Raw genomic sequence first — 51784 nt, 5'->3', positions numbered from 1 at the left:
ACCGGCAATGCGGAGCGCCTCGACTTCGACTGCGCCTTCCGTCCGGACGGCTACTACGGCCTGTCCAAGGCCTATGGCGAGCTGATGGGCCGGATGTACTGGGACAAGCACGGCATCGAGAACGTCAACCTGCGCATCGGCTCCTGCTTCCCGAAGCCGGTCGACCGGCGGATGCTCTCGACCTGGCTGTCCTATGGCGACCTGACGCGGCTGGTCGAGCGCTGCGTGCTCGCCGAACGCGCCGGGCATGCGGTGATCTGGGCCTGCTCGGACAACCCGGCCTCCTACTGGGGCCGCGACCACCGTGAGCGCCTCGGCTGGGCGCCGCGGGATTCCGCCGAACCCTGGCGGGCGGAGGTCGAGCACGTCACCGCCGATCCGGTGACCGAGCGCTACCAGGGCGGCGGCTTCACCGCGATGGAGTATTCGCGCCACACGCCATCGCCGCGGGACGCCTTCTCGCTGGAGGAATGATCGCCGGGGCGGCGCCTGGGCGGTCGCGCTACCCGCCGGCCCCGCAGGCGCGCACCAGCTCGTCCGCCCGAGCCCAGGTGATCGGCCGGTAGCGCACGCGTTCCCCGTGCAGTTCGGCATCGTAGGGCTGGCCCGCCATGCCGCCGAGGCGGTGGTAGAAGCGCAGCGCCCCGTCATTGCCCTCGATGATGGTCAGCGCCGCCCGAGTCGCGCCTCGCGCCATCAGCGCCGCCACGGCGCGGCCGAGCAGTTGCGGCCCGGTCCCGCCGCCACGCAGGCCCGGACGGAGGTGGAGGTTGTCCACATAGGCCTCCGTCCCCTCGAGCCAGGCGGCGCAGAAGCCGCGCAGCCCGTCCTCGCCTTCCGCCAGCAGCACGATGCCGGGGCGCGGCGCGGCGAAATGATCCCGCCACATCGCCGCGTGCAGCGCCGGCAGGCGGTCCCGCAGCAGCGGCGCCGGCAGCAGCCCGGCATAGGATTCCTGCCAGGACGCCGTCAGCAGCGCCGCGACGGCGACGGCATCCTCCGCCTCCGCGACGCGGAAGCGGACGGTCGCCATCGGGGCCGGCCGCTCAGGCCGCATCCACCGGCACGATGCTGGTCCAGCCGTGCGGGTCGTTGCTGCGGCCGTACTGGATGCCGACGATCGCGTCGTAGAGCTTCTGCGTCAGCTCGCCGGTCTGGCCGCCGTTGATGAGCACGTCCTCGCCCTTGTAGCCGAGCGTGCCCACGGGCGAGACCACGGCGGCGGTGCCGGTGCCCCACATCTCCTTCAACGTGCCGTCGCGGCCGGCCTGCATCACCTCGTCGATGGTGATCGGCCGCTCGCTGACCTTCAGCCCCCAGTCGCGCATGAGCTGCAGCGTGGAGGCGCGCGTCACGCCATCGAGGATGGTGCCGGCGAGCGGCGGCGTGATCACCTCGTCGCCGATGCGGACCATGATGTTCATGGTGCCGACCTCGTCGAGGTACTTGCGGTGCACGCCGTCCAGGTAGAGCACCTGGGTGTAGCCGTGCGCCTCCGCGTCCCGCTGGCCGGCGAGGGACTGCGCGTAGTTCGCCGCCGTCTTGGCTTCCCCGGTGCCGCCCTTCACGGCGCGCACATGCTTGTCGGTGGCGAGGATGCGCACCGGCTTCACGCCTTCCTTGTAGTAGCTGCCGACCGGCGAGAGGATGAGGAAATACAGGTAGTTGTGCGCCGGATGCACGCCGAGCATCACATCCGTCGCGATGATGGTCGGGCGCAGGTAGAGCGCGGTGCCCGGCTTGCGCGGCACCCAGTCTGCGTCGAGGCCGACCAGGGCGTCGAAGCTCTGGCGGATGATGTCCACCGGCAGGTCCGGCATGCACATGAGCTGGGCCGAGCGGTTGAAGCGTTCCGCATGGCGCTGGGCGCGGAACAGCCGGATCTGGCCGTCGCTGCCGCGGAAGGCCTTGAGCCCGTCGAAGATCGCCTGGCCGTAGTGCAGCACCGAGGTCGCCGGATCGAGGCTCAGCGGACCGTAAGGCTCGATCCGCGGATTGAACCAGCCCTTCCCCTCCTCGTAGTTCATCAGGAACATGTGGTCGGTCGTGACCTTGCCGAAGGAGAGCGAATCGTCCGCCGGCTTCTGTTTGGGCGAGGTGGTGCGGGTGATCGGGAACTGGCCCATGCTGCGTATCCTTCCTGATTATTCATGCGTGCGGGCTGGCGATGAGCTTGGCGCGGCAGAGGCGGAAAGCGCCAAGGAATCGGCCCGGCTGTCGGACGGCACTGGGCCCATGGCGCATCCCCCTGTCGGCCGGCAAAGCGAAGGCCGCATGTGACGAAAGAATGTTGCTTCAACGCCACTTAAGTTAGAATGACATGTCTAATCGGTCAATGATACTGACCCAAGCGGAGGTCCACGCCAGCACATGCCAGCCAAGAGCAGCGCGCAGATCGCGGATGCGCCGGAACGCAGCTCGCTGCCCGCCGGGCGCAACCTGCTGTTCCTGCGGGAGGAGGAGCTGCGACTCGCCCAGGACCTGCTCTTCTTCGGCTATCGCGACTTCACCGCGGGCGCCGACGAGATCCTCGCCGAGCTCGGCATGGGCCGCGCGCATCACCGCGTGCTGCACTTCGTCGGCCGGCGGCCGGGGATCACGGTGGGCGACCTGCTCGGCATCCTGGCGATCACCAAGCAGAGCCTCGGCCGCGTGCTGCAACCGCTGGTCGAGGAAGGCTACGTGACCCAGACGCCCGGCCGCAACGACCGCCGCCAGCGCCTGCTGACCCTGACGGAGAAGGGCGCCGCCCTCGAACGCCGCCTGTTCGAGCGGCAGCGCGAGACAGTGATGCGCGCCTACCGGGAGGCCGGCCCTGCCGCGGTGGAAGGCTTCCGCCGCGTCATGCGCGGCCTGATGGGCGACCAGGCCCGCACCGCATGTGAGCTTCTGGAGGGGCCGGCCGCCGCGCCGGGCAAGCCACGATGAATGGAATGGCCGAGACCGCGCATCTGCTCGTCGTCGACGACGATGCGCGGTTGCGCGACCTGCTGCAGCGTTTCCTGACGGAGCAGGGCTTCCGCGTGACCGCGGTCGCCGATGCGGCGGCGGCGCGGCGATCGATCTCCGCCATGATGTTCGACCTGCTGGTGCTCGACGTCATGATGCCGGGGGAATCCGGCCTGGCGCTCGCCGAATCGCTGCGCCGCGAAGGCAATGAGGTGCCCATCCTGATGCTGACGGCGCGCGGCGCGCCGGAGGACCGCATCGCGGGCTTCGAGCACGGGGTGGACGACTACCTGCCCAAGCCCTTCGATCCGCGCGAGCTCGCGCTGCGCATCCGCACCATCCTGCGCCGTGCGGCGCAGGCGCCGACGGTGCAGCCGCTCGCGAATGCGCCGGTGCAGCTCGGCCATCGATGGTTCGACATCGAGCGCGCGGAGCTGCGCGGGCCCGATGGCGTGGTGCGGCTCACGGGCGGGGAGGCTTCACTGTTGCAGGCGCTTGCGCGCCGCGTCGGTGAGGTGCTGAGCCGGGAGGAGATCGGCACTGCCCTCGGCACGCCCGAGGCCGGCGAGCGTGCGATCGACGTGCAGGTCACCCGCCTGCGCCGCAAGGTGGAAGCGGACCCGCGCGAGCCGCGCTTCATCCAGACGATCCGGCATCGCGGCTATGTGCTGAGGCCGGGGCCGTGAGCGGGAAGGAAGGGCGGGGGAGGGGAGCCTCCCCCGCTCCCCCTCCCTTCTTTGGCACCTGGGACCTGACCCCGGCGACCGACGCCAATGTTCCTTGACACATCCTTCCGGACATCCGGGATCACGCGGGATTGTCGGGGATAGTGCGGGATAAACCCCCAGAAAAATTGGGTTTTCGCTCGATTGCGCCGACGCTGCAGGCGGCGGTGCCAGGTTCCGGAAATCGGGCATCTCGGCTGTGTTTTGACATTGGGTTCCGGAAAATTTCGGGTCGCGCTCTGACGCTCTGAAGAGGCTCTTAGGGGGCGCTCGAGGGCGGCGGCGCGGCATCCTCCACCTCGGTCAGGTGGTCGTACAGCACCAACGCGATCCGCATGATCAGGGTGGGTGTGACGGAGGAGCCGGCGATCCGCTCGGAGGCCATCTCGTAGGCGCGGGCCAGCCGCTCGGGGTTGACCTGCCAGGCGATGCCAGTGCCGCCGGACGCCCGTCCGCCAGGGCTTGGCTCCGCGACGCCACGGCCAGGCAGAAAGCCAGCTTGCGCCGGGATTTGCGACGGATGGAACTGCTCCCGCGGCGGATCCGACGCGCGCATCGGGCCTTCCCCCGTCGCCAGCCAATCGAGCCGCACGCCGGTTGCGCGCGCGAGCGCGGCGGCGTTGGACAGCTTCATTTCGCCCCCATCGGCGTAATTCGTGATGGTCCCGTAGGCCACGCCGGAGAGGCGAGCCGCATCCTTCTGGGTGCCGACGCGCGCGATCGCCTCCTTCACACGCGCGCCACGCGCTCGATCCAGGCTTCCAGGTTTCGCCTTCGAACCTGGAAGCCGATTTCCAGCTTCGGATTTCGCTTCCATCATCCGAAATCAGCCAGCCACATCAATGATTTGGCTGATATCAGCGCATTGACCGCAGATTCTGAAACATGGAAGTGCCGAGTTAGCCGATTTCAGCCTTGAGCGATCATCCATTTTCGGCCAATCTCCGTTTGCCAAACCACAAACCCGAGCACGCGGCCTGCCCGCCGCGCGCTCAGGAGACACGATGCAGCAGCGCCCCGAAGACTGGCACCCGGAGGACATCAAGGCGGCGGTCCGGAAATCCGGCACCACCATGTCTGCCCTGTCTCGGGCGGCCGGCCTTTCGGTCGGCGCCGCCAAGCGAGCCCTCGACGTCCCCTGGCCCCGAGCGGAGGCGATCATCGCTGCCCGCCTCGGCGTCGAGCCCCAGGACATCTGGCCCAGCCGCTACGACCGCAACGGCCTGCCCCTCAAGGGGCGTCCCGTTTCAGTCACCGCTGATCGTAGCCGCTCGGCCCCCACCCCGCACCGTCAGAAATCGGAGGCCGCGTGAACACGCCCGTCCTGTCCATCCCGCTCGACCAGATTGACGTCGGGGAACGCCTGCGCGCGGTCGACAACGACTACGTCGCCCTGATCGCCGAGAGCCTGGCCGAGCGCGGTCTCGACACCCCCATCATCGTCTCCGGGCCTGGGGCGAATGGCCGCCACACCCTGATCGCGGGCGGGCACCGTGTCGCCGCGGCCCGCCTGGCCGGCTGGTCCGAGATCCCGGCCAAGGTCGTCGAGGTCGACGAGCTCCAGGCCAAGCTGATCGAGATCGACGAGAACCTGATCCGCCGCGAGCTGTCCGCCCTGGACCGCGCGGTGTTCCTCGCCGAGCGCAAGCGCATCTATGAAGCGCTCAACCCCGAAACCGCACACGGAAAAGCCAAGAAAAACAAGGGTTTGGAAAAGTGGACAAGCTTGTCCACTTTTGCCGAGCGCTTCAGCAAGGCGACCGCGACCAAGCTCGGCGTCGACGAGCGGACGATCCGCCGCGCCGTCGCCCGCGCCGCCATCATCCCCGAGGTGCGCGCGCTGATCGCGAGCCACCCGATCGCGGACAGCGGTGCCGAGCTCGACCAGCTCGCCGGGCAGACGCCGGAGCGCCAGCGCGAGATCGCCGAGCGCCTGGTGCGCGAGGGAGCGACCGCCCGCACCGTGGCGAGCGCCCTGGTCGAGATCGTCGGCAAGCCCCGCGTCAGCGATGCCGTGGAGATCGACCGCCAGTACCGGGCCATCATGAGCGCCTGGGGCAAGGCCTCCTACGTCAGGGCGCAGCAGCAGTTCCTGGACGTGATCTGCGCGACGCGCGGCGGCCGGAAGATGGCCGAGAAGGCGCTGTCGCGCAGCCCCTCCGACGAGACGGAGGCCGCGTGATGCCGCGCCGGCCCCGCGCCCCGCGCGTCACCCTGAGCACCCTGTTCGGCGGTGCCTTCTTCGCCGCCCTGATCGTCGGCTGGTTCTGGGTCGGCCAACTGGTCGCGGTGGGTGCCGGGTGGCACCCGCTGGCCGAGGCCGGTCGTCAGATCGCCCAGGCGGTGCGGCCGTGACCGTGAGCGCGTCCCGCCCCAACAGCAGCTGCCGCGGGGACTGGTTCATCCGCCTGCTCGGCGCGACCGCCCTGACCATTGTCGCCGCCTTCATCGCTGCCGTCGTCTGGAAGGCCTGCTCCTGACCATGGCGCCGCGGCACCCCGCACAGCCCGACCTGCTGGAATGGCAGCCGCCCGCGACGGTGGTCGCCTTCGAGCCGGCGCATGTGCGCGCCGCGACCGTCGCCGCCTCCATCGCCCGGGCCGTCGCCGCCACGCTCCGCGACTGCGGCCAGCCTCGCGACGAGGTCGCCGAGCGGATGTCCGCCTATCTCGGGGAACGCGTCTCGAAGCCGATGCTCGACGCCTATGCCTCCGAGGCGCGGCGCGAGCACGCCATCCCGGTCACCCGCCTGATCGCGCTGATGCACGCGACCGGGGACCGCCGCCTCCTGCAGCTGCTGGCCGAGCCCATGGGCTGGGCCGTGATCGAGCGCCGCCACCTGCCGCTGATCGAGGTCGCCGCCATCCGCGAAAAGGAAGACGAGCTGCGCCGCACGCGCGAGCAGCTTATGCGCGAAGCGCGCAAGGCAGGTGGCGCGTGACGCCCGACATGTGGCTCACCCTCACCGAGCTCGCCGCAATGTCGCTGCCCGGCATGCCCGACACCCGCCGCGGCCTGGCCATGCTGGCCGAGCGCGAGGATTGGAACCACCCCGATGCGGAGGGCCGCCTCTGGCGCCGCCGCCAGGGGCGCGGCGGCGGCGTCGAGTACGCCCTCGCGGTCCTGCCCAGCTACGTCCAGGCGAAGATCCTCGCTCGCAGCGGGAGCACCGCGAAGCCGGCGGAGAAGGAAGCCGCCCTCCAGCGCCTGTCCGACGAGGCCGCCTGGGAGGCCTACGAACGCCAGCCCGAGAAGCACAAGGCCCGCGCGCGCTCGCGCGTCGGTGCACTCGACGCGGTTGCGACGCTCATCAACCAGGGCCGGCCGCGAACCCTCGCGATGATGGAGGTCGCGGCCTCGCACGGTGTCTCTCGCGCGCAGCTGTACGAATGGGCGAAGCTGGTGGACGGCGTGCCGCGTGCGAACTGGCTGGCGCGCCTGGTCCCTCAATATGCCGGTGCCGGCGGCCCGCGCGCGGCCTGCGACGACGACGCCTGGGAGTGGATGCGCTCGCGCTACCTGCTCTCCAACAGGCCGACGTTCGAGCAGTGCTGGCGCGACCTGCAGCAGGTCGCCGCGCAGCGCGGCTGGAAACTGCCATCGCAGCGCACCATGCGTCGCCGCATCGATGCGTTGCCCGAGGTCGTGAAGACCTGGCATCGCCACGGCCCCGAAGCGGCGGACGCCATGTTCCCGACGCAACGGCGCGATCGTTCCGCGCTCCACGCGATGGAATGGCTGAACGCCGATGGCCATCGCTTCGACAATTTCGTGTTGTGGCCGGACGGCGAGAAGGCGCGCCCGATGGTGGTCTTCTTCCAGGACCTCTACAGCGGGAAATTCCTCGGCTACCGCGTCGGACCCGACGAGACCGGCGACACGTTCCGCCTCGCCTTCGGGGACGTCGTCGAGAAGTACGGCATTCCCCGCAAATGCACGATCGACAACACGCTGGCTGCGGCGAACAAGACGATGTCGGGCGGCCTCAAGCGCCGCTTCCGCTTCAAGGTCCGCGCCGAGGAGCCGCTCGGCATCTTCCCGACCCTCGGCGTCGAGGTGCATTGGGCCAAGCCCTACAGCGGCCGCTCCAAGCCGATCGAGCGCGCATTCGGCGACGTCGCGCGCGACATCGCGCGCCACCCCGCCTTCGTCGGTGCGTGGACCGGCAACAGCACGTCGACCAAGCCGCATGACTACGGGTCGAAGGCGGTTCCGCTGGCGACCTTCCTGCAGGTGCTGGAAGCCGGCATCGCCGAGCACAACGCCCGACCCGGCCGCACCGCCGGGAACTGCCGCGGGCGGTCCTTCGACGACACGTTCGCCGAGAGCTACGAGGCCTCGGCGCACCTGATCGTTCGCCCGACGGACGCGCAGCGCCGCGTCTTCCTGCTCGCCGCCGAGGAGGTAAAGGTCCGCCGCGACGCGACGGTCCACCTCCTGGGCAACCGCTATCACGATGCGCGCCTGGTAGAGCTGCGCGGCCGGCCCGTGACGGTGCGCTTCGATCCCGAACGGCTTCACGCGCCGATCCACATCTTCCTCGCGTCCGGCGAATTCTTCGTCACCGCCGACTGCATCGCCGATGTGGGCTTCGGCGATGTCGACGCCGCGCGCCGCACCGCGCGGGCCAACAAGATGCGCCGCAAGGGGCTGAGGCTGCTCGCCGATGCCGAGGCGCGCATCAGCGCCGAACAGCTCGCGCGCGACCTCGCCGATCTGCGCCGCCCGGACCCGGAAACGCCGGCGCCCCGCGTGGTGCGCCCGCTCTTCCGCGGCACGGCCGCGCTGAAGCCCGTCATCGACCAGGAGGAAGAAAGCTCGGCCGAACGATCCGAGCGCCTGTTCGTCGCCGCCCGCCGAGCGCTGCGGGGCGCTGGAACCGCCCCGCAGCTCCGGCTGGTGCCGGACGAAGACGACACCGAGGACTGAGCCCAGCAGGCGGCCTCGGCATCCCCCACGCATCGAGAGACCTATCATGCCCAGCGACGCATTCGAACCACAGATGAGCCCCGAGGAGATCGAGGCCGTCCGCGTGCGCATCCGCGCCACCATGGCCGAGCGCAAGATGGCGATGACCGACGTGTCCCGCCAGGTCGGCATCCCCTACGGCACCTTCAGTTCCTGGATGGGCGGCACCTACAAAGGCCGCAACGCGTCGATCGCCGAACAGGTGATGCATTGGCTCAACGGGCTCGAAGCCGCGGACCGTACCCGCGCGCTGGCGCCGCGCGCGCCGGCCTTCGTCGCCACACCAACGGCGGATGCGATCCTCGCGACGCTGGAACACGCGCAGTACATGCCGGAGATGGTCGTCGTCACCGGCGCGCCGGGGGTCGGGAAGACCTCCTCGGCCCGCTGGTATGCCGCGCGGAACGCCAATGTCTGGATGATCACCGCGGAACCGACGATGTCATCCCCGCGCGCGCTGCTGGACGAGCTGGCGGAGGCCATTGGCGTGACGGAGCGCGGCCTCTCCTCGCAGAAGCTCAGCCGCTCGCTCGGCAAGCGCATGACGGGCAGCCAGGGTCTCATCCTGATCGACGAGGCGCAGCACCTGACGAGCCAGACGCTGGATCAGCTACGGATGTTCCACGACCAGGCCGGCATCGGCATCGCGCTGCTCGGCAATGAGAGCGTCTATGCGCGCCTCGAAGGCGGCACGCGCGCCGCACAGTTCGCCCAGCTCTACTCCCGCGTCGGCATGCGGCTGCAGCGGCCACGCGCGCTGAAGGGCGATGTCGAGAAGCTGCTGGACGCGTGGGGTGTCGCCGGGAAGGAGGAACGCACCCTGCTGCAGACCATCGCAAAGAGGCCGGGGGCGCTGCGCAACCTGACGAAGGCCCTGCGGATGGCGCACATGCTGGCGGGCGCCGAGGGCGCCGAGGCGATGGGCGAGAACCACATCCGCATGGCGTGGGAACGGCTGAGCAGCGGCGCCACCCTGACGGCGGAGGCGGCGTGATGCCCGAGCAGCCAGACAATCCGCTCGACGGTCGCGGCGCCACAATCCGCGGCCCCGTGACGCCTGCCGAGATCGACGATGGCGGCATCTACGCCGAGGGCGCGCTGATCTGCGTGCGGCCGAGGAGATCGGGGAACGCCCTCACCCTCGGCGGCGCCATTGCCGAGGCCCAGAACGAGACGACAGCGGCCGAGATCGCCCGCCGCTGCGCCATGCACGACCCGGCGATCACGGCGATGCGGGTCATCGACATGCATTGGTCGCGCAACGGGCGCGAGACCCCCGAGACCATGGCCCTGTTCTACCCCGCCTGGCAGGTCGAGGCATGGCAGTTGATCCGCGTCCTGCTGGACCAGGAGGGCCGCTGACATGCCCGCCCCCTTCGTCGAACTCGCCGATGGCCTCGAAGACCTCTCCGCCATCTTCGAGGGCAAGCAGCGCCACGGCGGCACGATCTCTGCCGGCCAGGCGCGGGCCATCAAGGAGGCACTGAAGGCCTTCGCCGAGCTCGCACGCCTCGGCGATCGCCAGCGCATCGCGGCCCTGCAGATCGCCGGGCGCCCGGTCGAGGATGGCGTCACGGTCGTCCTCGCCCCGTTCACGGTGCTGCCGGGAGGTCGGGCATGACCCCCGAACTGCGCACCCGGCGCGACCGGGCGATGCTCGCGCGGATCGACGAACTGCAGGCGGAGTGTCGCCTCCTCCGCCGCCGCCTGGCCGCCGCGGCTCCGCATGCGCCGGCGCCGGTCGTCGCCCGCCTCGTCGAGGCGGCCGCCGCCGAATTCGGCGTGCACGGCGGGGCGATCTATGGCCCTCAGCGCTCCGCGCCGATCGCCCTGGCCCGGCAGGTCGTCATGCACCTGGCGGTTACCCGCTTCGACCGATCCTTGCCGCAGGTCGGCCGCAGCCTGGCGCGGCACCACACCACGGTGCTGCACGGTTCCCGCGCGATCGCCGAGCGCATCGCGACGGATCCCGATCTCGCCGCGCGCGTGGCGCGCGTGGCGGCCGCGATCACCTCGAACCCCACGGAGACCACCGCATGAGCGCGACCACCCGCACCAAACGACGGGCGGAGGCCGTGCCGGCCGCCCGCGACCACGAGGAAGCGAACGTCTTCCTCGCCCGCATCGGCGAACTGCAGCGCGCCGTCCTGATCGAGCAGACCGCGCTCGCCGAGACGATCGCCAAGGCCAAGGAAGCGATGGGCAACGCCGTCGCCGCCCTGAATGCCGAGGCCGATCGCCTTACCCGCGGCCTGCAGCTGTGGGCCGAGGCGAACCGCCACGCCCTGACGGATGGCGGCAAGCGGAAATCGGTCTCGCTGGCAGCCGGCACCATCTCCTGGCGCCTGGCGCCGCCAGCGGTGCGCGTGGCGCAAGCGGTGGACGTGCTGCAGTACCTGCTCGAACGCGGAATGGAGGAGTTCCTCCGCCGCAAGGTCGAGATCGACAAGGCGGCGATGCTGTCCATGCCCGAGCGCGCCGCCGAGATCCCGGGCGTGACGATCGCCTCCGCCGGCGAGGAATTCGTCATCGAGGCCACCGGGGCGCGCGAGGTGGCGCCGTGAGCTGGTCCCCGCTGGCGCCGCAGGCGACACGAGCGCGGCCCGACCGCGCGGCCATCACCGTGGCCTCCTCCGCCGGTGGCGGGCGGCTACCGGCCGCGATCGTCATCATCATTCGCACGCGCAAGCTGGAAGGTGGCACCTTCATGTCGCATAGAGCGCGGGTGAAGATCCTGGCCGGTGGCGGCCCGCATGCCGGCATGCTGAGGATCGAGCCGGATGGTCCGTTCGAACCCCATTGGCCGTCCGGTAAGGCGGTGGCGTCCGGCACGCTGAAGCTGCGCATCGACCTGCCGCACGGCGTGGCTCCGGAGAACCGCAAGCCGGAGACGGTCGAATACGACCACGCCGACGACTGGATCGAGATCACGCTGCCCGAGTGGGCCAGGCCGTCAGCGCCTGCGGGCGTCTCGCCCGCGCCGGCGCGGCCGCCCCACTCCATCTCCGATCGCGTGCCCGATCCGGCGGCGACCCTTCGTGGCGCGGGGGCGCGACGCTGATGGCGACCGAGGCATCCCGCGAGATGATCGGCCGCTTCGCGCGGCTGGCATTCGATGCCGGCGTGCAGGCGGCGAAACAACCGCGTGCCGAGCTCGATCGGTCCCGCACCAACACCCAGGGCATGCTGCAGGACATGCTCGCCAGTCACATCGATGGAGAGGTCGAACGCCGCCTCGCCGCCGGGGGTGCGGCATGACGCGCGCGCTCACCGCCCTCGGCCTGCTGCTGGCCCTGGGTGCCTCCGCATGCGCGCAGTCCCTGCGCGTGATCGATGGCGACACCGTCTCGGTGCGCGGGGAGGCCGTGCGCATCGTCGGCCTGGACGCACCGGAGATCCACGGGCGCTGCCCGGCGGAGAGCCGCCTCGCGCGGCAGGCGCAGGCGCGCCTCGCCGAGCTGCTGGCCGGCGGCGCCACCATCACGCGCCGCGGTCGAGATCGGTATGGGCGCGGCCTCGCCATCGTGCAGGACGCGGAGGGCCGCGACGTCGCGCAGGTGATGATCAGCGAGGGCCTGGCGCGGCCCTATGACGGGCGCGGCCGCCGCGCCGGGTGGTGCTGATGGACACGCCGACGCTCGACGAGCAGATCGCCGAGGTGCAGGAGCAGCGCGACTACCTGGCGCGCTCCGCGGATCGGCGTGCGGGCCAGCGGGGCTTCAGCCTGCACTACCACAACCGCCGGCTGGACCGCCTGGACGCGGCGATCGCCACGCTCAAGGCGCTGCGGGAGGAGATGCCCGACAGGAGTGTCCGCTGATGGCCGAGGACAGCGAAGCAGACCTCGCCGCATCCTGGGTGGCGCACATGGAGCGCTGCATGGCGGCCGTGCTCGCGCCGCTCAGCCGGCCGGACGTCAAGGTCACGATCATCGTTCGCGCCCCCGAAGCACTCCCATGCGAAGCGATGATCTCCAGCAACGACGATCTCGGCATCGTCCGGGACAGCGTGGCGCACTTCGTTCGGACGCAGTCTTCCAGGCGGCGGGACGAAGCCTGATGCCCGCGCCGTCCCCTGGTCCCGGCTTCTGGGCCGGTGTCCGCTGGGCGATCGGTCCCAGCCTGCTGCTGTGGGCCGGCATCATCTACCTGCTTTGGCAGGTGCTGCCGTGACCTGGCCGCTGCAGCTCCGCTTCGTGCCCGACCTCGCCGCGCTCTATCGCGTGCTGATGCGGCTGGAGGAGGGCGAGCGCGCCTCGCGCGACCTCGACGCCGATGTGTTCGAGGCCCTCGGCTGGCGCGTCCTGCGCGATCGCTGGATGGCTCTCAGCCCGCTCTCACGCACCGCATTGCCGCTTCCGTCTGCCAGCCGGCGCTCCGATTGCGCGGCCCTCGTGCTGCCGCCGCGCTGGGATTGGTCAGCCGGCATGCGCAGTGGCCGCGCCTTCGCCTGGTGCCGCAGCGAGCACCCGGAGGGGCATCCCGACCTACTGTGGTTCGAGGCGATCTCCCCGGCCGTGCCGGCGCTCGCGCTGTTGAAGGCCGGCCTGCATGCGCGGCGCGCCCTGCTGCTGCGGGAGAGCGAGGCCGGCTGCTGCCTGCCTGCCGATCGCTGGACCTGCGACTGCGGCTGGGTCGGCCCCCGCGACGCCGCCCGTGCCGACGCCTGCCCCGATTGCCGCCGCCAGATCCATGAGGCCGCCGCATGAGCCAGCGCAACCTGTTCCCCAAGGGCGCCCTGCCGCGTGGCTTGCAGGCCGGTTTCGACGCGTTCTGGGCCGCCTACCCGCCGCGGCGCCCGAACCCGCGGGCGATGGCCGAGATGGCATTCGCGCGGGCCGTCCGGGACGGCGCCGCGCCCGGCGACCTGGTGCGTGCCGCCGAGGCCTATGCGGCGGAACTGCGCGAGCGCGGCATCGGATCGGAGTTCATCGTCCACGCCTCCACATTCCTGCGTCAGCGGCGGTACGAGGACTATCTGCGCGCGCCGATCGCCGAGGCACCAGCCCGCGCCGCGCCGGCTGCCGACATCGATCACCCGTTGTGGCCGCTCCTGCGCGGGCGCCTGTCCGAGACGGACTTCCGCCACTGGATCGAGCCGCTTCGGTGCGTCTCGATCGTCGCCGGCGCCCATGCCGTGCTGATGGCGCCGAACCGGTTTTACCGGGATTGGGTGCGCCAGCACTTCGACCTGGCGCTGAAGGCCGGGCTCGGCGTGCGGATCCTGGACATCGAGATCGCGGAGGACCTTCGGGCATGAGCGGAACGACGCCGGGCTATTGGACGAACGAGACCTCGGGCGTGCTGCGTCCGGCCGTTGAAGCGTACCTGCGGCACGAACCGTTGACGGAGACGCACATCGTGGCGCTTCGCGCCTATCTGCGGCAATGGATCGCCTCGCCCGAGTGGATGGCCGACGACGAGGCCGATCTCCAAAGACTGCGCACCGCCGTGGATGGCCTGACCAGCCGCGCCGCGATTGATGCCTGGATCGCGGATGCCGTCGAGCTTGGGATCGACCCGCTGTGAGCGCCGTCCCCGACCGCCGCGCGATGATCGCGAAGATCCACCTGGCGAAGAAGCAGCTCGCGCTGACCGAAGACAGCTACCGCGACATCCTGCGGCGCGTGACGCAGCTCGACAGCGCGGCCGTGATGCGCGTCGACCAGCTCGACGCCGTGCTGCGGGAGTTCGCACGGCTCGGCTGGAAGGCCAAGCCCGCGAAGAAGCGCAGCGAGAAACCGCAGGTGCGCATGATCTGGGCGATCTGGCGCGACATCGTGGCCCTGCAGGGCCATGGCGACGACGCGGCCCTGCGCAGCTTCGTGCGCCGCCAGACGCGGACCGACGCGCATCCTGACGGCATCAGCAGCCCCGAATTCCTCGACGCCGAGATGGGCAACCGCGTGGCCGAGGGCCTGAAGGCCTGGCGCGCGCGGCTGCGGCGCCAGGCGGCCGCGTGATGAGCTACCGCGCCTGGCGCCACCGGCGGCGGCATCGGCAGTGGCGCCGCCTGCTGGCGGCGCTGCCCCCCGACATGCGGGTGTTCATCGTCATGGTGCTGAGGGCCGAGCGGTGAGGTCACCGGCGCGGCAGATCCGCCCCGAGCGGACGTGCCGTGCTGTCCACCGCGCCCGATGGGCGCGGGGCGGGGTTCGTGCGTGGCGGGTTGCGCACCGGGTCCGTGGCGATCTGCTGCGCCAACGCCATGGCGCGTGCTCGCGCCGCGGCCTGGTCCTGTTCGGAGATCCGGCCACAGTCGAAGCGGACATTCGCCGTGTCGCTGGCGTCGGTCTGCGAGTGGCCCTGCGCCATGATCACCAGCCGCCAGGCGCAGCTCTGTGTGTGGTCCGCCGCGATGCCGGGGGTCGAGCCGCGCAGCATGTATGCCACGTTGCGCTGGCCGTAGTACTGGCCGGCACGCGCCCGAAGGTAGTCCGCGACGAAGGCGCTGCGAGAAAGGTCGCACCACCTCGCATCATCACCCGAAACGCCGGCGCATGGCCGCAGGTAGGATTCCGCCTCCTGCCGCACTCGGGCCGCGGCGTCGCCGGACTGCCCGAGCGCGGGCGCGGCGAGCATGAGACAGGAGAGGGTGATAGGCATCGCACGCATGGCGTCGGTCCTGATGTTGCCGCCGCCATCATGCCCGCACCGTCACCCGTGCTGGCAAGCCGGCCGCTATGACGCCCCCGCCGCCCGCCGAACTCGACACGCTCACGCGGGCAATCGGCGCCGATGCGCTGCTGCGGCTGATCGAGGCGCACGCCGGCACGCGGGTCTACGTGCCGATCGAGCCCAACCAGGGCTCACCCCTCGCGCGCCTGATCGGCCTCGACGCCGCGCGCGCGCTCGCGAAGATCCGCCCCGGGGCGGCGCTCAAGGTGCCGCTCGCGCGCGAATGGCGCGTCCGCCTGTACCGCAGCCGGGGCGAGAGCTATTCGACCATCGCGCGCCGTCTCGGCATCACCGAGAGCACGGTCGGCAAACTGCTCGCACAGGCGGGCCAGACCAGGGCACAGCTGGACCTGTTCGCCTGACGCCCGCCCGCGCCCGCGGGCATTAACGGGGCGCATCGCGCGCGCGCAATGTCGCGCCATGACCCAGCCGCCCGACACGCCCGACCAGGCGACCATCCGCTTCCGCGCCTGCGTGGCAGAGGTGCTGACGCACGAAGGCGGCTACGTCGACCATCCGCGCGACCCCGGCGGCTGCACCAATTTCGGCATCACCCGCGCGACATTGCAGGCGTGGCGCCGCGCGCGGGTGACCTGCGCCGACGTGCGAGCGATGGATGTGGCGGAGGCCCGCGCCATCTACCGCACGCATTACTGGAACGCGATACGCGCGGACGACCTGCCGGCCGGCATCGACCTGGTGCTGTTCGATGCGGCCGTGAACAGCGGCCGGCGAAGGGCTGCGGAGTGGCTGCAGGCGGCAGTCGGCGTGGAGGAGGACGGCGCGATCGGCCCGGTTACGCTGCGCGCGACGTGGGCAACCAATGATCGCGGGTCGCTGATCGAGCGCATCTGTGCGGCGCGCATGGTCTTTCTGCGCGAGCTGCCGACCTGGAGCACGTTCGGCCGCGGCTGGACGTCGCGCGTGGACCGTGTGTGCGCGGTGGCGATGCGGCTGGCGGGGGGCCAATGAGCGTGACGATGCTCCCCAAATCGGGCCGCACCTTCTCCCGCGCCACGGTGATCGCCAACTGCGCCGCGGCGTGGATTGTCGTCGTTGTCGCCATCCTGCGCGGCGAGGGCGTCGCCGGCATCGTGGTGCCGGCGGCGATGACGCTGATCGCATGGCTCGTCGCCGGATACATGGGGGTCGGCGCGGTCGATTTCCGCACGGCCGTCAGCGCCGCGCGCAGGCCCGAGGAGGCCCCGAGGCCGTGATCGCGATGGCGCTCTACGCCGCGTGGTGCGGCGCCCTCTGGCGCGTGCGCGGCGGCGCGTGGGAGACCTTGCTGCACCTGCCGCCGGGCACCACGACGGCGCGGTTGGCGACCGCCGTGATCATGACGCTGCCGCTGCTGCCCGCCTTCGGCCTGCCGGCCGCCGCCATCGCGCCTGCACTGTATCTTGGCATGGTACTGGCCGGCTGGGGCGATGCGATGGATATCGGCCGCCGAGCAGGCAGCCGCTGGGGCGATGCCATCGTCATGTCCGCCTGGGGTGTCGTCGCCATCCTGCCGGGCGCCCTTGTCGCGGGCGCTCTCGGCGGCCAGGCGTGGCCGCTGTTCGTCGCCGGTGTGCTGTTCGGTCCGAGCTACGCATTCACGTGGTGGTGGGGCGACATGGAGCGGCTGCCGCAGCCTCGGCTCCGAGGTTTCGCGTCGGGCCCGACCGAATGGGCGGAGGTCGCGTGCGGCGCGCTGCTGGGCGCGGCGCTGTGGGTGGCGCTGCCGTGATCGCGAAGGCGCTCAGCGCGCTCGCCGGGCCGCTGCTGCCGTATGCGGCGGGCGCGGTGGTGGCGCTGCTGCTCGTGCTGGGTGGCGCGTGGCAGGTGCAGACCTGGCGGCTGGACGCCGCGCAGGCGCGCGTCACCGCGCTGACCGCGGATCTCGCGGAGGCGCGCGACGCCATGCGCGCGCGGGACACGGTGATCGGCGCGCTGCAGCGCCAGGCCGACGCCGTCGCCGCCGCCGCCGCGCGGCTGGAACCGATCAGGAGGGACGTGAATGCCGCGCCTCGCACATCGGCGTGCCTTGCCAGCCCTGCCGTTGCTCGCGGCCTTGAGCGCCTGCGCGCCAGCCGCCCCGCCGCCGCCGGCGCTCAGCCTCGCGCCGTCGCTCCTGACGTGTCGGGCGGAGCCGGCCGTTCCTGACATGACCACGGATGGGGAGCTGATGCTGTACGTGCTCGACGTGATCGACGCCGGCCAGGATTGCCGGTCCCGCCTGGATCGCATCCGGGAGATCGTTGGCCCGGAGGACCGCCGCTGATGGTCGATGTCGTCGATCGCGTCCAGGAACTGGAGGAGGCCGAGCGCGCATCCGCGCTGGCCCGCATCCGCGCCCGCATCGCCGCCACCACGCCCGCGCCGCCGGCGCGGCCGGCTGCCCAGCAGGAAGACGACGCGTGATCCAGTTCGAGTGGCGGGACCTGGTCTGGATCGTCGCGGTGGCCGCGGCAGTCGGCGGGCTGCTGCTCGCGTTCCTGCGGTTCAAGCTGGCGGGAGATTTCGCGAAGGCGCCGGACCTCGCGGCGCTGACAGGGAGGGTTGGCATGATCGAGCAGCGCGTCGCGCAGATGCCGAACCACGAGGATCTGCGCGCCCTGCAATCGCGCGTCGGGGATCTCGAGCGAGGGGTCGCCGTGGTCGCCGAGAAAGTGTCGGGCGTCGCCGAGATCATGAAGCGCGTCGAGCACCAGACCAACCTGCTGGTGCATCACCAGCTGCGCGAAGGGAGTGGCGGCTGATGTCCGGCTTTGCGGCCCTGCTGGCGGAGGACCGGCGCCTGACGATCCTCCGCACGCTGGCGGAGGATCACGACTACAGCGTGAACGACTTCGTGCTGAAGCGCGCGCTGGCACAGCTCGGGCACGATGTGTCCCGCGACATGCTGCGGGCGGACCTCAAGTGGCTGGAGGACCAGCGCCTGATCACGGTCCGGCGTATGGAGAACGACGCCATCTGGGTCGCGACCGCGACGGAGGACGGCGTGGACGTCGCCGGCGGCCGCCCGCATCCGGGCGTCGCGCGCCCGGCGCCGCGCTGAGCGTGCGGCGATGGCCCGCCCTTCCTCCATCGACCGTCTGCCCGCCGAGATCCGCGAGGCCATCGGCCGTCTGCGCGACCACGGCAAGACGCTCGACGAGATCCTCGACCACCTGCGCGGCCTGGAGATCGAGGTCAGCCGCAGCGCGCTCGGCCGCCATGTGCAGGCGATGGAGAAGGTGGGCGAGCGGCTGCGCCGGTCGCGCGCGGTGTCGGAGGCGCTGGTGCGCCAGCTCGGCGACGCGCCGGAGAGCAAGACCGCGCGGCTGAACATCGAGATGATGCACAGCTTCGTCTTCGACTTCCTGGCCTCGGCCGAGGAGGGCGAGGGCGACACTGGCGTCGCCGCGCAGGCGCTGATGCGCAACCCGCTGGCGCTCAAGCTTTTCTCGGAAAGCGTGGAGCGGCTGACCAAGGCCAGCCGGCACAATGCCGACTTCGTCGAGCAGGTGGAGAAGCGCGCCGCCACGCGGGCGAAGACCGAGGCCGCGAAGGCGATGGACGCGGTGGCGAAGGAGAAGGGGCTCAGCGCGGACACGCTGGCGGCGATCAAGGCGGGGATCTTCGGGGTGAAGGCGTCGTGACCGAGGAAGAGCGGTGCGCGCTGCAAGGCGCGGTTTCGATCCTGAATGATGTGCTCGCGGAGTTGTATCGCCGGCATGGCGAGAAGATCCGCGTCGTGCCGCGTGTGCATTACGCTACGGTAGATTGCTATGCTGCGATCTCCGTCGAGGTGACGACGGGCGTCGAGACCTTCCGGTGAGCGAGCCAGTCTCCCCGCCCGACCGTCGGCGCTACGCCCCTTCACTGCGGGAGTTCATGGACCGTCTCGACCAGGAGCGGCTGAGCGACGTGGTTCGCCAGGGCCGCGCGGAGACGTTCGAGCAGATCTCGTCGCTGGCAGGCTACGGCCTCGTCTCGTCCTCCAGCATCCGCGTTGGGCAGGACAACTGGCGCCTGCACTTCACGCGCATCGGCCGGGCTCTGCGCAAGCTGCTGCAGGCGGAGACGGCTCGCGCATGACCGCCATCGCCCTCCCCGACGTCTTCCTGCCCTACCAGCAGGCCCTCATGGCCTCGGTCGGCGCGCATCCGGTGACCGTGGTCGAGAAGTCGCGCCGCACCGGCTACTCCTGGGCCGCCGGCGCGATCGCCGCGCTGACCGCCGCCGCCACGCGCGCCGCCGGCGGGTCGGACGTGCTCTACATGGGCTACAACCTGGAGATGGCGCGGGAGTTCATCGACTACGTCGCCGACTGGGCGAAGCAGATCTCCCCCGCCGCCGCCGAGGTGAAGGAGTTCTTCTTCACCGACCCCGAGAAGCCCGAGAAGGAGATCAAGGCCTTCCGGGTGGAATTCGCATCCGGCCACAAGGTGCTGGCGCTGCCGTCCGTCCCGCGCGCGCTGCGCGGCATGCAGGGCCTGGTCATCATCGACGAGGCCGCGTTCCACGACGATCTCGACGAGCTGCTCAAGGCTGCCTTCGCGCTGCTGATCTGGGGCGGCAAGGTCGTGGTGATCAGCACGCATAACGGGGATACGAACCCGTTCAACATCCTGGTCAACGACATCCGGGCGGGCCGCAAGCCGTACCACCTGCTCCGCTGCACCTTCGACGACGCGCTGCGCGATGGCCTCTATCGCCGCATCTGCATGACCAAGGGCACGCCCTGGTCGCCCGAGGCCGAGGCCGCCTGGCGCGCCGAGATCATCGCGATCAATGCCGAAGCGGCGGATGAGGAACTGCACTGCATCCCCTCGGCCAGCAGCGGCAGCGCCATCCCGGCCCCGCTGATCGAAGCGCGCATGGACGCCGCGGCCCCGGTGCTGCGCTGGGAATGCAAGCCGGACTTCGTCCACTGGGCGGCGCATCTGCGCGAGGCCGAGGCGCTGGCCTGGTGCGAGGCGCAGCTGCTGCCCGCCCTGCGCGCGCTGGATCCCGCCACGCCGCACGCGCTGGGCGGGGACTTCGGCCGCAGCGGGGACCTTTCGGTCTTCTGGCCGCTGGCGATCGGGAAGGACCTGGTGCGCCGCACCCCCTTCGTGGTCGAGCTGCGCAACGTGCCCTTCGATCAGCAGCGCCAGATCCTGTTCTACCTGGCGGACCGGCTGCCGAAGCTGCGCGCCGGGAAGCTCGATGCCCGCGGCAATGGCCAGTACCTGGCCGAGGTCGCGATGCAGCGTTACGGCGCCACGCGCTTCGAGCCGGTGATGCTGTCCGAGGGCTGGTACCGGGACAACATGCCGCCCTTCCGGGCGGCCTTCGAGGACGCCGGGATCACCGTGCCGAAGGACCGCGAGATCCTCGGCGACATCCGCGCCCTGAAGATGGTGCGCGGCGTGATCCGCCTGGTGGACCGCGACACCGGCGAAGGCGCCGGCCAGCGCCACGGGGACGCGGCGATCGCCGGCGCGCTCGCCTATGCGGCGAGCCGGGCAGAGCCGGAGGAGTACGGCTACGAGGCCGTCAGCCAGGCCGCGCGCTCCGGCCGCGCGCCGGACGACGCCGAGGACGCCTGGCGGCGCCGCCGGGAACTGCGCGGCGCGCTGTGACCGGGGATCAGCACGCCGTTCTTGCTGTCATGCAGACCCTGCTGCCGCCCCGCGACACGCGCCGCCCCCGCCTCGCGGACTGGCTCGCCGTCCACGACGTCGCCGAGGCCTGGGAGCAGGTTCGCGACGGCATCCTTCGCCCGGAGCCCTGCCGGCCATGAGCATCCTCGACCAGTTCGGCAACGCGATCCCGGCCGCCGACATCCGGCGCCTGCGCGAGGAGGTCGCCGCACCCACGCTCGCGGGTGTGCGCCCCACCTGGTCCGGCCATCCGGCCGAGGGCCTGACGCCGGCGCGCCTCGCCAGCATCCATCGTGCGGCCGCGCAGGGCGACGCCCTGCGATACCTGGAGCTCGCCGAGGACATCGAGGAGCGCGACCTCCACTATGCCGCGGTCCTCGGAACCCGGAAGCGCGCGGTGGCGCAGCTCCCGATCGCTGTCGAGGCCGCGTCCGACGATGCGGAGCATGTGCGGCACGCGGACTTCCTGCGGGATTGGCTGACCTCCGGCACGCTGGAGGAAGCCCTGCCGGACATCCTGGATGCGGTCGGCAAGGGGTTCTCGGTGCTGGAGATCATGTGGCGCACCGATCCCGGCGCATTCGTGCCGGAGCGCCTGATCTACCGCCCGCAGCGCTGGTTCGACGTCTCCCCCGACGATGGCGACACCATCATGCTGCGCGAAGCGGCGACGCTCGAAGCGCTGGCGCCGCACAAGTTCCTCGTGCACCGCCACCCGTCGAAGTCAGGCCTGATCATGCGGTCGGGCCTCGCCCGCGTGGCGTCGTGGGCGTGGATGTTCAAGTCCTTCACCATGAAGGACTGGGCGGTGTTCTGCCAGAACTACGGCCAGCCGCTGCGCCTCGGCCGCTATGGGCCGGAGGCCAGCGCGGAGGACCGCCGTGTCCTGTGGCAGGCGGTCGCGAACATCGCCGGCGACTGCGCCGCGATCGTGCCGCGTGGCATGGAGATCGACTTCGTCGAGGTGAAGAACGCCGCCGACGGCTCGGCACTCTACGAAAGGCGCGCCGACTGGCTCGACCGCCAGACCAGCAAGCTCGTGCTCGGCCAGACGACGACGACAGATGCCGTCTCCGGCGGCCATGCGGTGGCGAAGGAACACCGCCTGGTGCAGGAGGACATCGAACGTGCCGACGCCCGCATGCTCTCCATGTCGGTCACGCGGCAGCTCGCGCAGACCATCATCGCCTTCAACTTTGGCCCGCAGGACAAGTACCCGACCATTCGCATCGGCCGGCCGGATGAGGTGCCGCTGAAGGATGTGGTGGACACCATCCACAAGCTCGGCCCGCTCGGCCTGCGCGTGGAGGCGAGCCAGATCCGTGATCGCCTCGGGCTCTCCGAACCGGCCGAAGGCGAGGACGTGGAGGTCATCGGCGGCCGCGCACCGGCGCCCGCGCCGCAGCCGCCTGGCACGCAGCCGCCGGCCCCGGAGATGCAGTCCTTCGCGCGGCTGCTGCTGTCCCTCCACGCCTCCCAGCCCGATCCCGAGCATGTGGATGCGCTGACCGAGCGCCTGGCGCGGGACGCGCAGGGTGCCCTGGTGGGCCTGACGTCGGAGATCCGCGCGGAGATCCAGGCCGCGACCAGCATGCGGGACCTGGCGGAACGCATCGCGCGCCTGCAGCTGGATCCCACGCAGCTGGCCGAGGCCATCGGCCGCGGCCTGGCTCTTGCGCACCTGGTGGGCGAGGCATCGCTGATCGACGAGCTGCGGCGGGGCTGAGGCATGTCCGGTACGGCCGCGCGCAGCACGGCGTCCGGCATCGGGCTGCCGTTCCAGGAAGCCATCGCCTTCTTCCGGCAGAAGGTGAACGAGCCGACGCAGCACTGGACCGACGTCTGGCAGGCAGCGCATTCCCGCAGTTTCATGGTCGCCGGCGCGGCGGCCGACGCCCTGCTGAACGACTTCCGCGCCGAGATCTCCCGCGCGCTCGAGCAGGGCACCACGCTGCGGGATTTCCGCCTGGCCTTCGATGACATCGTGGCGCGCCACGGCTGGGTCCATAACGGCGCGCCAGCCTGGCGATCGCGGATCATCTACGAGACGAACCTCTCAACTGCCTATGCCGCGGGCCGCTATGCGCAGCAGACGCAGCCGGACACGCTCGCTCTCTACCCGTACTGGCAGTACGTGCATTCGGGGGCGCGACACCCCCGGCAGCAGCACCTGGCATGGAACGGCCTGACGCTTCGCGCGGACGATGCCTTCTGGCGTACACACTATCCGCCCAATGGCTGGCGCTGCGGCTGCCGCGTGCGGATCCTGTCGGCGCGCGACCTGGCGCGCCAGGGAAAATCCGGTCCCGATGCATCACCGCGGATCGAGACCCGCCCCTGGACCAACCCCCGCACCGGCGAGGAGCACCAGGTGCCCGTGGGGATCGACCCGGGCTTCGACTACAACCCGGGCGAGGCGTGGCGCGGCCGGCCGCAGATCCCCGGCGACGCCGTGCCCCGGCCGCCGCCTGGGAACTGGCCGCCACCCGTGCCGGGCGGTTCCTCCGCGCCTGTCCGCCGGCCCGCGACGCGGCCGGCACCCGCGATCGACCGTGACGTCGTGCCGGTGCGGCCGGTCGAGCCCGGCCGGCCGGACATACCGCTGCCGCCGGCACGGCCGCTCGCCGCCAGGCCGGTGGTCCGGCGCGACCCGGCGACCCCTGCGGTCCGCGCGGCCGACGAAGCGCTGCGGGAGGGCTATGCGGCCTGGGGGGCATCGCTGTCGGCGGAGGAACTCGAAGCGCTGCGCCTTTATCGCCGCGTTGGCCAGGCCCTGAACGACATCGTGGTCGGTGCCGAGGCGGGCTCGCCCGGTCTGCGCCAGGCGATCGCCGCCCTGCGAGGCGCCCTTTCTCGGGCGGCCGCACCACGCTCCATCACGGTGCAGCGCGGCGCCAGCGCCGCCGAGGTCAAGGCCCTGGGCCGTGTCGGCACAGAGAGCCATTTCCGCGCCTTCACCTCGACCTCGCTGGATCCCGACATCGCGCGCGACTTCGCGCGGCGGCATGGCGGCCGGACGATCGAGATCCGCATTGCCCCGGGGACGCGCGGCATCGCCTATGTTCATCCGTGGCCGGTCGGCAGGCCTGCCCAGTACGAGGTTCTGCTCGCGCCAGGGACGCGGTATCGTGTGCTGAGCCGGACGAGCCGGCGTATTGTGCTGGAGATCACCGATGTCGGACACCAGGGAAGCGGAGGCTGAGGCGATCCGCCGCCGTTACGCGGTGGTGTTCCGAGAGCCACTGGAGAGCCTGCGGAACCAGCCCGTCGAAATGCTTCGCCGGCTGCTCGCGAAGGCGGATGCGCAGCGCGAGCTCTATCTGTCGCTGGGCTTCGAGGTGGACGACCCGGAGACCGAGGCCGCGCCCCGCGAATGAGCGGCGCCCACATCACCGTCACCGTCGAAGCCGAGCAGGCCCGCGCGCTGATCGGCGGCTGGATCGCGACCGGCCGAGATCCCGCGCCCATCCTGCGCGCGGTCGGCGCGCGCCTGGTCAGCAATACCCAGGACCGCTTCGACGAGGAGGTCGATCCGGACGGCGCGCCCTGGGAGCCGCTGACCACCGCCTGGGCCGCGCTGAAGAAGGGGCCAGGCATCCTGCGCGAGAGCGGCATGCGCGGCGGCCTGCAGGGCAGCATCACCTTCGACGTCGCCGGCGGCGAGCTCGCCGTGGGCAGCAACAAGATCTACGCGGCCGTCCACCAGTTCGGCGCGGTCATCCGCGCGAAGCGGAGCCCCTTCCTGGTCTTCCGCACGCCGGACGGCCAGGTGTTCGGTCGCGCCGAGGAAGTGACGATCCCCGCGCGACCCTATCTGGGCTTGTCCTCTCGGGACCAGGAGGACATCCTCGACGCGGTGGAATTCTTCCTCATGCGCCGCCCGTAGCCCCTGCGGATCCAACCTCCAAAATTAAGAGCGATTAAGAGCGTCTAAGAGGGGGGACAGGCGGCTTTTCGGCATCCCGACGCCCGATGGGGGCGGAGGAGGCCGCAGGCCCCTGTACGGCCATCCTCGTCGCGCGTGCCCGAGGGGCGTTTCGGCCCGCACCCGCGGGCATTAACCGGCGCGGTGCCGTGCGGCCAGTCTGTCGCCGATGCACGTCGCCGCCATCCATTCCCTGCTGCCCGTCGCCGAGGCCTCCGCCTCCGGCGGTGCTGCGCCCGTGCCCGAATGGATCCAGCTGCTGCCCGCCGGCACCTTCTCGGGGCTCGATGGCCGCGGCCCCTATCACATGAAGGACGTGGCGGCGCTGGCGACGAAGTCGCTACAGGCCGCTGGCGGGCGGCTTCCGATCGACGAGAATCACCAGATCGACACCGGCCTGAAGGCGGGTGCGCCCGCGCCGGCGCGCGGCTGGATCGTCGATCTGCAGGCGCGCGACGGCGCGCTCTGGGGCCGCGTCGAATGGACGCCGACGGGGCGCACGCTCGTGGAGGAGAAGGCCTATCGCGGCATCTCCCCGAGCTTCGTTTGCAACGAGAAGACCGGCGAGGTGCTGCAGGTGATGCGCGCCGCGCTGACGAACAACCCCAACCTATCCCTCGCAACCCTGCACACCGCACAGGAGCCCACCGTGGACCTGAAGAAGCTGCGTGCCGCGCTCGGCCTGGCCGAGGACGCGGACGAGGCGGCGATCCTCGCCGCGGCCGAGACGAGCCGGACTGCCGTCGCGACCCATGCGCAGCAGCTCGCGGCGATCGGCAAGGCGGCGGGCATCGAGACCGCCGGCACGCCGGCCGCCGATGCCATCGTCACCGCGCTGCAGGCCCGCGGCGCGGGGGACGATCCGGCGAAGCTGCGCGAAACTGTCGTCTCCCTGCAGGCGCAGGTCACCACGCTGGAAGGCGAGACGAAGAAGGCCCGCGCGACCGCCGTGGTCGACGAGGCCATCCGCGCCGGCAAGCCGATCAAGGCGCTGCGCGAGGACTACATCGCCCGCCATTGCGTTGACGCCGCGCAGGTCGAGAAGGAGCTGGCGGCGCTGCCGTCGCTGCACGCCGGCGGCATCGGCGAGCGCAAGCCCGGCGCCGCTGCGGACGCGGCCGGCCTGGTCGGTGAGGAGGCGCGCATCGTCGCGCTGATGGGCGTCGACCCGGAGGCGTTCAAGAAGGCCGCGAAGGCGGCGAACCAGGAGGTCGCGTAAATGGCCCTCGCCGCCGACCGCAACACGCCGGAGCGTGGCGCGAAGGATTTTGCCTTCGCGCCCGCGGCCGGCCAGCAGATCTTCCGTGGCGCGCTCGTCGCGCTGGACGCCTCGGGGGAGCTGGTGAAGGGCGCCGTCGCCACGACGCTGAAGGCGCTCGGCCGCGCCGACAACAGCACGGAGGATGCCGGCTATGACGGCGTGATCCGCGGCCGTCGCGGCTGCTTCCGCTGGAAGAACAGCGCGGCCGGCGACGCCATCACGAACGCCGATTATGGCGCGACCGTCTACATCGTCGACGACGAGACGGTCGCGAAGACCAACGGCACCAACACCCGCAGCGCCGCCGGCATCTGCCGCGGCGTGGACGCCCAGGGCGTCTGGGTCGAGACCTGAGGAGCGCCCGCCCGTGATCCTGAACAGCGCCAATCTGCGCACCCTCTACACCGGCTTCTCGGCCGCCTATCAGGGCGGCTTCGCTGGTGCGCCACGGCAGTTCGAGCGCGTGGCCACCACGGTGCCGAGCAGCACCAGCCAGAATGAATACGGCTGGCTGGGCAAGTTCCCGCGCATCCGGGAATGGATCGGCGACCGTGTCGTGCATGGCCTGGCCGCGCACGCCTACGCCATCAAGAACAAGCGGTGGGAGATGACCGTCGGCGTCGATCGGGATGACCTCGACGACGACAATCTCGGCATCTACACGCCGCTCTTCACCGATATGGGTCGCGAGACCGCGACCTTCCCGGACGAGCTGATCTGGCCGCTGCTCAAGAGCGGTTTCTCGCAGCTCTGCTACGACGGCCAGAACTTCTTCGACACCGATCATCCGGTGCTCGATGCGGGCGGAGTGCCGCAGTCCGTCAGCAACTCCGGTGGCGGTGCCGGAACGCCGTGGTTCCTGCTCGACGTCTCGCGCGCGCTGAAGCCGCTGATCTTCCAGAACCGCCGCTCCTTCGAGTTTCGCCGCATGGACGCGGCGACCGACGAGGTCGTGTTCGACCGCAACGAGTACCGCTACGGCGTCGATGGTCGCTGCAATGTCGGCTATGGGTTCTGGCAGATGGCCTACGGGTCGAAGCAGACCCTCGATGCCGCGGCCTATGGTGCGGCGCGCGCGGCCATGCAGGGCATGAAGGGCGACTACGGGAAGCCGCTCGGCCTCACGCCGCGCCTACTGGTCGTGCCGCCCTCCCTGGAGGCGGCCGGTCTCGAGATCCTCAACGCCGAGCGCGATGCCGCCGGCGCCACCAACGTGTGGCGCGGCACGGCCGAGCTGCTGGTGGTGCCGTGGCTGGCGTGAGCCCCGCGCTCGTCATCCTCTGCCGCCGGCCTGGTTTCCGCCGGGCCGGCATCGCGCACCCGGCGCGGGCGGAATATGCGGCGGGCGCCTTCACGGCCGAGCAGCTCGCCGTGTTGGCTGCCGAGCCGATGCTGCGGCTCGTTCCGATCGAACCAGGATCCGAGGGCGACGGGGGCGGCACAGCCTCCCCCGGCGGGCCGGTCCCGTTGCCCGCGCTGCCCGGGAAGCTCGAGCCCGGCGCGCAAGCGGTCGCACCAGCGGGGGGCGGGAGCCTGCCGGCTGCCACGGCCGATCACGGGGATCCGGCGATCGGCGCTGCCTCCGCTCCCTCCACCGATGCACCCCGCAACGAAGGGGGCTCCGGCGGCGCCGGCGCTTCCACCGATGGACCGGCGGCGGGCGCGGCTTCCACCCCCGCGCCCGCCAGTACGGATGGGGACACCCAGACCGCGCCGCCGCAGCCGCCCGTTGCGGCGTCGTCGGGGGATGGCTCCGCGGCACCGGCCGCGGCGGCGCGCACCTCCGGCCGGCGCAGGGGCGCCTGATCCATGCCCTACGCCACCATCGCCGACCTGACGGAAAGCTTCGGCGAGAGCGAGGCGACCCGCCTCACCGCGCCCGAGGGCGATCTCGACGGGCCGGTGGTGGAGGCGAAGGTCACCCGCGCGCTGACCGACGCGACGGACCTGATCGACAGCTATCTGGCGCGCCGCTACGCCGTGCCGCTGGTCGCGCCGATCCCGCCCGCCATCGTGCGTGCCTGCGCCGTGCTGGCGCGTTACCAGCTCGCGCATGGTGAGCAGCGCGAGCCCACCGAGCAGATGCGCCTGGAGCGCAAGGACACCATCGCCTGGCTGGAGCGCCTCGCCGAGGGCAGCGCCGTCCTGCCCGGCGCCGTGCCGGCCGCGGGCAGCTCCGGCGCCGGCGCGATGGTGAGCGACCGCCCGCGCGATTTCGCGCGCGATGCGCTGCGGGGGTGGTGATGCCGGACCTGCACACCTCCGGCCCGCTGTTCGGCATGGCGGCCGGGCTTGAGGCCCGTCTCAAGGCGTTCTTTCCGCCCTCTCACTTCGGCTTCGGGATCGTGCCGGCGGGGCTGACGCCGGCGATGTGGGCGCGCCTGACGCAGCGCACACCGTGGGTCGGTCTCGGCTTCCGCGGCGTGAAGCCCGATGCGGCGAGCGGCCGCATCCTCAAGGGCAAGGCCGAGTGGACGGTCTTCGTCGTGGTGAAGAACGCGCACAGCCCGCGCGCGCGGCTGCTCGGCGATGCGATGGGTCCGGCCCAGCTCGGCATGATCCAGGTCGCGGCGCTCTGCCTGCATGCGCACGAGCTGCGGGACATCGGCCATGTCGAGGTGGTGGGCATCGCCAATCTCCAGGCCGAGGGCTGGAAGGATGAGGCGGCCGAGATCGCCGCGCTCAGCATCACGGTCAATCTCTCGCTCACCGATCCGCGTGAGCTGCCCGATTTCCTCCGCCTCGCCGTGCAGTGGCAGTTCGAGCCGCCGCCGAGCGAAGGCCCCGCAGACACCATTGAGGCAGGCATCTGATGGCCGACGACCAGCCGAGCAAGATCGCGGGCTACCGCACGCTCACCGAGAGCGAGATCGCCATGATGAACCACATCAAGGCGAAGGAGGCAGGCATCGCCGAACTGGCGGCCCTGGTCCGCAACACCGCTCCGGCGGGCGAGCCGCAGCGCCAGGTCGCGATCGCAGTCACCGCCTTTGAGGAGGGCTTCATGCGTCTCGTGCGCGCGGTCGCCCGCCCTGTCAGCCCCTGGGAGGCCAAGTGATGGAGCGCGTCACCCTGCGCGTCGCCGAGGGCCGGCGCGTGCGCCTGCCGGACGGCAAGGTGCTGCCGCACGACGAGGACCTGGTGCTCGATCGCACGCCCTTCGTCCGGCGCCGCATCGCCGCGGGCGACCTGGTCCCGCCGCCGGCGACCACCCCGGCCGAGCCCGCAACCCCGAAGAAGAAGGGCTGATCCATGTCCGAGACCATCTCCTTCGAGGAGATCCCCTACGACTGGCGGAAGCCCGGAACCTATGTCGAGATCCGCCCGAGCTACCAGAACCTCGGCGTGCTCGGTTATCCGGCGCGGGTGCTGCTGATCGGGCAGATGCTCGCGACCGGCACGGCGGCCGAGGCGTTCCCGCAGCGCATCACACGCGCCGACCAGGCGCCGGCGCTGTTCGGCGCCGGGTCCGTCTGCGCCGAGATGGCGGAGGCGTTCCGCGCGGCCAACCAGACGACCGACCTCTACGTCATGGGGCTGAACGATGCCGCGGCTGCGGTGGCGGCGGCGGGCAGCGTCGTGCTGGCCGGATCGCCCACCGCGTCGGGCACGCTGGCGCTCTACATCGGCGGCCAGCGCATCGCAGTGCCGGTCGCCGCCGGTGCCACGGTCGCGGATATTGCCACGGCGGTGCGCGCTGCGATCACGGCCAAGACCGGCCTGCCGGTGACCAGCGGCGGCGCTGCCGGCAGCGTCACGCTGACCGCGAAGCAGAAGGGCACGGTCGGCAACCTGATCGACCTGCGGCTCAACCGCTTGGCCGGCGAGGCGACGCCGCCCGGGCTCACCGTGACCATCACCGCCATGTCGGGCGGCACCGGCGATCCGGACCTGCAGGATGCGCTCGACGCCATCGCGGCCGAATGGTTCACCGACATCGCCGTGGCCTGGACCGACACGGCGAACCTCAATGCGCTCGTCGCCGATCTGGCCACCCGGTATCAGGCGATGGGCGCGATGGACGCGCATGCCTATGCCGGCCTGCGCGGCACCTTCGGCGCGCTCTCGGCAGCGGGCGCGGCACGCAACAGTCCGCATCTGACCATCATCGGCGCCAATGCCTCGCCCACCTCGCCATGGGCCTGGGCGGCGAGCCTGGCTGGCGTCGCGGCCTTCCATCTGACCAACGACCCCGCGCGCCAGCTGCGCAGCCTGGCGCTTCCGGGGATCCAGCCGCCCGAGCCCGCGCTCCGCTTCACGATGACGGAACAGGACCTGCTGCTGCGCGATGGGATCTCGACCTTCGAGGTCTCCAACGACGGCACGGTGCGGCTGGATCGGGTGCTGACGACCTACCAGAAGTCCGCACTGGACGTGGATGACGTGGCCTGGCTGGACATCATGGTCCCGAAGACCATGTCTCGCATCCGCTACGACTGGGCGAGCTACGTCGGTCTGACCTTCCCGCGTTCGAAGCTCGCGGACGATGGCAGCCCGGTCGCGGAATACGGAGCGGCCTTCGTCACGCCGCGCCTGATGCACGCCGCCTGGTCCGCCCGGTGCACGCTCTACGAGCGCGAGGGCTGGATCGAAAGCGCGACCCGCACCGTGGCGGAGAGCAGCTTCCTGCGCGACGCCGACGATCGGAATCGGATGAATGCGCGGCAGCTCGTGCGCGTTGTCGGCAACCTCATGGTGCTCGCCGGCAGCCTGCAGTTCGAGGTGTGAGGAGGCCCCATGCAGACCCTCGGTATCATCGACGCGAGCTGGGGCGAGACCCCGATCCCCTGTGAGAAGGGCTCCAAGCTCAAGCTCGGCGGGCTCAAGAACAACCCGGTCATCATGGGCCGTCAGGTGCATCGCGCGCAGGAGATGGAGGCGTCGGAGATCACGCTCACGACCAACCTGATGCGTGGGCAGAAGCTGAAGGATCTCCTGACCGGCGGCGAGAAGCCGCTCACCGTCCGCTGCGATACCGGGCAGACCTATGTCTTCCCGGACGCGTTCCTGACCAACCGGCCGGAGATGACCTCGGGCGAAGGCGGCAAGATCGAACTGACGTTCGCCGCCGGCGAGCCGGAGGAACTGCTCCATGGCTGACATCGCCCCGGCCGAAGACGTGATTGTCGAGATCGAGGAGGAGGGCGCCGCGGTCGCGGCTGCGAGCTCGCCGGCCGATCCGGACGTCGTCGTCATCGATGAGGATGACGACGGCAAGGGTCTGCCGAAGCACGCGGTGCGTCGCCGCGACGGCACGATCGAACTGCCCCTCAGCGTGCCTGTCACGCTGCGCTACCGCCGCGGCCAGGACGGGCCGGTGCGGGAGGAAAGCCTGGATCGCCTGGTCCTGCATCGCCTCACCGGCGCCGACATGCGGGCCATCTCGGCGGCGAGCAAGGATGCGCAGATCACGGTGATGATCGCCCGCTGCGCCCGGATCAACGAGGCGAAGTTCGGCGCCATCTTCGACAAGATGGACGGCGCCGACGTCGGCTTCGCGGCCCGGGTGGTCGAGCATTTTTTGTCGAGTGGCCCGAGGACTGGCACCTGATCCTCGCCGCCATCGGCGGCCACTACCACTGGCCTCGGGCCGAGCTTGAGGCCCTGACCGCGGCCGAGGCGCAGTTCTGGCACGGCGCCGCCGTCGCCCTGCACGAGCGGATCCGCAACAGGAGCTGAGCCGATGACCGCCGGCCGCGACATGAATGCCCGCCTGATCGTCCGCCTGCAGGACCGCTTCAGCGCGGGCCTCGGCCGCCTGCGGGCGCGGCTGGATGGCATCTTCGGGTCGATGCGGCGCCTCGGCGCCATCACGGGCATCGCCGCCGGGCTGAGCCTGGTCGGGCCGATCCAGCAGGCCGCGGCGTTCGACCAGTCCCTGCGCGACATCGCCCTGACCGCGGGGCAGACCGGCGCCGATGTGGGCGCCATGATCCGTCGGCTGGAGGGCGAGTTCAATCGCCTCGCCATCGAAACTGGCCGCCGCAGCACGGACATCGCGCAGGGTGCCGCGGTGCTCATCTCCGCCGGCATGGAGCGCTCGCTGGTGGATCGGCTGATGCCGACGATCGCCCGCGTGGCGACGGCGACCAACGCCTCGATCAGCGATGTGGCGCAGGCGGCGTTCACGCTCTCCGACACGTTGCGCGTCGGGCCGGATCAGATGGAGCGTGCTCTTGCGGCGATGGTCACCGCCGGCAAGGAGGGGCGCTTCGAATTCCGCGACATGGCGCGGGAATTCCCGGGCCTGACGGCCGCAGCCGCGGCGCTGGGACTGACCGGGGAACGGGCGGTCAATTCCCTCTCGGCCGCGCTGCAGGTGGCGCGCCGCGGCGCGGCGAGCAGTAGTGAGGCCGCGAACAATCTGCAGAACTTCCTCCAGAAGCTCAGCAGCCCCGAGACGGTGCGGAACTTCCGCCAGATGGGCGTGAACCTGGAGGAGGTGATGGCCGATGCCACGCGCCGCGGGATCAACCCGATCGAGGCCATCGTCCAGAAGGTGCGCGAGGTGACCGGCGGGAACATGTTCCGCGTCGGCGAGCTGTTCGGGGACATGCAGGTGCTGAACTTCCTGCGCCCCATGATGCAGAACGTCGAGGAGTACCTCCGCATCCGGGATCTCGCCGCCGGCGCCACCACCGGGGTCATCGGCCAGGATTTCGCCGCGCAGATGGAGGGGCCGTTCCGTGGGCTGGAGGTGTTTTATGAGCGCCTGGATCAGCTCGGCCGGCGCCTCGGCGCGTCCCTCTCGCGCGGGCTTGCGCCGGTCAACCAGTCGATGGCCGCGGTGCTCGGCTTCCTCGAGCGCATGGATCGGCAGTTCCCGGGCCTGCTCGACACGCTGGTGACCGCGGCCGCAGTGATCGGCGGGGCCTCGGCCGTCTTTGCCGTTCTCGGCACCGTGCTCGGCTTCATCCTCGGGCCGATCGGCGCCGTCGCCGCAGGCCTGGCCGGCCTGCTCGGCATCAGCATGGCGCCGTTCCTGCTGCTCGTCGCCGCGATCGCCGCCGCCGCGCTGCTGATCTACGAGCACTGGGACGACATCGCGGATTTCTTCGCCCGCATCTGGGCAGGCATCACCCGGTTCTGGAACAGCGAGCAGGTCGCCTGGCTGCGGAACAGCGTGGTCGCCGTGCTGGCCGGCGCCGCCAGCCTCCTCACCACCGCCTGGGAGGGCGTTGCCGACTTCTTCGCCAGCCTGTGGGCGAACATTGCGGGCGCGTTCAGCGCCGCCTGGGAGACCATCCGCCCAATCGTCGAGGCGATCCAGGCCGCCATGGCCTGGGCCGAGGGCGCACGCGGCAATGGCCGCACCGCCGGCGGCAGCGGCCCGCTCGCGCCGCAAGGCCAGGGCCTGCGCCGGCCAGGCGTCGCGAGCGGCTTCTACGCACCCGAGGATGCCGTGCCGGGCGGGGGCGGGCGTGAGGCCCGCGTCGCCGGCGAGATCGTCGTGCGCGCCGCGCCGGGCACCGAGATCGTGGACACCACCAGCCGCAACCCGAATGTCCCGATCACGCCCAACCGCGGCCCGATGCTGGCGACGCCCTGATGTCAGGCGCGCTGATCCCCGCCGGCCTGCTGCCGGCCGGCCTCGCGGACCTGTTCGAGGGCCTGTTCGGCGCTTCCTGGCGCGGCGTGTCGTTTCACATGCCGGACGCCCGGCATGAGGTCGGCCGCCGTGTCGTGCGCATCTTCTTCCCCGGCCGCGACGCCACGGCCCACGAGGATCTCGGCGCGCACGACGGCACCATTTCCGTCTCCGGCCTGATCCTCGGCGACGACTATGCCCGCCGTGCGCGCGCGATGGAGGCTGCATTCCGCGAGCCCGGTCCGGGCACGCTGGTCCATCCCTGGCTCGGCGAGTTGGAGGTGGTGCTCGCCAGGCCGGCGACGATCAGTTTCAGCGAGCGCGAGCTGCGCGTCGCGCGGTTCGAGGCGCAGTTCGAACCTTGGGTGGAGCGCGCCACCGCACCGCTCGACACGCTCGGCCAGGTGCTCGCGGAGATCGACAGCCTCAAGGCCGAGGCGCGCGCGCTGCTGCGCCGCGTGCTGGCGCCTCTGCTGCTGCCGCTCGCGGCGATCGGCGCCGTCAACAGCTATGCCAATGAGGCGCGGAGCCTGTGGACGGGCCTGCTCTCCGGCGGCCGTGGCGCTGGGGCGATCCTCACGCTGCTGCCCGGCACCGCCCTGCCTGGCCTGTCCGCCGTGGGCGGCCTGCCCATCGACGAGGCCTACGGCGATGCTGTCACGGACGCGCTGCAGGCGGTGCCGGATGGTATCTCGGCCGCCGCCGTCGCCGGCGACGCGCCCGCCATCGGGCCGGCGGCGGAAGCGGCGTCGATCGGCACGGTCGCCACAGTCGATCCTGTCGCGGCGACGGATATCCTGCTCTCCGCCCTTGATGGCCTCGGCCTTTCGGCGGCCAATCCGGCGCCCGGCCCGGCGCTCGCGCTCGTCGGCCGCGCGCAGGCGCTGGCGGCGGCGGTGGGCACGGCGACGGGCATCAGCTACGAGACCCGCCAGGATGCCGTCGCCTGGCGGGCACGGATCGACGGCGCTCTCGCTGCGCTGGCGGGCAGCGCCGCCAGCGTGGCCTCCGCCGCCAGCGGCGGGCAGACCTCCGCCGGGCCTGGGGCGATGTGGCGCGCCGTCACGGATCTCCGCGCCGCCTGGGCGCGCGACATGAATGAGCGCATCGGCCGCCTGCCATCGCTGGAGCGCATCGCCCCGCCGCGCGCGGTGCCGCTGTGGCTCCTGGCGCAGCACATCGCCGGCGCCGATCCTGGCCGCGTCGTGTCGCAGTATGAGGACCTGGTGCGCCGCAACCGGCTGCGCCACCCCGCCATCCTCGATGCCGGCGTCGCGCTCGACGTGCTGCGGCAATGAGCGGCCGCCGCGCGCAGCCGACGCGGCGGGTCAGCCTCACGGTCGCCGGCCAGGTCCATGACCTCTGGACCGAGGTCGAGATCGTGCGCGACCTCGCGGACATCAGCGGCAGCTATACCCTGCGGTATCACGACAGCGCCCGCGCGAGCCGCGCCCTGCCGGCGCTGCGCGGCATCGCGCGTGCGATCGAGGACGAGCTCGCCCCCGGCCCGGAGGCCAAGCTGGCGATCGACGGGGAGACAGTCCTGCTCGGCTGGATCGACGAGGTGGTGCTCGAGATCGCCGGCGACACGCTGCACGCCACCGTCTCCGGCCGCGACCGCGCCGGGGACCTGGTGGACTGCGCGGCCGCGCCGAATGGCCCGGCGGAATACCGCAACCTCACGCTCACCGAGATCGCCCATCGCATCTGCGCGCCGTTCGGGATCCCGGTGCGGGCGGAGGTGGATGTCGGCGCGCCGTTTCCGCGGTTCTCGCTGGACGTGTCCGAGACCGCCATGTCGGCGCTCGAAAAGGCGGCACGGCAGCGTGCCGTGCTGGTCGTCAGCGACGGCGTCGGCGGCATCGTGCTGACGCGCGGCGGCAGCCGGCGCGGGCCGGAGCCGCTGCGCATGCCGGGCAATGTGCAGGCCAGCGCCGCGACGCTGAGCTGGCGCGATCGGTTCCGCGACTACTACGTCAAGGGCCAGACCGAACGCGCCGCCGGCGGCCGCGCCACCAACCCCGCGCTGTCGCGCGCGACGGAGCTGACCCCGGGCCCGACGCCGCCGGCGCCCGCCCGCCCCGCGACCCAGGAACGGCGCGGCATCGTGATGACCGGCCATGCGCGCGATGCCGCCGTCACCCGCTATCGCCCCAAGGTGGTGCAGGCCAAGACGCAGAGCGGCGGCGTCAGCGTCCAGGAACAGGCGGAATGGATGATGCGGGTTGCGCGCGCCAAAGCCGAGCAGGTCAAGCACACCGTCCTCGACTGGCGCGCCGGGGAGGATCGGATGCTCTGGCGGCCCAACGAGCTCGTGCTGGTCGAGGATCTCTACGCCGGCATCAACGGCGACATGCTGATCGGCGGCGTGACCTTCACCTACGGGGAGGGCACGGCGCACCGTACCGTGCTCTCCCTGGTCGGTCCGGCGGCGTTCGACGTGCTGCGGGAGGCGCCGGCCGACGGCAACCGCGCCCGCGGGCGCAGCCGCGGCACGACGGCGCGCGGAGACAATGTGGCGCGGCCGCTGGCTGGCGGAACGTCGGGGGCAGGCTGATGGACGAGGCGACGGCGATGGCCCTGCGCGGCCTGGTGGTGCGCGCCGTGCTGCGCGGCACCGACGATGCCGGGGAAACGCAGACTGCCGAGGCGGAGACGCATGACGGCGTGCTGCGGTCGGGCGTCGAGGTGCTGCAGCCCTTCGGCCTCGCTTCCCGCCCGCCGGCCGATGGCGGGTACACGATCCTGCTCGCTGTCGGCGGCGACCAGGGGGACATGGTCGCGCTGCCGCTCGCGTGTCCTTCGGCTCGCTACGGCGCGCTCGAGCCCGGGGAGACGGTGATCCACGACGCGGCCGGCAACCGCCTGCATTTCCGCAATGGCGGGCTGGTCGAAGTGCGGGCGCAGAACGGCATCGCCGTGCAGGTCGGCGGCACGGTGCTGGAGGTGACGGCCACGGGCGTCGCCATCACCGGCGACCTGGTCGTCAGCGGCCAGGTCAGCGACGGCAACGGCTCCATGCAGGAGATGCGGGACCGCTACAATGCGCACGGGCATCCGGGCGCGTCGGCGCCGCCCGGCCCTCTGATGGACTGAGGCCAAGTGCAGGCCCGCCCGCGCCCGCGGGCATTAACCTGCACCTCCCGCGCGCGCGATGGTCCGGGTATGCCCGGCCCCGCCCCCGTTGCCGATCTCGCGCTGCGCTTCGACGTCGCGAAGCGCCGCTTCGATCTCGCCATCGCCGGCGCGGACCTGGCGCTCGACACCACGCCGGCGACGGCCATGGTCGTCTCCCTCGGCTCCGACCGATTCGCGCGCGCCGATGACCTGCTGCCTTCTCAGCCCTCCGCCGTGCCGGAGGATCCGGGCGCCCCCGCCGAATTGAACCCGCGCCGGGGCTGGGTCGGCGATGCTCTCGACAGCCAAGGACGGCGCATCGGCTCCCGCCTTTGGCTGCTCGAACGGGCGAAGGAGAGCGAGGAAACGCGCCGCCGGGCCGAGGCCATGGCGACAGAGGCGCTGGACTGGCTCGCCACCACCCGCGGCTACCTGGTCGAGGTCTCGGCGGAATGGGTGCGCCGCGGCCTGCTCGGGCTGCTCGCCCGCGCTGGCGTGGCGCAGGTCTCCGTGCGCCGGACCATCGGCGGCGGCGCCGCATGACCTGGCCGTTGCCCACCCCCGACGCGATCGCCGAACGCCTCGCTGGCGGGATGGAGACCGCGCTCGAAACCGCGGATCGTCGCGTCGACGCGCGCAGTCCGAACACCGTGCTGGGTGTGCTGGCACGCGTCGTCGCCATGGGGCAATTCGATCTTTGGCTGTACCAGCGCCGCATCGCCGACGACCTGATGCCGGACACCGCGGCGGCCGAGGCGCTGGAACGGCACGCGGACATCTGGGGTGTCACGCGCCTGCCGGCCTCCCCGGCGATCGGCAGCGCCACCTTCACCGGCAGCGACGGCACCCTGCTGCCCGCAGGGCTCGAACTGCGCGCCGCCTCCGGCCAGATCTACACCACCGATTCGGTGGCGGAGATCTCCGGCGGCACCGCGACCGTGGCCGTGCTGGCGACGGAGGCCGGCGCCGCCGGCAACCAGGTCGCCGGCGCGGTGCTGCAGCTGGTCGCGCCGATCGCCGGCGTCCTGCCGCAATCCGCCGTTGTCGCCGCCGGCGGCCTGACCGGCGGGGCGGACCTCGAGGCCGATGAAGCCTTGCGCTCCCGTCTGCTCGCCCGCATCCGCCAGCGCCCGCATGGCGGCGCGGCATACGACTACGAGGAATGGGCGCGCGCCGCATCGCCGGACGTCGCGCATGTCGCGGTCTATGGGAATTGGGCCGGCCTCGGCACCGTGGCCGTCGTCATCGGCATGCGCGGCCCGCGGGCGCCGGAGACCGAGGAACTGGCCGCCGTCGCCGCCCACATCGCGCCGCTGCGGCCGGTGACGGCGGATGTGCAGGTGCTCGCCGCGGTGCCGGTCGAGGTGGACATCACCCTGACGCTGAGCCCCGACACCGTGCAGACGCGCGCCGCGGTCGAAGCGGCGCTGGCGACCTACTTCGCCGCCGACGCCCGCATCGGCCAGCGGCTGGCGCGATCGCGGATCTCCGAGGCGATCAGCAGCGCGGCCGGGGAGTACTCGCACTCGCTCACGCTGCCCGCGGCCGACGTGGAGCCGGAGGCCACCGAGCTGCCGATCCTCGGCACCATCACATTCGAGGCGCCCTGATGGCCCATCTCTACGCCGACCGCGTCAAGGAGCTGACCACCAGCACCGGGCCGGGCAGCATCACCACCACCGGGCCGGCTGGCGCCGACTTCGTGACCTTCGCCGCACGCATCGGCGTGGGCAACACCACCGATGTCTGCATGCGGGACAAGACGACGGGCGAGTGGGAGACCTTCCGCACCGAGGTGCTGGGCGCGACCAGCCTGTCCCGCGGCGCCTTCCTCGACAGCAGCACGGGCAGCCGCATCTCCTTTGCGGCCGGGGAGAAGGAGATCTTCTGCTGCCTGCCTGCGATCGAGACGATGCGCAGGACGGAGATCGAGGCGGCGCTCGCCGCCAAGGCACCTCTCGCTTCGCCCGTGCTGACCGGCACGCCGACCGCGCCCACGGCGGCGCCCGGTACCGACACGGCGCAGATCGCGACCATGGCGGCGGTTCAGGCGGCCCTGGTCGCGGCGCGGGCGGCGAATGTCGTCACCGTGTCCGGCACCACCCATGCACCGGCGCTGGCGCAGGGTGGCGCCTATTTCCGCTGCACCAATGCGGCAGGTTGCGCCGTGACCATCCCTGCGGGCGAGGACGTCGCTTTCCCGATCGGCACGATGCTCGCCTACGAGCAGGCCGGCGTCGGGCCGCTCACATTCGCCGGCGACAGCGGCGTGGCCATCAACGTCGCCGCCACCCACCTGGCAGCGACGGTGGACCAGCATGCCGTCGTGCAGCTCGTGCTTGTCGCGGCCGACACCTGGACCATCTGCGGCAACCTGGAGGCCGCCTGATGCCTCTCATGCAGCCGAGCCACGGCATCATCGCGTCGATGCAGCGGGTCGCGACAGGTCCCGCAGGGCCGCATCGCCATTGGGTATTCGTCACGGTCGGGTCGCGCGAGCGATACCTGGCACTGGCGGAACTGGAGCTGGCGGCGACCGTTGGCGGCGCCGATCAGACGGCGGGGAAGACCATCACGTCCAATGAGAGCCACTGGGGCGTGACCGCGACCTATCTTGGCCGTGGCCTTGGCTATGCCATCGACAACAACGCTGACACCTTTGCGATCCACGACTGGATCAACACGTCGGTGCAGGACTGCCTGACCATTGCCATCGACTTCGGCAGCCCGGTCTACGCGGGGGAACTGCGCATCAGGGCGCTGCCATCGAGCTTCAGCAGCATCGTCAAGGCCTCGCCCGCCGGCGGCATCCTGTGCGGTTCGGACGACGGCGTGACGCTCATCCCCTATCTCGCCGTGGTCAGCCCGGATCTCTGGATCCCGGGGGAACAGCGCGCCTGGCCGGTGACGGGCAACGTCCTGGCGACGGATCGATCGACAGCGCGCATCTGGTACCTGCGGGTCACAGCGAACAACGGCAACACGTCGGCCGGCGTGAAGGAGCTCATGTTCCGAGGCGCGTCCGGCGGTCCTTCCCTATGCATCGGCGGCGTGCCGGGCACGACGAATGCGTATGCGGGCTTTGATGGTGATGAAACCGCCTGGGGCGGCTTCGACGGCGCAGGCAACTCCGGTCGCTGGAACACGGCCGCAGGCGGTGCGGCCCTCTCGCCGCGCCTCACCTATCTTTTTCCCTCGGCGCCGAACCCGACGCATGTCGCGATGATGTGTGCCGACATCCCGAACCGCATGCCGCGGGATTTCGAGATCGGATATTCGCTCAATGGCCTCGTGCGTGTCCCGGTTCTCACCGTGACCGGCGCGACCGGGTGGTCGGTGGACGAAATCCGGGAGTGGGCGCTGCCATGATCTCCGGCTCCGCCTTCGCCGAGCTGCCGGTCGCTGTCGCGCCCGATGGCATCCCGCCGCTGCCGGCCGTCATCGTTCTTCCGGAGGGTCCGCGCGCGGCCCGCAGCGTGTCCGCCATCCAGGCAGAGTTGCTCGACCTGCTGCCTACCGGCTGGGCGTGGTCGCGCGACCTCGATACGACCCTCGCCTCGCTGCTGCTGGCCCTCGCGCAGGAGATCGAGCGCTTCGAGGTCTCGGCCGAGGCCATGCTGCCGCAGGTGGACCCGCGGGTCGGGCTGGAACTGCTGGAGGATTTCGAGCGCGTCCTCGGCCCCGACCCGTGCGGCCGGGACCTGGTGGACAGCGCCGGCGGCCTCGATGACCGGCGCAGGGCCGCGCATGTGCGATGGACGCAGCAGGGCTACCAGACGCCCGCCTACTACATCGCGCTCGCCGGCGCGCTCGGCGTCGAGATCACCATCGCCGAGACCACGCCCGCCGTGCTCGGCGTTCTGGAATGCGGGATGGAGCTGGCGCCGGCCGCCGAGCGCTTCGTCTGGGTCGTCAGCCTGCCGGAAACCCGCGTCATCGAGCCTGAGCTCGGCGTTCTCGAATGCGGCGGCTTCCTCGGAGAGCTGGTCCCGAGCCTGGTGGAATGCGTGATCCGCCAGCTTGCGCCGGCGCACACCACGCCCGTCTTCTCCTATGCGGAGGCTTCCTGAATGGATCGGATCAACGGCGCCAACACCGTCGACATCGGCAGCGGCCGCCGCGGTTGGCGCATGCGCAATCTCCTCGCCGGGATCGCCGGCACGGAGTTCACGGCCGGCTATCAGAATGCTTCCCAGGAGGAACTCATTGGCCTGATCGAGGCGGCTGGCCTCACGCCCGACGAGAATGACTGGGGGCAGGTGCTGCAGGCGATCATGCTGCTGACAGCGCCACGCATGCAGGTGTTCTTGGCCAGCGGGAGTTTCACGGTTCCGGCGCACGTCACGCGCCTGAAAGTGCGGGCCTGGGGGGCGGGCGGGTCCGGCGGCGGATCGTCCGATCTCGGCTGGCCCGGCGGCGGCGGCGGTGCCGGCGGCTATGGGGAGGTGGTGCTCGGCGTGACGCCGGGCCAGGTCATTCCCGTGGTGGTTGGCCATGGCACCGCCGGCGCGAACGGCGGCGCCACCACCTTCGGCACCCTGGTCTGCAACGGCGGCGGGAAGGGGGGCGAGGGCTCCGCCGGCCTCGTCGGCGCGGGCGGTGCCGGGGGCAGCGTGGCCGGCGCCGATCTGGCGATCACCGGAAGCTATGCCAGCAGCGGCATCGTGTATGGCGCGACCGGCGTGGTCGAAGGTGGCAGCGGCGCCTCGGGGTTCGGCACCAGCATCACGCGCGCGGTCGGGTCGAACTCGGTCGGCTTCAACGGCAATGCCGGGCAGTTTCCGGGCGGCGGCGCGTCCGGTTGCACGAACTCGACCGCGCCCGGCGGCAACGGGCTGGCAGTGGTGGAGTGGTGACGGGGGCTTGAGCCCGCCACACCCCGCCGACAGGCGGGGGATGGGCCGCGCCAACGGCCCAAGCCGCGAGGGCCAGACCCTCGCACGGAAACCCGCCCCGCCCGCGCCGGCCGGCGCGACCGGGATAGACCGTGTGAGATTGCCGTGGAGTTACCGTCTAATCTGATCCCCGCCCGCCCTGCCGTGCCCGTAGCGGCATGGATGGGAGGCAAGAAGCTGCTCGCGAAGCGCATCATCGAGCGCCTCGCGGCCATCCCCCACACCGCCTATGTCGAGCCGTTCATTGGCATGGGGGGAGTGTTCCTCCGTCGACCCTTCCGCGCGAAGGCGGAGGTCATCAACGACCTGTCGGGGGACGTCGCGACCCTGTTCCGGGTCCTGCAGCGCCACTACGAGCCCTTCCTCGACATGCTGCGCTGGCGCCTGACCAGCCGCGACGAGTTCCAGCGCCTCCTGGCTCAACGGCCTGAGACGCTGACGGACCTCGAGCGCGCGGCCCGGTTCATCTACCTCCAGCGGGTCTCTTGGGGTGGAAAGGTGACGGGGAGGGTCTTTCAGGTTTCCCTGACGCACCCTGGCAAGTTCAACATCACTCGCCTCGCGACGGTGCTGGAGGAGGTCCATGAGCGCCTGGCTGGCGTGGTCATTGAGCGCCTGCCCTACCAGGAGCTGATCCCCCGCTACGATCGGCCGGGGACGCTGTTCTATCTCGACCCGCCCTATTGGGGCTGCGAGAGCGTCTATGGACAGGAGCTGTTCAGCCGCGACGACTTCACCCGCCTGGCGGGGGTGCTCCGCGGCATCCGCGGCCGATTCGTCATGAGCCTGAATGACCACCCCGGGGTGCGGGAGGTCTTCGCCGGGTTCGCGATGGAGGTCGTCGAGACCACCTATGCCATGGGCTACCGGACCGGCAGGGAGACCCAACGGGTGCGGGAGCTGCTGATCACGGGCGGTGGAGGGTAGCCCTCGCGCGGGCCCGTCGCCAGCCGTAGGGTGCGGCGTCATGGCCCGGCCGCGCATCACGATCGAGACGCCAGCGATCGCAGCTGCGAGGGCGGGTCAGTGGCTAGAGGCGACGTGCAAGCGTTGCCGTCACCATGCCTTGATTGCGCCGGGGCGGTATGGAGTTGCGGCCTCCCGTCCTCTGGGCCGGCTCGGAGCGATCCTTCGATGCACGGGCTGCGGCGTCCGTGGGGCGGTCCATCTGGTGATGGTGGATCGTGATTAGGGGGGCCTCAGACGGCTCTGAGAGCTCTCTTAGGGTGCCGCTTCGGAGAGCCGATCAACCGCTCGCGTTGGGGGTCTATGGCCATCATGACAGGGGTCCGGAACCATGTGGCAGAATGTCCGGAACGTTGTGGCCGGCTACAGCCAAGGTCACAAAGGAAGGAGGGGGGGTCGGGGGGAGTTCCCTCCCCCCCACCATAAACCCATGACCCCCATCACCGTGCTTCGCCGTCTGGTCCCCCGTGGCCTGCTCGGCCGTGCGCTGCTCATCATCCTGGTGCCGCTGGTCGTTCTCCAGGTCATCGCGCTCTACCTCTTCTACGGCAGCCATCTCGACGTCATCTCCCGCCGCCTCGCCGGCGCGGTGGCGGGCGACGTGGCCATGGTGGTGGAGTTGCTGTCGCGCCACCCGCGGGAGGAGGAGCGCGGCTGGATCTTTCGCGAGGCCGCCTGGCGGCTCGATCTCTCCCTCGCTTTCGAACAGGGCGCGGTGCTTGGGCCGGCGGCGCATCGGGGTGCCTCCCTGCCGCTGCTGCCGCTGGAGGAAGACCTGGCCGACGCGTTGCGTGAACGCGTACGCCTGCCCTTCGACACCGACTGGCAGTCCGACCCGCGCAGCGTCATCATCCGCGTGCAGCTTCCCGATGGCGTGCTGCATGCGGAGGCCGCACGCAAGCGGCTGTTCAGCGGCACGCTCTATCTCTTCGTCTTCTGGGTGGTCGGTTCCTCCCTGCTGCTCTTCAGCGTCGCGGCGCTGTTCATGAAGAACCAGGTGCGCGCCATCCGGCGGCTCGCCGAAGCGGCGGAAGCCTTCGGCCGCGGACGGGACCTCGGTCCGATGAAGCCGGAAGGGGCGGCGGAGGCGCGCCAGGCCGCCATCGCCTTCAACTCCATGCAGGGCCGCATCCGCCGCTTCGTCGAAAGCCGCACGGAGATGCTGGCCGGCATCAGCCACGACCTGCGCACGCCGCTCACGCGGCTGCGCCTCGGCCTCGCGATGCTGCCGGCCTCGGTGCATGACGACGCGGCGGCGATGACGCAGGACGTGGAGGAGATGGACCGGCTGATCGCCGCCTACCTCGCCTTCGCGCGTGGCGAGGGCACGGAGCAGGCGGCGCCGGCCGACCTCGCGGAACTGGTGGAGGAAGCCGCCGCCAAGGCGCGCCGCGACGGCGCCCAGGTCGATCTCGACCTGCCGGAGGGCGGTTTCGTGCTGCCGGTGCGCGCGGACGCGCTGCGGCGGTGCATCGGCAACCTGCTGGACAATGCCCGCAAGCATGCGCGGCGGATCGCGGTCGCGCTGTCCCGCGTGCCGCGCGGGGAGGCCGGGGCCTGGGCGGTGGTCACGGTGGATGACGACGGCCCGGGGATCCCGGAGGAGCAGCGGGAGGAAGCCTTCAAGCCCTTCGCGTCCTTCTCCGCCGGCGGCACCGGGCTTGGCCTTGCCATCGCGCGGGATATCGCGCGGGCGCATGGCGGCGACATCGTGCTGGAGGCAAGCCCGCTCGGCGGGTTGCGCGCGCGGGTGCGGCTGCCGGTCTGATGCCGGCCGGCCTCGGCGGCATGAGCCCGGCACCGGAGGATCGGCCCGGGTGGATCCGGCGTCCGTCGTGGCGGCACGAGGAAGGGGGGCACCCGCCGGCCGATCCGCCAGCCGGCCGAGGCTCCGCCGGGGGCTCACCCGCACTTCCGTGCTGGGCGCGCGGCCGCGGTTGCGGTGCAATGCCGGCATGGACGGGTTGACGATCGCGATCGCCGGCGGCGCCTGGGATGCACGGATCGCGCCGGCTGATGGCGGCGGCTTGATCGCGCTGCGCCATGGCGGGCAGGATGTGCTGGTGGCCGCGCCCGCGGGCGCCCGGCTCGGCGGCCCCTTCGGGGCCTTCTGGATGATCCCCTGGGCGAACCGGCTCGACGCCGGCCGGCTCGGCCCGCATCGGCTGCCGGTGAACCGGCCGCAGGACGGCACCGCCATCCACGGCCTGTCGCGGGACCAGCCCTGGCGCGTCGCGCAGCGCCTGGAGGACCGGGTGATCCTGGTGCAGGACATCGACGTCGCGCCCTACAGCTACGCCGCCGGTCTGGTCATCGCGGCGGGGGCGGGGGATTTCACCCTGGACCTCGCCGTCACCAATGCCGGCGATGTGCCGCTGCCCTTCGGCGCCGGCTGGCATCCGTGGTTCGTGCGGCCGCCGGGCACGCGGATCGCCTTCCGCGCCACCCATCGCTGTACGCACGATTCGCGCTGCCTTCCGGTCGCCGCCGCGCCGAGCCCGGGGCTCGACGGCGGGGAGGAGGCCCTTCTCGGTCTCGACACCCATTTCGCCGGCTGGGACGGGGTGGCACGGATCGCCTGGCCGGGCCGGACGCTGACGATGACGGCCACGGGCGCGCTGGCCACCAATCTGCAGGTCTATGCGCCGCGGGACCGCCCGGTGCTCTGCGTGGAGCCTTCCTCCCACCTGCCCGATGCGGTGAACCGGCCGGAACTGGCCCCGCTCGGGCCGATGCAGGCGCTGGCGCCGGGGGAGACCCTCACCGGCCGCATCCGCCTCGACTGTTCACACGGGGCCGGCGCCGGGGCATAGGATGCCCGCATGGCTTCCACCCCCACCGCCCTGGTGCTCGGCGCCGGGATCATGGGCCTGTCCGCCGCCTGGGGTCTGGCGCGGCAGGGCTTTTCCGTCCGGATCGTCGAGCAGGACGAGGTACCGAACCCGCGCGGCGCCTCGGTCGACCATCACCGACTGATCCGCCACGCCTACGGGGCGCAGGCCGGCTACATGCGCATGGTCGATCCGGCCTATGCGGCGTGGGGCATGGTCTGGCGCGACCTCGGCGAGGCGCTGTACGTGCCGACCGGCGTGCTCGCCGTCTCCGGCAGCGCGGCCGGCTGGCTGGGCGCAAGCCGCGCGGCGCTCGCCGCCGGCGGTCACGCCTTCACCGACCTCACGGCCGCCGATGTCGCCGCGCGCTTCCCGATGCTGACCGAGGCCGGGATCGGCGCCGCCTTCCACATGGCCCCGGGCGGCGTGCTTCTCGCCGGGCGGATCGTGGAAGGGATGACGCGGCACCTGGCTACACGGGGAGTGACGATCGAGCGCGGGCGCGCCGTGGCGGTGGACCCGGCGCGCGGGGCCTTGCGGCTGGCCGATGGCCGCGAGCATTCCGCCGACCTGCTGGTCGTCGCGGCCGGTCCGTGGACGCCGCGCCTGCTGCCCGCGTCCATCGCACCGCGCGTGGTGGCGTCGCGCCAGATCATCGTCATGCTGGAAACGCCGCCGCAGCACCGCGAGCGCTGGGTGAACGGCCCGATGCTGCTCGACCTCGCCGAGGATGGCGGCTTCTACGCCGTGCCGCCGGTCGCCAGCACACCGCTCAAGATCGGCGACCACCGCTTCTCCCGCAGCGGCGACGCCGAGGCGGATGCGCGCGAGGCGACGGCGGCGGAAGCGGAGGAAATCCTCTCTTACGCCCGGCCGCGCCTGCGCGATGTCTCGGAATACCGCGTCGTCGGCGCGCGCGCCTGCTACTACGACGTGGAGGATGGCGAGCGCTTCGTGGTCGAACCGCTCGCGCCGCGCTGCCTGGTGATGTCCGGCTTCTCCGGCCATGGCTTCAAGTTCGGGCCGCTGCTCGGCCTCGCGGTCGCCGCCGCCGCGGCCGATCCGGCGCTGATGCCCGCGCTGCCCGGCTGGGCGGCGGGCGAAGCGCCGCCTGCCCCTGGTTTCATCGCTGCCCTCGAAGGCGTTCCCGCATGAGCACCACCGCTGCGACCGACCTCATCTTCGGCCTGACGCGCGTCGTCGGCCTTCCCGCGCTGACGGAGCGCGCCGGCGCGCCGCTGGCCGCCGAGGACATCGCGCAGATCGTCGAGGAAGCCGACCGGTTCTGCCGCGAAGTGCTGCAACCCGACGCCATGGCCGCCGACCGCGCCGGCGCCGTCTATGCGAACGGCACGGTCACCACGCCGCCGAGCTATCCGGCCGCCTACGCGAAATGGGTGGAAGGCGGCTGGCAGTCGCTCTCCGCCCCGGTCGATCACGGCGGGCAGGGCCTGCCGGCGGCGCTGTGGACCGCGATGGTCGAACTCGGCATGGCGGCGGATGCCTCCTTCATGCTCGGCCCGCTGCTGACCGCGGGCGCGATCGACTGCCTCCATCACTACGCGACGCCGGACCAGGCGGCGCGCTGGCTGCCGCGCATGGTGAGCGGCGAATGGACCGGCGCGATGTGCCTGACCGAGCCCGGCGCCGGCAGCGACCTCGGTGCGCTGAAGACGCGCGCCGAGCCGCTGCCCGGCGGCAGGTACGCGCTGCACGGCCAGAAGATCTTCATCACCTGGGGCGAGCACGACTGCACCGACAACATCGTCTACCTGGTGCTGGCGCGGCTGCCCGATGCGCCGCCGGGCTCGAAGGGCATCAGCCTCTTCGCCGCCACCAAGGTGAAGGAGGACGGCACGCGCAACGCGCTGCGCTGCGGCGGCATCGAGAAGAAGCTCGGCATCCACGGCAGCCCCACCTGCGTCATGCTGTTCGAGGGCGCGGAGGCCGAGCTGGTCGGCGAGCCGCACCGCGGCCTGCATGCGATGTTCGCGATGATGAACAATGCGCGCCTCGGCGTCGGCACGCAGGGCGTCGCGCACGGCGCCGCCGCGCTGCGCCTGGCGGAAGCCTATGCGGCGGAACGCGTGCAGGGCGGCCGGCCGATCGCGCAGCACCCCGATGTCGCGCGCATGCTGATGGAAATGCGTGCCGTCACCCTCGCCGCGCGGCTGCTGGCACTGGAGACCGCGTCCTGCGTCGACCGCCATGTCCTGCTCGGCGAGGAGGCGGCGCAGACGCGCCTCGCGCTGCTGACGCCGATTCTCAAGGCCTGGGGTACGGATCGCGGCGTGGAGACCGCCTCGACCGGCGTGCAGGTGCATGGCGGCATGGGCTTCATCGAGGATGCCGGCGCCGCCCAGGTGCTGCGGGACGCGCGCATCGCGCCGATCTACGAAGGCACCAACGGGATCCAGGCGATCGACCTGCTGGTGCGCAAGGTCGCGAAGGATGGCGGGGCGGAGATGCGCGCCCTGCTCGCCGAGGTGCGCGCCCTGCCGGATGCGCGGCTGCGCGCCGCGGCCGAGGCGCTGGAACGCGCCACCGCGACGGTGCTCGAGGCCCAGGGCCGGGATGCCGATGCCGGCCAGGCCGTGGCGGTGGCCTATCTCGATGCCGCGGGCTGGGTGCTCGGCGGCTGGATGCTGGCCCGTGCCGCCGCCGCGGCGCCGGAAACCTACGGCGCCATCGCCGATTTCTACCTTCGCCGGCTGTTGCCGCGTGCGACGGGACGGGCGGCGGAGATCGAGGGCGCGCTGGCGGCCTGATCGCGGCCCTCCTCGCCGCGACACCGGGCCGCCCGACGGGATCGGGTCGATCCGCGCGGGCGGGGTGCCGGCCCATAGGCGCCGCCGCGCAATCCGGCGCTCGCGGGGAATTGAGACCGGCCGGCGGGGCCCACCTCCATCGGGCCGCGGCGCGGTGGAGGACGTCGGCGTGCCGGCGCATGCGCCAGAGCAGATCCCGATCAGGTGGAATCACCTGATCGGGTAAAGATGCTCGCGAAAGCAAAAGGCTGGAGTGGTTGCCGTGAGCCAAGACGAACGGAGACCGCTCGAGGCCCGGCGTGCCGTGCCGCCGCTGGCGCGGATCCGACCGCTCGGCACCGGCGCCGGTGCCGGCATTCGCGGCGACCTCGTCGGGACCGTTGCGCGGAGCACGACGCCGTGAGGCATGCGCCGGACGCTGACGAAACGTCTGGAACGTTAACAATTCCCGGCTATGCTCCCGGCATGGTTGTGGACTCGCCTGCGCTTCCTGTCATCGAGACTCCACGACTCCGCCTGCGCTGCGCAGAGCCGCGCGACGCCGACGCGCTGGTCGCGATGATGAGCGAGACGGTCAGCCGGCGCCTTGCTTCCTGGCCCGTGCCCTACACGCGGCCGATGGCGCTGGACCGCATCGCCGGCGTGCGCCTGGCGGCGGCACAGGGCCGGTCCTTGCCGCTGGTGGTCGAGCGCAAGCCGGATGGCGCGGTGCTCGGCTGGATCAGCGCCTCCCGGGCGCCGGGGGACGAAACGACGGCGCTGCTCACTTATTGGCTCGGGGAGGCCCACCAGGGCCACGGCTACATGCGGGAGGCCGCCCGGGCCATGATCGACCACGCTTTCGCGATGATGAACGTCGCCCGGCTGCGGGCCGCCGTGCAGGGGGACAACGCCGCATCGCTTTCGGTCGTGCAACTGCTCGGCATGCGTCCACTGGGCGAAGGGCGCATCTGGTGCCCCGCCCGCGGGCGGGAGGAATCCTGCCTGTGGTTCGAACTGCCGCGCCCGGACACGGCCGCGCTGCCGACGATCGCGGCGGCCTGAAGGGCTGGAGCGGCCTCCGTTCGCCTTCGCTCGCTGCACCGCACCCGCCTCCTGCTTCTGGCGCGCATCTTCGCCCGATCAGGCGAGCCCGCCTGATCCGGATCCGGCCTCGGCGTCCTCTGCCACCTGGCAGACGAAATCCTCGAACTTCCCGGCGGCGGTGCGCGGCAGCTCGGGCATCGCCTGCACCGCCACGGCGAAGGCCTCCCCGAACTTGGCCCGTGCCCAGGCGGCGACCGCCTCCTCCTCGGCCGGCCCCAGCGGCCGCGCCACCGCGAGCCTGACGTGCAAGCGGTCGGCGGCCGTCTGGATCACCTGGTGCTGCAGCACGGGCGGCGCCGCGGCGAGCAGCGCGCCGATGTCGGAGGAGGAGAGCAGCGGCCAGCGCCGCTCCCCGTTGGGCAGGCGCAGCATGTTCTGCCGGCGGCCGAGGATGCGCCTCAGCACCGGCAGGCCGCGGCCGCAGGGGCAGGGGGCGCCGGCTTCCGCCGCATCGCCGATGTCGTAGCGGATCAGCGGCATGGCGAGGTTGTGCAGCGGCGTGACCAGCACGCGGCCGGTCTCGCCAGGCGCGCAGGGCTGGCCGTCCTCGTCCACCACCTCCAGGCGAAGCCCCTCGGACTGGATGTGGAAATGCGGGTGGTCGGGGCATTGCAGCGCGAGATACCCGGCCTCCCGCGAGGAATAGACATCGACCACCGGCACGCCCCAGGCGGCTTCGATCGCGGCGCGGGCTTCCGGGCGCAGCGTCTCGGAAATGGCGACCACCTGCCGCAGGCGCGGCAGGCGCAGCCCGGCCTCCCGCGACGCCGTTGCCAGCCGTGCCAGGATGCTGGGGTGGGAGAGCAGGTAGTCCGGATCCCGCCGCACCAGCCAGTCGAGCTGCTGCGCGACCGGCGTGGTGACGTTGAGACTGACCAGCCGCCCGGTCTCGAACAGGGCGGCGCTGGAGAAGCCCCAGCCATCCGCGGTGTCGCCCTCGGGGTACATCGCCTTGCCGGCGCCGCTCTCGCGGATGACCGCAAGCGTGCCGGCCAGGTCGCGGCGGTGCCAGAGATGGTCGCGGATCGTGAAGGCGCTCCAGACCAGTTCCCAAAGCTGGCTGCGCACGGCGCGGATCGGCCGCCCGGTGGAGCCGGAGGTGAAGATCTCCCGGTACTCGCCATGGCCGGGCGGGAGGGCGTCGGCGAGCAGGGCCTCGCTTGCCTCCGCCGCCTGGATGTCCTCCCGCCGCAGGATCGGCACGGCCTGCCAGGTGGCTTCCCACGCCGCTTCGTCGGCGGGGTCAGGCCAATCCTGCGGCAATCGGCCGCGCCAGAAGGGCACATGGTCCCGCGCATGGGCGAGCAGCGCGGCGAGCTGGCGCCGCTGGGCGAGGCGCAGGCGCTCCGCCGGCCACCACTGCGTCTGTTCGAGCTGGAACAGGATGGCGAGCAGCGCGGCGCCGGACGGGCCGGGCAGGGCCGGCCACGCGATGCCCGGCACGGCCGAGGCGAGTTCGAGCGGCGGCAAGCAGCGGTCCATGGGCGGGAAGCTCCTGTGATCACCGCTCCGCATTTCGTGATATGGTCGCGGCCGTCCCTGCCGCGATTGCGCCATGCGAGCATGGCAGATTGTGGACAAGCGTTCATGTTCCGGCGCGCGAGCGGGAACGAGGAGGATGTCGATGCGACCGGTCGCGATCAGCGCGGTGATCCTGGGCGTGGCCCATGTGACGCTTGGTCTGACGGCCGCCGCGGCCGCACCTGCGGCGCCCGGCATGCTGCGCGTGGCGGTCGGCGAGGGGGCCGATGGCGGCGCCGGGGCGACCCTGGTCCGCGCCGGCGCGAGCCCCTTCCTGGCGGTGCCGGAGGCGCGGAGCCCCGCGCTGCTGCCGGTGGGCGAGGGCGGGGAAGGCGGTCGCGGACGCTGGCGGCGGCACGGCTATGCGCCGGGCTACTACTACGGCTGGGGACCGCCGCCGGGGTACTACTACGCGCCGCCGCCGCGTTACCGGCCCCCGCCGGCGTACTACGCACCCCCGCCGCGGGCGTACTACGCGCCGCCGCCGGTGTACTACGCGCCGCCTCCGCCCGTTTACTACGCGCCGGCGCCGGGGATCAGCCTGAACTTCCGGTTCTGAACGCGCGGTTTCGGTGTGGGCGGAGGACGGGGCGGCACCGTCGTGGTCCGCCGCCGCTTCGGCGAAGCGTGGTGCAAGAAGATGGCGTGTCCGGCGCGGGCCGGGCACCGCCGCTGGGGCTCTGAAAGTGCGGATCAGCGGAGCATCCGCGAACCGCACGGGCAGGCAGGGTTGGTGTGACGGCTGCCTGCGGGAGAAGCTGGTGCCCGCCGCCGGACTCGAACCGGCATGACCTTGCGGTCTGCGGATTTTAAGGACGGCTCGGCACGAGACAAGCACCGCTGCTGGTCCGCTTCCCTCAGGATTCCAGGGCGCTGATAACCCGCGCTTCGT

73 protein-coding genes (1 of these 73 cut by a window edge) are annotated in these 51784 nt (G+C 71.6%); 68 read left to right on the top strand and 5 right to left on the bottom strand.

Translation table 11 applies throughout. The annotated features are described in order from the left end of the window. A protein-coding gene (locus GXW74_RS15820) for an NAD-dependent epimerase/dehydratase family protein (RefSeq protein ID WP_211847497.1) crosses the window boundary here: on the top strand, positions 1–474 show its 3' portion. 369 nt of this gene lie to the left of the window's left edge; 474 of the gene's 843 nt are visible here — the last part of the coding sequence; its start codon lies off the left edge, out of view; the stop codon is at positions 472–474. A gap of 28 nt (positions 475–502) precedes the next feature. On the opposite strand, the gene GXW74_RS15815 is transcribed toward GXW74_RS15820, so the two are convergent. After that, positions 503–1033 (bottom strand): GNAT family N-acetyltransferase, encoded by a 531-nt coding sequence (locus tag GXW74_RS15815; RefSeq protein ID WP_211847496.1) that lies wholly within the window; start codon positions 1031–1033, stop codon positions 503–505. A 13-nt stretch (positions 1034–1046) separates the two neighbouring features. Next, a complete protein-coding gene (locus tag GXW74_RS15810; RefSeq protein WP_211847495.1) occupies positions 1047–2126 on the bottom strand; it encodes a branched-chain amino acid aminotransferase in 1080 nt (359 codons plus the stop codon). Here GXW74_RS15810 and GXW74_RS15805 point away from each other — a divergent pair. From GXW74_RS15805 to GXW74_RS15795, 3 genes are all read left to right on the top strand, one after another. Beyond that, positions 2125–2280: a hypothetical protein gene (locus GXW74_RS15805; RefSeq protein ID WP_211847494.1), complete on the top strand. Its 156-nt coding sequence runs from the start codon at positions 2125–2127 to the stop codon at positions 2278–2280. The genes GXW74_RS15810 and GXW74_RS15805 overlap by 2 nt on opposite strands. A 90-nt stretch (positions 2281–2370) precedes the next feature. Beyond that, positions 2371–2928: a MarR family winged helix-turn-helix transcriptional regulator gene (locus tag GXW74_RS15800; RefSeq protein ID WP_211847493.1), complete on the top strand. Its 558-nt coding sequence runs from the start codon at positions 2371–2373 to the stop codon at positions 2926–2928. 5 nt (positions 2929–2933) lie between these two features. Next, positions 2934–3635, top strand: a complete 702-nt coding sequence (locus tag GXW74_RS15795) for a response regulator (RefSeq protein WP_211847492.1) — start codon at positions 2934–2936, stop codon at positions 3633–3635. A 298-nt stretch (positions 3636–3933) separates the two neighbouring features. Here GXW74_RS15795 and GXW74_RS15790 read toward each other — a convergent pair whose 3' ends face one another. Beyond that, the gene (locus tag GXW74_RS15790; RefSeq protein ID WP_211847491.1) at positions 3934–4407 is read right to left on the bottom strand and encodes a helix-turn-helix domain-containing protein; all 474 of its coding nucleotides are present in this window, start codon (positions 4405–4407) and stop codon (positions 3934–3936) included. 271 nt (positions 4408–4678) lie between these two features. Between GXW74_RS15790 and GXW74_RS15785 the strand changes: the two genes are divergently transcribed. The 20 genes from GXW74_RS15785 to GXW74_RS15695 all read left to right on the top strand — a co-directional run bounded on the left by GXW74_RS15785 (position 4679) and on the right by GXW74_RS15695 (position 14604). Beyond that, complete coding sequence (locus GXW74_RS15785; RefSeq protein ID WP_211847490.1) at positions 4679–4987, top strand: helix-turn-helix domain-containing protein; 309 nt, start codon at positions 4679–4681, stop codon at positions 4985–4987. Beyond that, the gene (locus GXW74_RS15780; RefSeq protein WP_211847489.1) at positions 4984–5856 is read left to right on the top strand and encodes a ParB/RepB/Spo0J family partition protein; all 873 of its coding nucleotides are present in this window, start codon (positions 4984–4986) and stop codon (positions 5854–5856) included. Before GXW74_RS15785 ends, GXW74_RS15780 begins: the two co-directional genes overlap by 4 nt. Then, on the top strand, positions 5856–6029 hold the full coding sequence (locus tag GXW74_RS15775) for a hypothetical protein (protein WP_211847488.1): 174 nt from the start codon (positions 5856–5858) through the stop codon (positions 6027–6029). Before GXW74_RS15780 ends, GXW74_RS15775 begins: the two co-directional genes overlap by 1 nt. Next, complete coding sequence (locus GXW74_RS28410) at positions 6026–6154, top strand: hypothetical protein (RefSeq protein WP_272877296.1); 129 nt, start codon at positions 6026–6028, stop codon at positions 6152–6154. Before GXW74_RS15775 ends, GXW74_RS28410 begins: the two co-directional genes overlap by 4 nt. A 2-nt stretch (positions 6155–6156) precedes the next feature. Beyond that, positions 6157–6615, top strand: coding sequence for a DNA transposition protein (locus tag GXW74_RS15770; protein ID WP_211847487.1), 459 nt, complete (start codon positions 6157–6159; stop codon positions 6613–6615). Further along, a complete protein-coding gene (locus GXW74_RS15765) occupies positions 6612–8603 on the top strand; it encodes a transposase domain-containing protein (RefSeq protein ID WP_211847486.1) in 1992 nt (663 codons plus the stop codon). Before GXW74_RS15770 ends, GXW74_RS15765 begins: the two co-directional genes overlap by 4 nt. 46 nt (positions 8604–8649) lie before the next feature. Next, positions 8650–9636, top strand: coding sequence for an AAA family ATPase (locus tag GXW74_RS15760; protein ID WP_211847485.1), 987 nt, complete (start codon positions 8650–8652; stop codon positions 9634–9636). Continuing rightward, positions 9636–10004, top strand: coding sequence for a hypothetical protein (locus GXW74_RS15755; protein WP_211847484.1), 369 nt, complete (start codon positions 9636–9638; stop codon positions 10002–10004). Before GXW74_RS15760 ends, GXW74_RS15755 begins: the two co-directional genes overlap by 1 nt. Before the next feature lies 1 nt (position 10005). After that, positions 10006–10263 carry a hypothetical protein gene (locus GXW74_RS15750; RefSeq protein WP_211847483.1) on the top strand — a complete coding sequence of 86 codons (258 nt, stop codon included), beginning with the start codon at positions 10006–10008 and terminating at the stop codon, positions 10261–10263. Further along, on the top strand, positions 10260–10682 hold the full coding sequence (locus tag GXW74_RS15745) for a helix-turn-helix domain-containing protein (RefSeq protein ID WP_211847482.1): 423 nt from the start codon (positions 10260–10262) through the stop codon (positions 10680–10682). Before GXW74_RS15750 ends, GXW74_RS15745 begins: the two co-directional genes overlap by 4 nt. Then, positions 10679–11206, top strand: a complete 528-nt coding sequence (locus tag GXW74_RS15740; protein ID WP_211847481.1) for a host-nuclease inhibitor Gam family protein — start codon at positions 10679–10681, stop codon at positions 11204–11206. Before GXW74_RS15745 ends, GXW74_RS15740 begins: the two co-directional genes overlap by 4 nt. Continuing rightward, entirely contained in the window at positions 11203–11703 is a 501-nt protein-coding gene (locus GXW74_RS15735; RefSeq protein ID WP_211847480.1) for a hypothetical protein, read from the top strand. Before GXW74_RS15740 ends, GXW74_RS15735 begins: the two co-directional genes overlap by 4 nt. A 23-nt stretch (positions 11704–11726) precedes the next feature. After that, on the top strand, positions 11727–11900 hold the full coding sequence (locus tag GXW74_RS15730) for a hypothetical protein (RefSeq protein WP_211847479.1): 174 nt from the start codon (positions 11727–11729) through the stop codon (positions 11898–11900). Further along, complete coding sequence (locus GXW74_RS15725; protein ID WP_211847478.1) at positions 11897–12265, top strand: thermonuclease family protein; 369 nt, start codon at positions 11897–11899, stop codon at positions 12263–12265. The genes GXW74_RS15730 and GXW74_RS15725 overlap by 4 nt, the downstream gene beginning before the upstream one ends. Beyond that, on the top strand, positions 12265–12462 hold the full coding sequence (locus tag GXW74_RS15720) for a hypothetical protein (RefSeq protein ID WP_211847477.1): 198 nt from the start codon (positions 12265–12267) through the stop codon (positions 12460–12462). Before GXW74_RS15725 ends, GXW74_RS15720 begins: the two co-directional genes overlap by 1 nt. Next, entirely contained in the window at positions 12462–12701 is a 240-nt protein-coding gene (locus GXW74_RS15715) for a hypothetical protein (protein ID WP_211847476.1), read from the top strand. Before GXW74_RS15720 ends, GXW74_RS15715 begins: the two co-directional genes overlap by 1 nt. Before the next feature lie 109 nt (positions 12702–12810). Further along, positions 12811–13350: a hypothetical protein gene (locus tag GXW74_RS15710; protein WP_211847475.1), complete on the top strand. Its 540-nt coding sequence runs from the start codon at positions 12811–12813 to the stop codon at positions 13348–13350. Beyond that, positions 13347–13901 (top strand): DnaA N-terminal domain-containing protein, encoded by a 555-nt coding sequence (locus GXW74_RS15705; protein WP_211847474.1) that lies wholly within the window; start codon positions 13347–13349, stop codon positions 13899–13901. Before GXW74_RS15710 ends, GXW74_RS15705 begins: the two co-directional genes overlap by 4 nt. Next, complete coding sequence (locus GXW74_RS15700) at positions 13898–14170, top strand: hypothetical protein (RefSeq protein WP_211847473.1); 273 nt, start codon at positions 13898–13900, stop codon at positions 14168–14170. Before GXW74_RS15705 ends, GXW74_RS15700 begins: the two co-directional genes overlap by 4 nt. Beyond that, positions 14167–14604, top strand: a complete 438-nt coding sequence (locus tag GXW74_RS15695) for a phage protein GemA/Gp16 family protein (RefSeq protein WP_211847472.1) — start codon at positions 14167–14169, stop codon at positions 14602–14604. Before GXW74_RS15700 ends, GXW74_RS15695 begins: the two co-directional genes overlap by 4 nt. A 118-nt stretch (positions 14605–14722) precedes the next feature. On the opposite strand, the gene GXW74_RS15690 is transcribed toward GXW74_RS15695, so the two are convergent. Then, on the bottom strand, positions 14723–15256 hold the full coding sequence (locus GXW74_RS15690; RefSeq protein WP_211847471.1) for a hypothetical protein: 534 nt from the start codon (positions 15254–15256) through the stop codon (positions 14723–14725). A 68-nt stretch (positions 15257–15324) separates the two neighbouring features. Here GXW74_RS15690 and GXW74_RS15685 point away from each other — a divergent pair, with 68 nt between their 5' ends. The 43 genes from GXW74_RS15685 (at position 15325) to GXW74_RS15470 (ending at position 49329) form a co-directional block, all read left to right on the top strand. After that, a complete protein-coding gene (locus GXW74_RS15685; protein WP_211847470.1) occupies positions 15325–15681 on the top strand; it encodes a hypothetical protein in 357 nt (118 codons plus the stop codon). A 58-nt stretch (positions 15682–15739) separates the two neighbouring features. Continuing rightward, on the top strand, positions 15740–16291 hold the full coding sequence (locus tag GXW74_RS15680) for a glycoside hydrolase family 108 protein (RefSeq protein ID WP_211847469.1): 552 nt from the start codon (positions 15740–15742) through the stop codon (positions 16289–16291). Positions 16292–16299: 8 nt separating this feature from the next. After that, complete coding sequence (locus GXW74_RS15675) at positions 16300–16536, top strand: hypothetical protein (RefSeq protein ID WP_211847468.1); 237 nt, start codon at positions 16300–16302, stop codon at positions 16534–16536. Further along, a complete protein-coding gene (locus GXW74_RS15670; protein ID WP_211847467.1) occupies positions 16533–17051 on the top strand; it encodes a hypothetical protein in 519 nt (172 codons plus the stop codon). The genes GXW74_RS15675 and GXW74_RS15670 overlap by 4 nt, the downstream gene beginning before the upstream one ends. After that, entirely contained in the window at positions 17048–17467 is a 420-nt protein-coding gene (locus GXW74_RS15665) for a hypothetical protein (RefSeq protein WP_211847466.1), read from the top strand. The genes GXW74_RS15670 and GXW74_RS15665 overlap by 4 nt, the downstream gene beginning before the upstream one ends. A 117-nt stretch (positions 17468–17584) precedes the next feature. Then, a complete protein-coding gene (locus GXW74_RS15660; protein WP_211847465.1) occupies positions 17585–17725 on the top strand; it encodes a hypothetical protein in 141 nt (46 codons plus the stop codon). Further along, complete coding sequence (locus tag GXW74_RS15655) at positions 17722–18063, top strand: DUF2730 family protein (RefSeq protein WP_211847464.1); 342 nt, start codon at positions 17722–17724, stop codon at positions 18061–18063. The genes GXW74_RS15660 and GXW74_RS15655 overlap by 4 nt, the downstream gene beginning before the upstream one ends. Continuing rightward, entirely contained in the window at positions 18063–18362 is a 300-nt protein-coding gene (locus GXW74_RS15650) for a VpaChn25_0724 family phage protein (protein ID WP_211847463.1), read from the top strand. Before GXW74_RS15655 ends, GXW74_RS15650 begins: the two co-directional genes overlap by 1 nt. Before the next feature lie 10 nt (positions 18363–18372). Then, entirely contained in the window at positions 18373–18945 is a 573-nt protein-coding gene (locus tag GXW74_RS15645; RefSeq protein WP_211847462.1) for a DUF3486 family protein, read from the top strand. Then, positions 18942–19124 carry a hypothetical protein gene (locus GXW74_RS15640; RefSeq protein ID WP_211847461.1) on the top strand — a complete coding sequence of 61 codons (183 nt, stop codon included), beginning with the start codon at positions 18942–18944 and terminating at the stop codon, positions 19122–19124. The genes GXW74_RS15645 and GXW74_RS15640 overlap by 4 nt, the downstream gene beginning before the upstream one ends. A 56-nt stretch (positions 19125–19180) precedes the next feature. Further along, positions 19181–19384, top strand: coding sequence for a hypothetical protein (locus tag GXW74_RS15635; RefSeq protein WP_211847460.1), 204 nt, complete (start codon positions 19181–19183; stop codon positions 19382–19384). Next, positions 19381–20913 carry a hypothetical protein gene (locus tag GXW74_RS15630; protein ID WP_211847459.1) on the top strand — a complete coding sequence of 511 codons (1533 nt, stop codon included), beginning with the start codon at positions 19381–19383 and terminating at the stop codon, positions 20911–20913. Before GXW74_RS15635 ends, GXW74_RS15630 begins: the two co-directional genes overlap by 4 nt. Positions 20914–21070: 157 nt before the next feature. Further along, positions 21071–22660 (top strand): DUF935 domain-containing protein, encoded by a 1590-nt coding sequence (locus tag GXW74_RS15625; RefSeq protein ID WP_211847458.1) that lies wholly within the window; start codon positions 21071–21073, stop codon positions 22658–22660. Between the two features lie 3 nt (positions 22661–22663). Further along, complete coding sequence (locus tag GXW74_RS15620) at positions 22664–24136, top strand: phage minor head protein (protein ID WP_211847457.1); 1473 nt, start codon at positions 22664–22666, stop codon at positions 24134–24136. Further along, positions 24108–24311: a hypothetical protein gene (locus tag GXW74_RS15615; protein WP_211847456.1), complete on the top strand. Its 204-nt coding sequence runs from the start codon at positions 24108–24110 to the stop codon at positions 24309–24311. The genes GXW74_RS15620 and GXW74_RS15615 overlap by 29 nt, the downstream gene beginning before the upstream one ends. Next, on the top strand, positions 24308–24820 hold the full coding sequence (locus tag GXW74_RS15610; RefSeq protein ID WP_211847455.1) for a phage virion morphogenesis protein: 513 nt from the start codon (positions 24308–24310) through the stop codon (positions 24818–24820). Before GXW74_RS15615 ends, GXW74_RS15610 begins: the two co-directional genes overlap by 4 nt. 208 nt (positions 24821–25028) lie before the next feature. Continuing rightward, positions 25029–26078 carry a phage protease gene (locus tag GXW74_RS15605; RefSeq protein WP_211847454.1) on the top strand — a complete coding sequence of 350 codons (1050 nt, stop codon included), beginning with the start codon at positions 25029–25031 and terminating at the stop codon, positions 26076–26078. After that, positions 26079–26474 carry a hypothetical protein gene (locus tag GXW74_RS15600; protein ID WP_211847453.1) on the top strand — a complete coding sequence of 132 codons (396 nt, stop codon included), beginning with the start codon at positions 26079–26081 and terminating at the stop codon, positions 26472–26474. A 13-nt stretch (positions 26475–26487) separates the two neighbouring features. Next, the gene (locus GXW74_RS15595) at positions 26488–27381 is read left to right on the top strand and encodes a Mu-like prophage major head subunit gpT family protein (protein ID WP_211847452.1); all 894 of its coding nucleotides are present in this window, start codon (positions 26488–26490) and stop codon (positions 27379–27381) included. A gap of 548 nt (positions 27382–27929) precedes the next feature. Beyond that, complete coding sequence (locus GXW74_RS15585) at positions 27930–28364, top strand: gp436 family protein (RefSeq protein ID WP_211847450.1); 435 nt, start codon at positions 27930–27932, stop codon at positions 28362–28364. After that, positions 28364–28933 (top strand): hypothetical protein, encoded by a 570-nt coding sequence (locus GXW74_RS15580; RefSeq protein WP_211847449.1) that lies wholly within the window; start codon positions 28364–28366, stop codon positions 28931–28933. Before GXW74_RS15585 ends, GXW74_RS15580 begins: the two co-directional genes overlap by 1 nt. Further along, on the top strand, positions 28933–29178 hold the full coding sequence (locus GXW74_RS15575) for an Acb2/Tad1 domain-containing protein (protein ID WP_211847448.1): 246 nt from the start codon (positions 28933–28935) through the stop codon (positions 29176–29178). Before GXW74_RS15580 ends, GXW74_RS15575 begins: the two co-directional genes overlap by 1 nt. Continuing rightward, positions 29178–29369 (top strand): DUF2635 domain-containing protein, encoded by a 192-nt coding sequence (locus tag GXW74_RS15570; protein ID WP_211847447.1) that lies wholly within the window; start codon positions 29178–29180, stop codon positions 29367–29369. Before GXW74_RS15575 ends, GXW74_RS15570 begins: the two co-directional genes overlap by 1 nt. Positions 29370–29372: 3 nt before the next feature. Next, positions 29373–30848: a phage tail sheath subtilisin-like domain-containing protein gene (locus GXW74_RS15565; RefSeq protein ID WP_211847446.1), complete on the top strand. Its 1476-nt coding sequence runs from the start codon at positions 29373–29375 to the stop codon at positions 30846–30848. A 9-nt stretch (positions 30849–30857) separates the two neighbouring features. Then, positions 30858–31220 (top strand): phage tail tube protein, encoded by a 363-nt coding sequence (locus GXW74_RS15560; protein WP_211847445.1) that lies wholly within the window; start codon positions 30858–30860, stop codon positions 31218–31220. Beyond that, complete coding sequence (locus GXW74_RS15555; RefSeq protein ID WP_211847444.1) at positions 31213–31671, top strand: phage tail assembly protein; 459 nt, start codon at positions 31213–31215, stop codon at positions 31669–31671. Before GXW74_RS15560 ends, GXW74_RS15555 begins: the two co-directional genes overlap by 8 nt. A gap of 132 nt (positions 31672–31803) precedes the next feature. Further along, complete coding sequence (locus GXW74_RS15550; RefSeq protein WP_211847443.1) at positions 31804–33669, top strand: phage tail tape measure protein; 1866 nt, start codon at positions 31804–31806, stop codon at positions 33667–33669. Next, on the top strand, positions 33669–35006 hold the full coding sequence (locus GXW74_RS15545; protein WP_211847442.1) for a DNA circularization N-terminal domain-containing protein: 1338 nt from the start codon (positions 33669–33671) through the stop codon (positions 35004–35006). Before GXW74_RS15550 ends, GXW74_RS15545 begins: the two co-directional genes overlap by 1 nt. Continuing rightward, a complete protein-coding gene (locus GXW74_RS15540; RefSeq protein WP_211847441.1) occupies positions 35003–36265 on the top strand; it encodes a phage baseplate assembly protein in 1263 nt (420 codons plus the stop codon). Before GXW74_RS15545 ends, GXW74_RS15540 begins: the two co-directional genes overlap by 4 nt. Beyond that, complete coding sequence (locus tag GXW74_RS15535) at positions 36265–36804, top strand: phage baseplate assembly protein domain-containing protein (RefSeq protein ID WP_211847440.1); 540 nt, start codon at positions 36265–36267, stop codon at positions 36802–36804. The genes GXW74_RS15540 and GXW74_RS15535 overlap by 1 nt, the downstream gene beginning before the upstream one ends. A gap of 69 nt (positions 36805–36873) precedes the next feature. After that, positions 36874–37368 carry a phage GP46 family protein gene (locus GXW74_RS15530; RefSeq protein WP_211847439.1) on the top strand — a complete coding sequence of 165 codons (495 nt, stop codon included), beginning with the start codon at positions 36874–36876 and terminating at the stop codon, positions 37366–37368. Further along, the gene (locus GXW74_RS15525) at positions 37365–38435 is read left to right on the top strand and encodes a baseplate J/gp47 family protein (protein ID WP_211847438.1); all 1071 of its coding nucleotides are present in this window, start codon (positions 37365–37367) and stop codon (positions 38433–38435) included. Before GXW74_RS15530 ends, GXW74_RS15525 begins: the two co-directional genes overlap by 4 nt. Next, on the top strand, positions 38435–39214 hold the full coding sequence (locus GXW74_RS15520; protein ID WP_211847437.1) for a hypothetical protein: 780 nt from the start codon (positions 38435–38437) through the stop codon (positions 39212–39214). Before GXW74_RS15525 ends, GXW74_RS15520 begins: the two co-directional genes overlap by 1 nt. After that, positions 39214–40194 carry a hypothetical protein gene (locus GXW74_RS15515; protein WP_211847436.1) on the top strand — a complete coding sequence of 327 codons (981 nt, stop codon included), beginning with the start codon at positions 39214–39216 and terminating at the stop codon, positions 40192–40194. The genes GXW74_RS15520 and GXW74_RS15515 overlap by 1 nt, the downstream gene beginning before the upstream one ends. Further along, positions 40191–40895: a putative phage tail protein gene (locus GXW74_RS15510; protein ID WP_211847435.1), complete on the top strand. Its 705-nt coding sequence runs from the start codon at positions 40191–40193 to the stop codon at positions 40893–40895. The genes GXW74_RS15515 and GXW74_RS15510 overlap by 4 nt, the downstream gene beginning before the upstream one ends. Continuing rightward, the gene (locus GXW74_RS15505; RefSeq protein WP_211847434.1) at positions 40896–41681 is read left to right on the top strand and encodes a glycine-rich domain-containing protein; all 786 of its coding nucleotides are present in this window, start codon (positions 40896–40898) and stop codon (positions 41679–41681) included. A gap of 201 nt (positions 41682–41882) precedes the next feature. Then, positions 41883–42647 (top strand): DNA adenine methylase, encoded by a 765-nt coding sequence (locus GXW74_RS15500; RefSeq protein WP_211847433.1) that lies wholly within the window; start codon positions 41883–41885, stop codon positions 42645–42647. A gap of 469 nt (positions 42648–43116) precedes the next feature. Next, positions 43117–44454 carry an ATP-binding protein gene (locus GXW74_RS15495; protein WP_211847432.1) on the top strand — a complete coding sequence of 446 codons (1338 nt, stop codon included), beginning with the start codon at positions 43117–43119 and terminating at the stop codon, positions 44452–44454. A gap of 187 nt (positions 44455–44641) precedes the next feature. Beyond that, on the top strand, positions 44642–45499 hold the full coding sequence (locus tag GXW74_RS15490; RefSeq protein WP_211847431.1) for an aldose epimerase family protein: 858 nt from the start codon (positions 44642–44644) through the stop codon (positions 45497–45499). 9 nt (positions 45500–45508) lie between these two features. Beyond that, positions 45509–46672: an FAD-dependent oxidoreductase gene (locus tag GXW74_RS15485; RefSeq protein WP_211847430.1), complete on the top strand. Its 1164-nt coding sequence runs from the start codon at positions 45509–45511 to the stop codon at positions 46670–46672. After that, positions 46669–48285 (top strand): acyl-CoA dehydrogenase family protein, encoded by a 1617-nt coding sequence (locus GXW74_RS15480; protein WP_211847429.1) that lies wholly within the window; start codon positions 46669–46671, stop codon positions 48283–48285. The genes GXW74_RS15485 and GXW74_RS15480 overlap by 4 nt, the downstream gene beginning before the upstream one ends. A 262-nt stretch (positions 48286–48547) precedes the next feature. Further along, on the top strand, positions 48548–48688 hold the full coding sequence (locus GXW74_RS15475; protein WP_211847428.1) for a hypothetical protein: 141 nt from the start codon (positions 48548–48550) through the stop codon (positions 48686–48688). A 62-nt stretch (positions 48689–48750) separates the two neighbouring features. Beyond that, positions 48751–49329, top strand: coding sequence for a GNAT family N-acetyltransferase (locus GXW74_RS15470; RefSeq protein WP_211847427.1), 579 nt, complete (start codon positions 48751–48753; stop codon positions 49327–49329). 78 nt (positions 49330–49407) lie between these two features. Here GXW74_RS15470 and GXW74_RS15465 read toward each other — a convergent pair whose 3' ends face one another. Next, the gene (locus tag GXW74_RS15465; protein ID WP_211847426.1) at positions 49408–50853 is read right to left on the bottom strand and encodes a phenylacetate--CoA ligase family protein; all 1446 of its coding nucleotides are present in this window, start codon (positions 50851–50853) and stop codon (positions 49408–49410) included. Positions 50854–50989: 136 nt separating this feature from the next. On the opposite strand from GXW74_RS15465, the gene GXW74_RS15460 reads away from it, so the two are divergent. Continuing rightward, the gene (locus tag GXW74_RS15460) at positions 50990–51451 is read left to right on the top strand and encodes a hypothetical protein (RefSeq protein WP_211847425.1); all 462 of its coding nucleotides are present in this window, start codon (positions 50990–50992) and stop codon (positions 51449–51451) included. The last annotated feature ends 333 nt before the right edge of the window (positions 51452–51784 follow it).

This window comes from Neoroseomonas eburnea, assembly GCF_018129005.1.
Lineage (GTDB): Bacteria > Pseudomonadota > Alphaproteobacteria > Acetobacterales > Acetobacteraceae > Neoroseomonas > Neoroseomonas eburnea.
This window is presented reverse-complemented; position numbering and strand designations above follow the sequence as displayed.

What these genes read in the sequence shown, in the direction of transcription:
- GXW74_RS15680 (WP_211847469.1), top strand. Translation starts at nt 15,740, where the DNA reads ATGACCCAGCCGCCCGACACGCCCGACCAGGCGACCATCCGCTTCCGC.
- GXW74_RS15485 (WP_211847430.1), top strand. Translation starts at nt 45,509, where the DNA reads ATGGCTTCCACCCCCACCGCCCTGGTGCTCGGCGCCGGGATCATGGGC.
- GXW74_RS15785 (WP_211847490.1), top strand. Translation starts at nt 4,679, where the DNA reads ATGCAGCAGCGCCCCGAAGACTGGCACCCGGAGGACATCAAGGCGGCG.
- GXW74_RS15745 (WP_211847482.1), top strand. Translation starts at nt 10,260, where the DNA reads ATGACCCCCGAACTGCGCACCCGGCGCGACCGGGCGATGCTCGCGCGG.
- GXW74_RS15470 (WP_211847427.1), top strand. Translation starts at nt 48,751, where the DNA reads ATGGTTGTGGACTCGCCTGCGCTTCCTGTCATCGAGACTCCACGACTC.
- GXW74_RS15575 (WP_211847448.1), top strand. Translation starts at nt 28,933, where the DNA reads ATGGCCGACGACCAGCCGAGCAAGATCGCGGGCTACCGCACGCTCACC.
- GXW74_RS15630 (WP_211847459.1), top strand. Translation starts at nt 19,381, where the DNA reads ATGACCGCCATCGCCCTCCCCGACGTCTTCCTGCCCTACCAGCAGGCC.
- GXW74_RS15650 (WP_211847463.1), top strand. Translation starts at nt 18,063, where the DNA reads ATGTCCGGCTTTGCGGCCCTGCTGGCGGAGGACCGGCGCCTGACGATC.
- GXW74_RS15580 (WP_211847449.1), top strand. Translation starts at nt 28,364, where the DNA reads ATGCCGGACCTGCACACCTCCGGCCCGCTGTTCGGCATGGCGGCCGGG.
- GXW74_RS15565 (WP_211847446.1), top strand. Translation starts at nt 29,373, where the DNA reads ATGTCCGAGACCATCTCCTTCGAGGAGATCCCCTACGACTGGCGGAAG.
- GXW74_RS15720 (WP_211847477.1), top strand. Translation starts at nt 12,265, where the DNA reads ATGGACACGCCGACGCTCGACGAGCAGATCGCCGAGGTGCAGGAGCAG.
- GXW74_RS15515 (WP_211847436.1), top strand. Translation starts at nt 39,214, where the DNA reads ATGCCTCTCATGCAGCCGAGCCACGGCATCATCGCGTCGATGCAGCGG.
- GXW74_RS15570 (WP_211847447.1), top strand. Translation starts at nt 29,178, where the DNA reads ATGGAGCGCGTCACCCTGCGCGTCGCCGAGGGCCGGCGCGTGCGCCTG.
- GXW74_RS15610 (WP_211847455.1), top strand. Translation starts at nt 24,308, where the DNA reads ATGAGCGGCGCCCACATCACCGTCACCGTCGAAGCCGAGCAGGCCCGC.
- GXW74_RS15585 (WP_211847450.1), top strand. Translation starts at nt 27,930, where the DNA reads ATGCCCTACGCCACCATCGCCGACCTGACGGAAAGCTTCGGCGAGAGC.
- GXW74_RS15690 (WP_211847471.1), bottom strand. Translation starts at nt 15,256, where the DNA reads ATGCGTGCGATGCCTATCACCCTCTCCTGTCTCATGCTCGCCGCGCCC.
- GXW74_RS15675 (WP_211847468.1), top strand. Translation starts at nt 16,300, where the DNA reads ATGCTCCCCAAATCGGGCCGCACCTTCTCCCGCGCCACGGTGATCGCC.
- GXW74_RS15775 (WP_211847488.1), top strand. Translation starts at nt 5,856, where the DNA reads ATGCCGCGCCGGCCCCGCGCCCCGCGCGTCACCCTGAGCACCCTGTTC.
- GXW74_RS15815 (WP_211847496.1), bottom strand. Translation starts at nt 1,033, where the DNA reads ATGGCGACCGTCCGCTTCCGCGTCGCGGAGGCGGAGGATGCCGTCGCC.
- GXW74_RS15730 (WP_211847479.1), top strand. Translation starts at nt 11,727, where the DNA reads ATGATCGGCCGCTTCGCGCGGCTGGCATTCGATGCCGGCGTGCAGGCG.
- GXW74_RS15620 (WP_211847457.1), top strand. Translation starts at nt 22,664, where the DNA reads ATGTCCGGTACGGCCGCGCGCAGCACGGCGTCCGGCATCGGGCTGCCG.
- GXW74_RS15755 (WP_211847484.1), top strand. Translation starts at nt 9,636, where the DNA reads ATGCCCGAGCAGCCAGACAATCCGCTCGACGGTCGCGGCGCCACAATC.
- GXW74_RS15685 (WP_211847470.1), top strand. Translation starts at nt 15,325, where the DNA reads ATGACGCCCCCGCCGCCCGCCGAACTCGACACGCTCACGCGGGCAATC.
- GXW74_RS15740 (WP_211847481.1), top strand. Translation starts at nt 10,679, where the DNA reads ATGAGCGCGACCACCCGCACCAAACGACGGGCGGAGGCCGTGCCGGCC.
- GXW74_RS15725 (WP_211847478.1), top strand. Translation starts at nt 11,897, where the DNA reads ATGACGCGCGCGCTCACCGCCCTCGGCCTGCTGCTGGCCCTGGGTGCC.
- GXW74_RS15520 (WP_211847437.1), top strand. Translation starts at nt 38,435, where the DNA reads ATGGCCCATCTCTACGCCGACCGCGTCAAGGAGCTGACCACCAGCACC.
- GXW74_RS15495 (WP_211847432.1), top strand. Translation starts at nt 43,117, where the DNA reads ATGACCCCCATCACCGTGCTTCGCCGTCTGGTCCCCCGTGGCCTGCTC.
- GXW74_RS15750 (WP_211847483.1), top strand. Translation starts at nt 10,006, where the DNA reads ATGCCCGCCCCCTTCGTCGAACTCGCCGATGGCCTCGAAGACCTCTCC.
- GXW74_RS15715 (WP_211847476.1), top strand. Translation starts at nt 12,462, where the DNA reads ATGGCCGAGGACAGCGAAGCAGACCTCGCCGCATCCTGGGTGGCGCAC.
- GXW74_RS15510 (WP_211847435.1), top strand. Translation starts at nt 40,191, where the DNA reads ATGATCTCCGGCTCCGCCTTCGCCGAGCTGCCGGTCGCTGTCGCGCCC.
- GXW74_RS15465 (WP_211847426.1), bottom strand. Translation starts at nt 50,853, where the DNA reads ATGGACCGCTGCTTGCCGCCGCTCGAACTCGCCTCGGCCGTGCCGGGC.
- GXW74_RS15535 (WP_211847440.1), top strand. Translation starts at nt 36,265, where the DNA reads ATGGACGAGGCGACGGCGATGGCCCTGCGCGGCCTGGTGGTGCGCGCC.
- GXW74_RS15660 (WP_211847465.1), top strand. Translation starts at nt 17,585, where the DNA reads ATGGTCGATGTCGTCGATCGCGTCCAGGAACTGGAGGAGGCCGAGCGC.
- GXW74_RS15480 (WP_211847429.1), top strand. Translation starts at nt 46,669, where the DNA reads ATGAGCACCACCGCTGCGACCGACCTCATCTTCGGCCTGACGCGCGTC.
- GXW74_RS15525 (WP_211847438.1), top strand. Translation starts at nt 37,365, where the DNA reads ATGACCTGGCCGTTGCCCACCCCCGACGCGATCGCCGAACGCCTCGCT.
- GXW74_RS15760 (WP_211847485.1), top strand. Translation starts at nt 8,650, where the DNA reads ATGCCCAGCGACGCATTCGAACCACAGATGAGCCCCGAGGAGATCGAG.
- GXW74_RS15705 (WP_211847474.1), top strand. Translation starts at nt 13,347, where the DNA reads ATGAGCCAGCGCAACCTGTTCCCCAAGGGCGCCCTGCCGCGTGGCTTG.
- GXW74_RS15605 (WP_211847454.1), top strand. Translation starts at nt 25,029, where the DNA reads ATGCACGTCGCCGCCATCCATTCCCTGCTGCCCGTCGCCGAGGCCTCC.
- GXW74_RS15545 (WP_211847442.1), top strand. Translation starts at nt 33,669, where the DNA reads ATGTCAGGCGCGCTGATCCCCGCCGGCCTGCTGCCGGCCGGCCTCGCG.
- GXW74_RS15540 (WP_211847441.1), top strand. Translation starts at nt 35,003, where the DNA reads ATGAGCGGCCGCCGCGCGCAGCCGACGCGGCGGGTCAGCCTCACGGTC.
- GXW74_RS15770 (WP_211847487.1), top strand. Translation starts at nt 6,157, where the DNA reads ATGGCGCCGCGGCACCCCGCACAGCCCGACCTGCTGGAATGGCAGCCG.
- GXW74_RS15500 (WP_211847433.1), top strand. Translation starts at nt 41,883, where the DNA reads ATGGGAGGCAAGAAGCTGCTCGCGAAGCGCATCATCGAGCGCCTCGCG.
- GXW74_RS15530 (WP_211847439.1), top strand. Translation starts at nt 36,874, where the DNA reads ATGCCCGGCCCCGCCCCCGTTGCCGATCTCGCGCTGCGCTTCGACGTC.
- GXW74_RS15490 (WP_211847431.1), top strand. Translation starts at nt 44,642, where the DNA reads ATGGACGGGTTGACGATCGCGATCGCCGGCGGCGCCTGGGATGCACGG.
- GXW74_RS15505 (WP_211847434.1), top strand. Translation starts at nt 40,896, where the DNA reads ATGGATCGGATCAACGGCGCCAACACCGTCGACATCGGCAGCGGCCGC.
- GXW74_RS15555 (WP_211847444.1), top strand. Translation starts at nt 31,213, where the DNA reads ATGGCTGACATCGCCCCGGCCGAAGACGTGATTGTCGAGATCGAGGAG.
- GXW74_RS15635 (WP_211847460.1), top strand. Translation starts at nt 19,181, where the DNA reads ATGGACCGTCTCGACCAGGAGCGGCTGAGCGACGTGGTTCGCCAGGGC.
- GXW74_RS15805 (WP_211847494.1), top strand. Translation starts at nt 2,125, where the DNA reads ATGCTGCGTATCCTTCCTGATTATTCATGCGTGCGGGCTGGCGATGAG.
- GXW74_RS15700 (WP_211847473.1), top strand. Translation starts at nt 13,898, where the DNA reads ATGAGCGGAACGACGCCGGGCTATTGGACGAACGAGACCTCGGGCGTG.
- GXW74_RS15800 (WP_211847493.1), top strand. Translation starts at nt 2,371, where the DNA reads ATGCCAGCCAAGAGCAGCGCGCAGATCGCGGATGCGCCGGAACGCAGC.
- GXW74_RS15795 (WP_211847492.1), top strand. Translation starts at nt 2,934, where the DNA reads ATGGCCGAGACCGCGCATCTGCTCGTCGTCGACGACGATGCGCGGTTG.
- GXW74_RS15460 (WP_211847425.1), top strand. Translation starts at nt 50,990, where the DNA reads ATGTCGATGCGACCGGTCGCGATCAGCGCGGTGATCCTGGGCGTGGCC.
- GXW74_RS15615 (WP_211847456.1), top strand. Translation starts at nt 24,108, where the DNA reads ATGTCGGACACCAGGGAAGCGGAGGCTGAGGCGATCCGCCGCCGTTAC.
- GXW74_RS15625 (WP_211847458.1), top strand. Translation starts at nt 21,071, where the DNA reads ATGAGCATCCTCGACCAGTTCGGCAACGCGATCCCGGCCGCCGACATC.
- GXW74_RS15560 (WP_211847445.1), top strand. Translation starts at nt 30,858, where the DNA reads ATGCAGACCCTCGGTATCATCGACGCGAGCTGGGGCGAGACCCCGATC.
- GXW74_RS15550 (WP_211847443.1), top strand. Translation starts at nt 31,804, where the DNA reads ATGACCGCCGGCCGCGACATGAATGCCCGCCTGATCGTCCGCCTGCAG.
- GXW74_RS15645 (WP_211847462.1), top strand. Translation starts at nt 18,373, where the DNA reads ATGGCCCGCCCTTCCTCCATCGACCGTCTGCCCGCCGAGATCCGCGAG.
- GXW74_RS15600 (WP_211847453.1), top strand. Translation starts at nt 26,079, where the DNA reads ATGGCCCTCGCCGCCGACCGCAACACGCCGGAGCGTGGCGCGAAGGAT.
- GXW74_RS15810 (WP_211847495.1), bottom strand. Translation starts at nt 2,126, where the DNA reads ATGGGCCAGTTCCCGATCACCCGCACCACCTCGCCCAAACAGAAGCCG.